The 57,671-nt window shown below is 53.7% G+C and carries 43 protein-coding genes and 5 tRNA genes (1 of these 48 only partly in view); 37 read left to right on the top strand and 11 right to left on the bottom strand.

Translation table 11 applies throughout. From position 1 onward, the window contains the following. The 9 genes from NXT01_RS03795 to ccsB all read left to right on the top strand — a co-directional run. Positions 1 to 61 carry the 3' portion of a cation-translocating P-type ATPase gene (locus NXT01_RS03795; RefSeq protein WP_259077582.1) on the top strand. The gene continues 2,555 nt to the left of window position 1, outside the view, so the window shows 61 of its 2,616 coding nt (coding positions 2,556-2,616); the start codon falls outside the window, past its left edge; it ends in the stop codon at positions 59 to 61. 47 nt (positions 62 to 108) lie between these two features. Further along, entirely contained in the window at positions 109 to 1,170 is a 1,062-nt protein-coding gene (gene hemE, locus NXT01_RS03790; protein ID WP_259077579.1) for a uroporphyrinogen decarboxylase, read from the top strand. A gap of 297 nt (positions 1,171 to 1,467) precedes the next feature. Beyond that, a complete protein-coding gene (locus tag NXT01_RS03785) occupies positions 1,468 to 2,907 on the top strand; it encodes a protoporphyrinogen oxidase (RefSeq protein ID WP_259077578.1) in 1,440 nt (479 codons plus the stop codon). 77 nt (positions 2,908 to 2,984) lie between these two features. Then, positions 2,985 to 4,292, top strand: coding sequence for a glutamate-1-semialdehyde 2,1-aminomutase (hemL, locus tag NXT01_RS03780; protein WP_259077577.1), 1,308 nt, complete (start codon positions 2,985 to 2,987; stop codon positions 4,290 to 4,292). Positions 4,293 to 4,326: 34 nt separating this feature from the next. Beyond that, positions 4,327 to 4,935, top strand: coding sequence for a histidine phosphatase family protein (locus NXT01_RS03775; protein ID WP_259077576.1), 609 nt, complete (start codon positions 4,327 to 4,329; stop codon positions 4,933 to 4,935). Beyond that, positions 4,925 to 5,530, top strand: a complete 606-nt coding sequence (locus tag NXT01_RS03770) for a TlpA disulfide reductase family protein (RefSeq protein ID WP_259077575.1) — start codon at positions 4,925 to 4,927, stop codon at positions 5,528 to 5,530. Before NXT01_RS03775 ends, NXT01_RS03770 begins: the two co-directional genes overlap by 11 nt. Next, entirely contained in the window at positions 5,530 to 6,339 is an 810-nt protein-coding gene (locus tag NXT01_RS03765) for a cytochrome c biogenesis CcdA family protein (protein WP_259077573.1), read from the top strand. Before NXT01_RS03770 ends, NXT01_RS03765 begins: the two co-directional genes overlap by 1 nt. A 31-nt stretch (positions 6,340 to 6,370) precedes the next feature. Beyond that, on the top strand, positions 6,371 to 7,954 hold the full coding sequence (locus NXT01_RS03760; protein ID WP_259077571.1) for a cytochrome c biogenesis protein ResB: 1,584 nt from the start codon (positions 6,371 to 6,373) through the stop codon (positions 7,952 to 7,954). A 70-nt stretch (positions 7,955 to 8,024) separates the two neighbouring features. Further along, positions 8,025 to 8,948: a c-type cytochrome biogenesis protein CcsB gene (gene ccsB, locus NXT01_RS03755; RefSeq protein ID WP_259077568.1), complete on the top strand. Its 924-nt coding sequence runs from the start codon at positions 8,025 to 8,027 to the stop codon at positions 8,946 to 8,948. Here ccsB and NXT01_RS03750 read toward each other — a convergent pair. Beyond that, complete coding sequence (locus tag NXT01_RS03750) at positions 8,945 to 9,274, bottom strand: metalloregulator ArsR/SmtB family transcription factor (protein ID WP_259077565.1); 330 nt, start codon at positions 9,272 to 9,274, stop codon at positions 8,945 to 8,947. The two genes, ccsB and NXT01_RS03750, sit on opposite strands and share 4 nt — an antisense overlap. 40 nt (positions 9,275 to 9,314) lie before the next feature. Then, a complete protein-coding gene (locus NXT01_RS03745) occupies positions 9,315 to 9,587 on the bottom strand; it encodes a hypothetical protein (protein WP_259077560.1) in 273 nt (90 codons plus the stop codon). A 101-nt stretch (positions 9,588 to 9,688) separates the two neighbouring features. On the opposite strand from NXT01_RS03745, the gene NXT01_RS03740 reads away from it, so the two are divergent. After that, positions 9,689 to 9,988: a DUF4229 domain-containing protein gene (locus NXT01_RS03740; RefSeq protein ID WP_259077557.1), complete on the top strand. Its 300-nt coding sequence runs from the start codon at positions 9,689 to 9,691 to the stop codon at positions 9,986 to 9,988. A gap of 5 nt (positions 9,989 to 9,993) precedes the next feature. Here the strand turns inward: NXT01_RS03740 and NXT01_RS03735 are convergent, their stop codons facing one another. The 3 genes from NXT01_RS03735 to NXT01_RS03725 are packed head-to-tail and all read right to left on the bottom strand — an operon-like array spanning position 9,994 to position 13,027. Next, positions 9,994 to 10,881, bottom strand: a complete 888-nt coding sequence (locus NXT01_RS03735) for a 1,4-dihydroxy-2-naphthoate polyprenyltransferase (RefSeq protein ID WP_259077555.1) — start codon at positions 10,879 to 10,881, stop codon at positions 9,994 to 9,996. A 42-nt stretch (positions 10,882 to 10,923) separates the two neighbouring features. Then, positions 10,924 to 12,066, bottom strand: coding sequence for an o-succinylbenzoate--CoA ligase (gene menE, locus NXT01_RS03730; protein ID WP_259077549.1), 1,143 nt, complete (start codon positions 12,064 to 12,066; stop codon positions 10,924 to 10,926). Between the two features lie 13 nt (positions 12,067 to 12,079). Beyond that, positions 12,080 to 13,027 carry a 1,4-dihydroxy-2-naphthoyl-CoA synthase gene (locus tag NXT01_RS03725; protein WP_259077548.1) on the bottom strand — a complete coding sequence of 316 codons (948 nt, stop codon included), beginning with the start codon at positions 13,025 to 13,027 and terminating at the stop codon, positions 12,080 to 12,082. A gap of 412 nt (positions 13,028 to 13,439) precedes the next feature. On the opposite strand from NXT01_RS03725, the gene NXT01_RS03720 reads away from it, so the two are divergent. Further along, positions 13,440 to 14,462: an o-succinylbenzoate synthase gene (locus tag NXT01_RS03720; protein WP_259077546.1), complete on the top strand. Its 1,023-nt coding sequence runs from the start codon at positions 13,440 to 13,442 to the stop codon at positions 14,460 to 14,462. Here the strand turns inward: NXT01_RS03720 and NXT01_RS03715 are convergent. Beyond that, positions 14,428 to 16,377, bottom strand: coding sequence for an MMPL family transporter (locus NXT01_RS03715; RefSeq protein ID WP_259077545.1), 1,950 nt, complete (start codon positions 16,375 to 16,377; stop codon positions 14,428 to 14,430). The two genes, NXT01_RS03720 and NXT01_RS03715, sit on opposite strands and share 35 nt — an antisense overlap. Positions 16,378 to 16,552: 175 nt before the next feature. On the opposite strand from NXT01_RS03715, the gene menD reads away from it, so the two are divergent. From menD to NXT01_RS03700, 3 genes are read left to right on the top strand one after another with little or no spacing between them, the layout of a single operon-like run. Next, positions 16,553 to 18,184, top strand: coding sequence for a 2-succinyl-5-enolpyruvyl-6-hydroxy-3-cyclohexene-1-carboxylic-acid synthase (menD, locus tag NXT01_RS03710; RefSeq protein ID WP_259077811.1), 1,632 nt, complete (start codon positions 16,553 to 16,555; stop codon positions 18,182 to 18,184). Positions 18,185 to 18,195: 11 nt separating this feature from the next. Further along, complete coding sequence (locus tag NXT01_RS03705) at positions 18,196 to 18,660, top strand: DUF3592 domain-containing protein (RefSeq protein WP_259077544.1); 465 nt, start codon at positions 18,196 to 18,198, stop codon at positions 18,658 to 18,660. A 59-nt stretch (positions 18,661 to 18,719) separates the two neighbouring features. After that, a complete protein-coding gene (locus NXT01_RS03700; RefSeq protein ID WP_396124725.1) occupies positions 18,720 to 19,403 on the top strand; it encodes a demethylmenaquinone methyltransferase in 684 nt (227 codons plus the stop codon). Between the two features lie 84 nt (positions 19,404 to 19,487). Here the strand turns inward: NXT01_RS03700 and NXT01_RS03695 are convergent, their stop codons facing one another. Next, positions 19,488 to 20,747 (bottom strand): geranylgeranyl reductase family protein, encoded by a 1,260-nt coding sequence (locus tag NXT01_RS03695; RefSeq protein ID WP_259077541.1) that lies wholly within the window; start codon positions 20,745 to 20,747, stop codon positions 19,488 to 19,490. A 180-nt stretch (positions 20,748 to 20,927) separates the two neighbouring features. Between NXT01_RS03695 and NXT01_RS03690 the strand changes: the two genes are divergently transcribed. The 10 genes from NXT01_RS03690 (at position 20,928) to rplA (ending at position 26,186) form a co-directional block, all read left to right on the top strand. Beyond that, positions 20,928 to 21,959: a polyprenyl synthetase family protein gene (locus tag NXT01_RS03690; RefSeq protein WP_259077540.1), complete on the top strand. Its 1,032-nt coding sequence runs from the start codon at positions 20,928 to 20,930 to the stop codon at positions 21,957 to 21,959. A gap of 111 nt (positions 21,960 to 22,070) precedes the next feature. Continuing rightward, positions 22,071 to 22,152 (top strand) — tRNA-Tyr (locus tag NXT01_RS03685). Positions 22,153 to 22,327: 175 nt separating this feature from the next. Beyond that, a tRNA-Thr gene (locus tag NXT01_RS03680) sits at positions 22,328 to 22,400 on the top strand. Positions 22,401 to 22,434: 34 nt separating this feature from the next. After that, a tRNA-Met gene (locus NXT01_RS03675) sits at positions 22,435 to 22,506 on the top strand. A 58-nt stretch (positions 22,507 to 22,564) separates the two neighbouring features. Then, positions 22,565 to 22,637, top strand: a tRNA-Trp gene (locus NXT01_RS03670). 173 nt (positions 22,638 to 22,810) lie between these two features. After that, a tRNA-Thr gene (locus NXT01_RS03665) sits at positions 22,811 to 22,883 on the top strand. A gap of 210 nt (positions 22,884 to 23,093) precedes the next feature. Next, entirely contained in the window at positions 23,094 to 23,429 is a 336-nt protein-coding gene (gene secE, locus NXT01_RS03660; RefSeq protein ID WP_259077539.1) for a preprotein translocase subunit SecE, read from the top strand. Between the two features lie 240 nt (positions 23,430 to 23,669). Further along, complete coding sequence (gene nusG, locus NXT01_RS03655) at positions 23,670 to 24,476, top strand: transcription termination/antitermination protein NusG (RefSeq protein ID WP_259077538.1); 807 nt, start codon at positions 23,670 to 23,672, stop codon at positions 24,474 to 24,476. Positions 24,477 to 24,874: 398 nt separating this feature from the next. Beyond that, positions 24,875 to 25,309 (top strand): 50S ribosomal protein L11, encoded by a 435-nt coding sequence (rplK, locus tag NXT01_RS03650; RefSeq protein ID WP_259077532.1) that lies wholly within the window; start codon positions 24,875 to 24,877, stop codon positions 25,307 to 25,309. A gap of 172 nt (positions 25,310 to 25,481) precedes the next feature. Beyond that, entirely contained in the window at positions 25,482 to 26,186 is a 705-nt protein-coding gene (rplA, locus tag NXT01_RS03645) for a 50S ribosomal protein L1 (RefSeq protein ID WP_259077530.1), read from the top strand. A gap of 426 nt (positions 26,187 to 26,612) precedes the next feature. On the opposite strand, the gene NXT01_RS03640 is transcribed toward rplA, so the two are convergent. Beyond that, on the bottom strand, positions 26,613 to 27,530 hold the full coding sequence (locus NXT01_RS03640; RefSeq protein WP_396124716.1) for a class C sortase: 918 nt from the start codon (positions 27,528 to 27,530) through the stop codon (positions 26,613 to 26,615). Between the two features lie 995 nt (positions 27,531 to 28,525). Between NXT01_RS03640 and NXT01_RS03635 the strand changes: the two genes are divergently transcribed. The 13 genes from NXT01_RS03635 (at position 28,526) to NXT01_RS03575 (ending at position 53,717) form a co-directional block, all read left to right on the top strand. Then, positions 28,526 to 30,076 carry a SpaH/EbpB family LPXTG-anchored major pilin gene (locus NXT01_RS03635; protein WP_259077527.1) on the top strand — a complete coding sequence of 517 codons (1,551 nt, stop codon included), beginning with the start codon at positions 28,526 to 28,528 and terminating at the stop codon, positions 30,074 to 30,076. 175 nt (positions 30,077 to 30,251) lie between these two features. Further along, positions 30,252 to 31,178, top strand: coding sequence for a class C sortase (locus NXT01_RS03630; protein WP_259077526.1), 927 nt, complete (start codon positions 30,252 to 30,254; stop codon positions 31,176 to 31,178). After that, on the top strand, positions 31,178 to 31,978 hold the full coding sequence (locus tag NXT01_RS03625; RefSeq protein WP_259077525.1) for an LPXTG cell wall anchor domain-containing protein: 801 nt from the start codon (positions 31,178 to 31,180) through the stop codon (positions 31,976 to 31,978). Before NXT01_RS03630 ends, NXT01_RS03625 begins: the two co-directional genes overlap by 1 nt. A gap of 125 nt (positions 31,979 to 32,103) precedes the next feature. After that, positions 32,104 to 34,632, top strand: coding sequence for a VWA domain-containing protein (locus tag NXT01_RS03620; RefSeq protein ID WP_259077524.1), 2,529 nt, complete (start codon positions 32,104 to 32,106; stop codon positions 34,630 to 34,632). 759 nt (positions 34,633 to 35,391) lie between these two features. Continuing rightward, positions 35,392 to 35,907, top strand: a complete 516-nt coding sequence (gene rplJ, locus NXT01_RS03615; RefSeq protein ID WP_259077522.1) for a 50S ribosomal protein L10 — start codon at positions 35,392 to 35,394, stop codon at positions 35,905 to 35,907. 100 nt (positions 35,908 to 36,007) lie between these two features. Beyond that, on the top strand, positions 36,008 to 36,394 hold the full coding sequence (rplL, locus tag NXT01_RS03610) for a 50S ribosomal protein L7/L12 (RefSeq protein WP_259077521.1): 387 nt from the start codon (positions 36,008 to 36,010) through the stop codon (positions 36,392 to 36,394). Between the two features lie 426 nt (positions 36,395 to 36,820). Continuing rightward, on the top strand, positions 36,821 to 38,356 hold the full coding sequence (locus NXT01_RS03605) for a SpaH/EbpB family LPXTG-anchored major pilin (RefSeq protein ID WP_259077519.1): 1,536 nt from the start codon (positions 36,821 to 36,823) through the stop codon (positions 38,354 to 38,356). A gap of 129 nt (positions 38,357 to 38,485) precedes the next feature. Next, positions 38,486 to 39,406, top strand: a complete 921-nt coding sequence (locus tag NXT01_RS03600; RefSeq protein ID WP_259077518.1) for a class C sortase — start codon at positions 38,486 to 38,488, stop codon at positions 39,404 to 39,406. Positions 39,407 to 39,415: 9 nt separating this feature from the next. Next, positions 39,416 to 40,726, top strand: coding sequence for a SpaH/EbpB family LPXTG-anchored major pilin (locus NXT01_RS03595; RefSeq protein WP_259077515.1), 1,311 nt, complete (start codon positions 39,416 to 39,418; stop codon positions 40,724 to 40,726). Between the two features lie 3 nt (positions 40,727 to 40,729). Continuing rightward, positions 40,730 to 44,788 carry a SpaA isopeptide-forming pilin-related protein gene (locus tag NXT01_RS03590; protein ID WP_259077513.1) on the top strand — a complete coding sequence of 1,353 codons (4,059 nt, stop codon included), beginning with the start codon at positions 40,730 to 40,732 and terminating at the stop codon, positions 44,786 to 44,788. Positions 44,789 to 44,898: 110 nt separating this feature from the next. Further along, on the top strand, positions 44,899 to 45,825 hold the full coding sequence (locus tag NXT01_RS03585) for a DUF3068 domain-containing protein (protein ID WP_259077511.1): 927 nt from the start codon (positions 44,899 to 44,901) through the stop codon (positions 45,823 to 45,825). Positions 45,826 to 46,101: 276 nt separating this feature from the next. Further along, positions 46,102 to 49,596, top strand: coding sequence for a DNA-directed RNA polymerase subunit beta (locus NXT01_RS03580; protein ID WP_259077804.1), 3,495 nt, complete (start codon positions 46,102 to 46,104; stop codon positions 49,594 to 49,596). Positions 49,597 to 49,709: 113 nt separating this feature from the next. Then, positions 49,710 to 53,717, top strand: coding sequence for a DNA-directed RNA polymerase subunit beta' (locus tag NXT01_RS03575; RefSeq protein ID WP_259077508.1), 4,008 nt, complete (start codon positions 49,710 to 49,712; stop codon positions 53,715 to 53,717). Between the two features lie 77 nt (positions 53,718 to 53,794). Here NXT01_RS03575 and NXT01_RS03570 read toward each other — a convergent pair whose 3' ends face one another. The 3 genes from NXT01_RS03570 to NXT01_RS03560 form a co-directional block, all read right to left on the bottom strand. Beyond that, positions 53,795 to 54,448 carry an anaerobic ribonucleoside-triphosphate reductase activating protein gene (locus NXT01_RS03570; RefSeq protein ID WP_259077506.1) on the bottom strand — a complete coding sequence of 218 codons (654 nt, stop codon included), beginning with the start codon at positions 54,446 to 54,448 and terminating at the stop codon, positions 53,795 to 53,797. Beyond that, positions 54,414 to 56,168, bottom strand: a complete 1,755-nt coding sequence (locus NXT01_RS03565; protein ID WP_259077497.1) for a ribonucleoside triphosphate reductase — start codon at positions 56,166 to 56,168, stop codon at positions 54,414 to 54,416. Before NXT01_RS03565 ends, NXT01_RS03570 begins: the two co-directional genes overlap by 35 nt. 168 nt (positions 56,169 to 56,336) lie before the next feature. Then, positions 56,337 to 57,593 carry an ammonium transporter gene (locus tag NXT01_RS03560; protein ID WP_259077486.1) on the bottom strand — a complete coding sequence of 419 codons (1,257 nt, stop codon included), beginning with the start codon at positions 57,591 to 57,593 and terminating at the stop codon, positions 56,337 to 56,339. Between the last annotated feature and the right edge of the window lie 78 nt (positions 57,594 to 57,671).

The raw sequence follows: 57,671 nt of genomic DNA, 5'->3' as shown, positions 1-57,671 counted from the left end.
CTTGATGCTCGCAGCATCCTTGATTATCGAAGCGCGGTCGATGTGGATTAAAACTTTTTAGGCAAAACTTACTTTCCTAGGATTGTCGGCTGTGTCATACTTTCGTATATGATCTCCCCTCGCCGACGCAATATAGACAGTGCTCCCTTTATGCAGGCTGCTCGTGGCCTGAAGCCATCGCACCGCCCCGTCTGGTTTATGCGGCAGGCGGGGCGCTCACTTCCTGAGTATCGGAAACTGCGGGAGAATACTACGATGTTGGACTCCTGCTTTAACCCCAGTATGCTCGCTGAAATCACCATGCAGCCAGTACGCCGTCACGGGGTAGACGCTGCTATTCTCTTCTCCGATATTGTGGTTCCCTTAAGGGCGGCGGGAGTCGGCGTGGAAATTGTGCCAGGTAGAGGGCCCGTCATGGATCAAGCGATCCGTAGTGCTGATGATATAGCGGCGCTTCCTATCCTCGAGGGCTCCGTGCCGGAACTCACTGAGGGGATTGGTATCATCCTCAACGAGCTCGATCATACTCAAGCCCTCATTGGTTTTTCGGGTGCACCTTTTACCCTCGCGAGCTATCTTATCGAGGGCGGTCCTTCACGTAATCACGAGAAGACGAAGTCCATGATGCATCACCAGCCGGATATGTGGCATGCACTTATGCGGCGTCTGGTGCCCACCATCAATGCTTTTCTCGATACCCAAATAGCAGCAGGCGTCGATGCGGTGCAGCTGTTCGATTCCTGGGCCGGTTTCCTCAACGAGCGGGATTACCGCGAATTTGTTCTTCCCTACTCCCGTGAAGTTTTCGAGCATATCGCTGACGCCGGCATACCGCGTATCCATTTTGGCGTAGGCACAGGAGAAATCCTTGGCGCCATGAGTGAAGCGGGGAGCGAAGTGGTGGGAGTTGATTGGCGGGTACCGCTCGATCAAGCCGCCCGGAGAATGTGCACCCCAAAGGTGCTACAAGGCAACCTTGATCCGGCGCTCCTATTCGCCGGCGATACAGCGGTGGAGGCCGAGATCGAGCATATCATTGCCCTAGCAGATCACGCTATTGCCGCTGGTCATGCAACCGGCCATATCTTCAATCTCGGCCACGGGGTGCTCCCAGATACCCCACCAGAAGCGCTCAGTCGCGCGGTCGATATCATCCACGCCCATGCCTAATATTCACGTGCATGCGGTACACGGATACCGTACCGCTCAAGGTGCACACCCACAGTGAGCACTCATAGGTAGAATGGGGCCAAATTACAAGGATGCCAGATACTTATAAGAATTCGCGAGTCCACCCTTGATCCCAAGGCTCGCAGAGTGATTTCGGAAAACAAGAAAAACAAGGTAGTTCCATATAAAAACCCTCGAGCCGTCAAAGAGAGGCGCTCGTAGAAATACTTCAGCCCCACGTGATCGACGGCAGCACAGTGGTGGTTCTATACGCTAAGAGAAAGGCTTGAATATATCGTGCGTGTCGCTATTATCGGAGCAGGACTGGCTGGATTAACAACGGCGTGGCAGATACATCAAGAAGCCCCCGACACCGAGGTTGACATCTTCGAGGCCTCGGATCGCATAGGCGGCAAACTCTATACGGTTCCCTTCCACTCCGGACCGACAGATATGGGTGCGGAAGCCTATCTGAATTTCCGCGCGGACGCTACGGACTTCTTCAAGCAACTCGGTCTCGCGGACTCCTTGGTCTATCCCTCCGGGCTTCCCTCTTCGTTTTACGCCGCGGGCCAGCTACACGATATGGTCGACGATACGATCATGGGTATTCCAGCTGCGAGTACCTCCATTAAAGACCTTATCGATGCGGAAACAGCGGCCCGCATCGATGCAGAGGACCAGGGGCCCGGGATCGAGTGGGAAGTGGATGGACCTGATATTTCACTCGGAGATCTGATCAGTCAGCGCTACGGCGAACTCGTGAATTCTCGCTTGGTATCTGCTTTACAAGGAGGGGTTTACTCGGCCCGCTCAGAAGATCTTGGTATTAGAGCCACGTTGCCGCAGTTGGCGCGCACCTTCGATGAAATGGCGTTGGCCGGAGAAAAAATCAGTCTCAAGGCGGCCATTGAAAAGATCTTGTCCCAACGCCAGCGCAATAACCGCAATAACCACGAACGCGGATACCGCCCCCATGTATTCGCGACCTTTAAAGGTGGCTATGCGCAAGTCTACGAAACGCTTGCAGAGGCGTCACAGGCACGTATCTACGTTGATGCCTTTATCTCCGGCATCACCGATTCCGCACAGGGATATGCACTGCGAGGAGGTGGCGAGGGCTATTATGACGCCGTCGTGGTGGCCACCCCAGCACCAACCACATCCTTATTATTAAAAACAATTGCCCCCGATATCAGCCCCCACTTCAGTACAATCCCCTTGGCTTCCTCGGTGGTCGTCGGGATGAAATTCGCCAGCGATCGGGGTCTCCCGGATAATTCCGGGATTCTGGTGGCAACCGATGAAGTAGATATTAAAGCCAAAGCCTTCACTTTCAGTTCCAAGAAGTGGCCTCACCTAGGTAGCCGCGGAGGCGCTCTAGTGCGAGCCTCTTTCGGGCGCTACAAGGATGATGAGATTTGCCGGGCAGATGAGGGTGTCCTTGTTGACCACGCTCTTGCGGATCTCAAGAAAATCACCGGCTTTGATGGCATTGCGGCAGGGCTCGACGAAATCTTTGTACAACGCTGGTTCGGAGGTTTGCCTGTGTACGGGCCGGGGCATCTAGAGACCGTCGCTGCGATCACTGAGGGCTTGGCGCACTACCCGGGTCTTTATGCAACCGGTGCGTGGGCTCAGGGTGTGGGGGTGCCGGCGGTTATTGCTCATGCGCGCGGCGTGGCGCACACCATCTGTGGCAACGCTGAACCCAACCCCGCTCTCGCTGAGTCTTAAACTAGCCTGAAACTGGTATTGAATCGCTGATACTGGCTTACACTGGCCTAAAAAGCTTGAAACAGAAAGAAAACACGATGACCCAGAAAACTACCCGCTCAGCTGAACTCATGAGTCGCGCCGAAAAACTCATCCCCGGCGGAGTTAATTCCCCAGTCAGAGCCTTCGGCTCAGTGGGAGGTCAAACCCGCTTCATTGAACGCGCCTATGGTTCCACCCTTGTAGATGTGGACGGTAACGAATACGTTGACCTTGTTAACTCCTGGGGGCCCATGCTCATGGGCAATGCCCACCCCGAGATCCTCGACGCTGTCAGCACCGCCATGGCCAAGGGCCTATCCTTCGGTGCACCCACAGAGGCCGAGGTAGAACTTGCAGAGATGATCATTCAACGAACCAGCGTTGAAGAAGTACGCATGGTCAACTCCGGCACCGAAGCCACCATGTCTGCTGTACGCCTAGCGCGCGGCTTCACGGGTGCGGAAAAAGTCATCAAATTCGACGGCTGCTATCACGGACACGTGGACTCACTGCTAGCCGCCGCCGGTTCTGGAGTGGCTACGCTTTCTCTGCCCGATTCACCAGGGGTGACTGGTGCGAGCGCTAAAGATACTATCGTCGTCCCCTATAACGATATCGCGGCAGTGCGCACTGCCTTCGAAGAACACCCGCACCAAATCGCCTGCGTGATCACCGAGGCGGCCGCTGGCAATATGGGGGCGGTGGCGCCACAGAATAATTTCAATCAACAGCTCAAAGATCTCTGCCATGAATTTGGGGCTGTGCTGATTATCGACGAAGTTATGACTGGTTTCCGCACCTCTTATTCCGGCTGGTACGGGGTTGACCATGTAGCGGGCGATCTCACCACCTTCGGCAAGGTCATCTCAGGGGGCCTGCCCGCTGCAGCTTTCGGTGGACGCGCCGATATTATGCAGCACCTAGCACCCGTTGGACCCGTCTACCAAGCGGGCACACTCTCGGGTAATCCGGTCGCAATGGCGGCGGGCAAGAAGTCACTCGAGCTCGCCACCCCAGCAGTCTATGAGAAGGTAACCAAGCACGCTGATCTGCTGCATTCTCTCATTTCCCAGGCGCTTGATCGGGCCGGAGTTGAGCACCACATCCAGCGTGCCGCTACCATGCTAAGCGTTCGATTTGCTCGTGGTGAGGGCCACAATTTCGCAGATATGAAAGCCGCCGAAACCTTCCGTTTCGCTCCTTTCTTCCACGCTCTTTTAGAACATGGCGTTTATGCGCCACCGAGTGTCTTCGAAACGTGGTTCTGCTCTGCAGCTCTCAGCGCAGATGATTTTGAGCGCATCGAGAAGGCACTGATCCCAGCAGCTCAGGCGGCAGCAGCGGCGGATAAGGTAAATTCATAGCCTGCAGTGTATTAACGAGAAAGGGCCATAAGCTATGACAACAACCATCGTGCACCTCGTGCGTCATGGGGAAGTATTCAATCCGGAGCGAATCCTCTATGGGCGGCTGCCGGATTATCACCTCTCAGCTCGGGGGGAGTCGATGGCTCACGCGACGGCACACTCGTTGTCCGGCCACGATATTTCACTGATTCTTTCCTCTCCACTAGAGCGCGCCCAGGAAACAGCCGCCCCAATTTCCGCCATCAGCGGGGTTGAGGTGGGTATCGATGAGCGCCTTTTAGAAGCCGGTAACCAATTCGAAGGTCTGCGAGTAAAAAGCTGGCGCTCGGATCTGCTGCACCCTCGCTATTGGCCTTTAATGACTAATCCGCTTCAGCCCAGTTGGGGTGAGCCTTATCATGAGATTGCCGAGCGCATGATGGCGGCCGTTACCTCCGCTCGGGAACAGGCCCATGGTCATGAGGCGGTATTAGTGAGCCACCAATTGCCCATTGTGTGCGTGCAGCGCCACGTGAATCAGCAACCTCTGTGGCACAACCCTGCACTGCGTCGCTGTAATCTTGCGAGCGTCACTTCTCTCGTCTTTAGTGATGACGTCCTTATCGACTATCGCTATTCGGAACCCGCGTATGAGATCTAGAACAAGGCATGATCCTTTCGCACTGGTAGCTCTTGGTGGGGTACTAGCGCTGCTGCTTGGTGCCTGCGCCGATGATAGCCTTGCTGGAAAAGACGCCGTAGCGGTGGGCGGAACCTTCCAATTCCACTCACCCGGTGGGCAAAAAACCATCACCTATCCTGAATCTGAGCGCGCACAGATAGCAGATATCACTGGGCCATCAGTCATCGATGACACGGAGATAAGGCTTTCAGATTATGCTGGCCACATCGTCGTTATCAATGCTTGGGGCCAGTGGTGTGGGCCCTGCCGTACTGAAGTCGACGATCTTCAAACGGTGCACGAATACCTCACTAAAGAGGGGGGTACGGTGCTCGGCATCAATATCCGCGATAATAAGCAGTTGGCTAAGGATTTTATGCTCGATAATGGCCTTAGCTATCCGAGCATCTTTGATCCACCCTTTAAAACGGCGGGCTTATTAGGCGGGATTCCCGCCTCGGTGGTACCCACCACCATTATCCTTGATAAGCAGCACCGACCTGCCGTTGTATTCTTGCGTGCCATCACCGAAAAAGAATTAATGGAGGCCATTGCGCCCCTGGAATCAGAATAATGCAGCTCAATATTCTCTCCCAAGGCATCGGGGAATCTTTCGCCACAACAATTAGCTCAGGTCCTTTAATCGCAGGTCTCATCGCCGCAATGATAGCGGGACTTGTCTCCTTTTTAAGCCCCTGCGTCTTGCCCCTGGTACCAGGGTATATCAGCTATCTGGCAGCGCTTGTCGGCGGCGATATCACTTTCGACGCCCACGGGCGCGCCGTTATAACCAAAGGCTCGCGGATGACAATCGCCTTCGCGGCGATTTTGTTCATTGCAGGTTTCACGATTATTTTCGTTCTAGCTACTGCCAGCGTCTTCGGTCTCATTGGAGTCTTGGCTTTAAATAATCAGTGGTTAAGCAGGATCGGCGGGCTTATCACCATAGTCATGGGGCTAGTTTTCCTCGGCAAGATACCATTCCTGCAAACAACGCGCAGTCTCTCAGCTGGGCACTGGTCTAGCATTATCGGCGCCCCAATCCTCGGGGCAGTATTTGCACTCGGCTGGACACCCTGCTTAGGCCCAAGTCTCGCGGCCATTATCTCCATCGCGGCTGGCACCGAAGGGGTGACAGCCTTACGGGGAGTAATCCTCATTATCGCGTACTGCTTAGGGCTAGGTATTCCTTTTCTCATTGTGGCACTCGGCTCGGTACGCGCCATGGCGGGCCTCGATTTCTTAAGCCGCCACGCTGTGATCATCCACCGACTGGGCGGTATAGCCCTTATTCTTACGGGGCTGGCGCTTCTGAGTGGATTTTGGTCCGTTTTCATTAGCTATATCCAAGTGCTGAGCTCCAATTACGCGCTGCTACTATAGAGAGCCGGAGAATGAATAAGAAAGGGTTGTCATGGTGAAAAAAGCGTGGCAGTGGCTGACAAGCATGCGCACAGCACTCGCATTATTATGCCTCCTCGCCATCGCCGCCATCCCCGGCGCCCTTTTGCCCCAGCGCTCGCTCAATGCCGCCAATGTTGACGAGTACCTCATCGAGCACGGACGCATTGCTGAGATTTATGACCGCCTACAACTATTTGACGTCTTTTCCTCCACCTGGTTTAAAGCCATAGCCGTCCTGCTCACCATTTCCCTGATCGGCTGTATCATCCCGCGCAGTATTGATCACTACCAGGCCATGCGCACCCCACCAACGAGGGCGCCGAAAAATCTGCACCGGCTACCTCTGCATGGGCAGGGAGTTTTTATAGGAACAGAAGCTCAAGCCCTCTCAACGGCACGTGCGGCACTTAAGGGCTGGAATATTGCTGAGTATTCACCCGCCGACGATCGCGCCCATATTCGCAGTATCGCGGCTGAAAAAGGATATATCCGGGAATTCTTCAACCTCATCTTCCATATCGCTCTTGTGGGTATGCTCGTCGCCATGGCCATTGGCCGCATGGTGTACTACGAAGGGCAAGTTATTATCATCGCCACCGATAAACCAGGTATCAATTCCCAGTTCTGTAATACTGCCACCGCCAACTTCGACTCCTTTCGCGCCGGACCGCTTTTCGATGGTACTGGGCTTCACCCCTTTTGTTTCACAGCCCATAATTTCGTGGCCGATTATCTACCCAATGGCCAGGCCGAAAATTTCCGCTCTGATCTTTCCTATGCCATCGGTGATGATATTTTCCGCGATGAATCCACGTGGGCATCGACCACCCTCGAGGTCAATCACCCCTTAAGAATCGCCGGCGACCGCATTTACCTCCAAGGCCATGGCTATGCCCCCACCATAAAGGTGATATGGCCAAATGGAGAAGAACGCACCCAAACCGTGCAGTTTAGGCCCGACGACCCCACTTTCTTCCTCTCCTCCGGCGTGATGCGCTTCGACCCACCGGTAGGAATGTATGACGATCTCTTTTCCCGCCGGCAGAATCAGCTGACCATTCAAGGGCTCTTCGCACCCACCGCGGCGTGGAGCGGGGAGAATAACGATATCTTGGCCTCCCGTTTCCCAGAAATGCGCGATCCGGCGGTGGCTATCGATATCTACCGCGGCGATAACGGGCTCGATTCCGGACAATCGCAAAGTATCTTCGCCATCGACCCCACCTTGATGAGCTCAGGGCAGTTACAAAAAATTGAGCGCGTCAACCTCGCCCAAGGGGAAGACATTACCCTCGATGATGGCACCATCATTCGCTTTGAGGGTGCGGAGGAATTTGCCAATTATCAAATAGCCTACGATCCCACCCAGATCTGGGTTCTCCTTTTCACCCTAATATTCCTTTCGGCCCTGGTTGGATCGGTGACCATCAAGCGCCGCCGCATCTGGGTGCGCGTGCATCCTCAAGATAACGGCACGGTCCTCATCGAGACAGCCGGGTTGGCGCGCACTGATCGCGCCGGGTGGGGTGAGGAATATTATCGGATTCATCGTCGCATTCTTGGGCTCGCTGAGCCGGAGGATGAGGACAGCTAGGCTTTATCTTTGGGTAGGCTGGCGGCTATAGTTGCAGCAAGTTTAAGGACCAAGAAACGAGGTAAGCGGGATGAATATTAATTACACGCTCGCATCTTTTTCAGATTCCGCCTTTTTTAGTGCGGTGGGCATCTATATTCTCGCTCTCGTGCTGTCAGTTATTTACTATATGAAGGCGCAAACCGTTGTCGATTCCCAGCGGGAGGCGAAAACAGTAGCGGTGCGAAGCAAAAACTCCGCCGATACCTTCTCTGGTATGACCCAAGCGGTTGTATGGCTGGGCATTATTATCCATGCCACCTCGGTGATTTTGCGCGGGATATCCGCGGGCCGATTCCCTTTTGGAAATCTGTACGAATATATCACCGAGATCACGCTGTTTACCATGATCATTGCGGCGATTTTCCTGCGCAAAAAAGAGATGCGGGCCCTATGGCCGTGGATTATTACTCCTGTGGTGGCGCTGCTCCTATTGGCCAGTTCCAAGCTCTATGCTGATACCGCTCCTGTGGTTCCGATCCTGCAATCCTACTGGCGGCCCATCCACGTGGGTACCATCTCTATTGGCGGGTCTATCGGTATGCTCTCCGGTGTGGTGTCGGTGCTCTATTTGCTCCGGATGGCGCAACCCAAGGGCCAGGAGCACGGTTTCCTGGGCGCCATAGCCCGGCCACTACCAACGGCACGAGTCCTTGATGCCGTAGCCTACCGCACGGCTATTATTACCGTTCCCTTTTTTGGTTTGGGAATCATTTTAGGAGCCATCTGGGCCGAGGCCAGCTGGGGACGGTTCTGGGGCTGGGACCCTAAGGAGACGGTCGCTTTTATCACCTGGATCCTCTATGCAGCGTATCTCCACGCGCGGGCTACAGCCGGCTGGCGAGATACCAAGGCGGCGTGGATTAATATTCTGGCGCTAGCCACCATGATTTTCAATCTATTCTTTATCAACCTAGTGGTATCCGGGCTGCATTCTTATGCCGGAATCAATTAGAAATAATCGCCGATAAAGGGCATGAGCCTGGCGGAGTGGGCGTTATGGGCGAGCTCATAATATGCCCACTTTCCTTTTTTCGTGCGCGTCACCAAAGACGCCGCCATCAGCTTTTTCATATGGTGGGTGATCGTGGGGGCGGAGACCCCTAAAACTCCCGTGAGGTGATGGGCACATATTTCTTGGCCCGCATTGCTGGCAACTATGAGCAAGATTTTAAGCCGGGTGGGGTCGCTTAATACCTTAAATATCTCGGCGGTGCTGTGCGTGAGCTCAGCGTTGGGTATACGCAACGGCGCGCGGCGCGCAGATTCAGGGCGAGACATACCTCCAATTATAAAGGGTAGCCTAAGTTAAGAAAAGCTTTTATATATCTTCGGGATTGTCGCCGTCCATCCGCCGCTGCTTCGCTCTTTTGATGCGTTCAGCCTCTTCTTGAGCCGCTAATTCCTCGGCGCGGCGCTGCTTAAAGCGTTTCTTTTCTAATTCCCACAGAAAAGCCTCATCGTCGTCGGGGCCTTTAATTTCTCGCGGTGGATTTGCCGTTGATACGGTGCGCTGCCATGAGCTGGGGCCGAAGGCCCGCCACACAATATAAATAGCCAGGATTAAGAGTAAGAAGAGAATAAAGCGGCCCACGGTTAGAAAAACTCACCTCGTTGATCTGGGGAATAATCACGGTCTGCCTGTATTTTACCTGCTTTATCACCCGAGGAGGGCATACGGTAGTCTTAGAAGATATGTCACAGCAACCAGATGCAGCGATCCGCCGGTCCGCGGTGAAAAACCTCCTCTTATACGGCCTCGCTAGGCTTGCGCTTTTTATTCTGCTTACGGCACTCATTCAAATCATTGCCACCATGATCGGGGCCCTAGTGCCCATTTTTATCTCCGCCATGCTGGCCTTGTTGATCGCTATGCCGTTGAGTGTTTTTGTCTTCAAAGGGCTGCGGGTGAAGGCCACGACCGCGGTCGCCCAGTGGCACTATCAACGCAAAGCCTATAAAAAGTGGGTCCAGGACGAACTCGCCTCCCGCTAAGCGCGCTAACTACTACACTGCGGGAGGATAAGTCCGAGCGCCGTCAAGAAGCTAAAGAGGATCATCGCTTTGCCCGTGCCGGCAAGAACAGGGATGAGATCTTTGCCCATGGCGTGTGCGCGCACCGGCGCGCTCGCTGTCCATAGAAGTGGAACGATGCCCACACTCACAAGTGCCCACGGTTCAATAAAGGATAAGAGCAAAGCCCCGATGACCGGAGTGCTGGCGAGAATATAATAGAGAACCCGGGTGCGACTATCTCCTAAACGCACTGCAAGGGTGATCTTTCCGGTTAACCTATCAGAGGGGATATCGCGAAGGTTATTGATCAGATTGACGCTCGCAGACATTGCCCCGATGCTGACCGCAAGAATAATTCCCACTATGGTGATGCGACCAGATTGGGTGAATTCGGTGCCCAAAACGGCCACCAGGCCGAAGAAGATAAAGACAGCTACTTCGCCTAAACCACGATATCCATAGGGGTGAGTACCGCCGGTATAAAACCACGCCGCTAGAATACAGATCACCCCAATAAGGATGAGCCACCACGCGCTTAATAGCGATAGGGTGATACCGGCGATCCCGGCAATACCGAAAGCTATAAAAGCAGCCCGCTTAACTAGGTGGGGACTAGCGAGTGCGCTTCCAACCAGCCGCATAGGGCCGCTACGTTGATCATCGGTGCCCTTAATGCCATCAGAATAATCATTGGCGTAGTTCACTCCGACAATGAGAGCCCAGCTTACGATGACGGCCAAGAGAGCACGCCCGAGATTAAAACTGCCTGCCATTGCCGCGGCGGTAGACCCGGCAATGACGGGGGCGAAAGCATTAGCCCAGGTATTGGGGCGGGCGCCGCGGAACCACTGCTGCAATGTAGGAGAGGACATAGACTCTATTGTTGCCCGCGCCCGCACCGAAATTCAAACCCGTTAGCCCAGATCATGCATAAATTTCTCGCGTACCATAAGGCGATCGATCTTACCGGGGCCCTTCAGTGGTAGGGACTCTACCCGCGTGATCTGTTTCGGCAACTGCCAGCGCGGCATCTCATCGAAGGCCTCAATAATGGTCGCTGGTGAGGCAGTACCTGTATAGGCTGCCACAATGGCTTCGCCGAGGCGTCGATCTGGTATCCCTACGACGCACACGGCACTGACACCCTCGATATTCGCGATCACCTGCTCGATGACCTCGGGGTGAATTTTTAACCCCCCGGAATCGATAATGGTATCGATCCTGCCGGTGACCGTTAATAGGCCATTGTCAATAAAACCGGTATCAGAGGTGAGGAACGAGCCGGGTGAAAAAAAGGCCGGAGAATCGCTCATATTTCGATAACCACGCGCAACCATCGGCCCGGAGATAGCAATGCGCTCGCCGCGTAGTTGAATAGTGACCCCAGGTAGTGGGCGCCCATCGTAGACGCAGCCGCCTGAGGTTTCCGAGGATCCGTAGGTGCGTACCACGGTGATCCCGAGACGGCCTGCAGCCTCGTAATCAGAGCGCCTCAGAGGAGCTCCGCCGACTAAGACGGCATGAAAAAGCCTTAAGGCCTCAATACCGGCGAGGGTATCCATGGCTTTGAGCAACTGCATGGGGGTGAGCGCGGTATAAATGCGACCCGGGAAGTGCGCCAAGCGCTCGGCCTTTAGGGCAAATTCCTGGATGGAAAAGCCGTGGCTGAGATCAAGAAACTCGGGTTCATATCCGGAGACAATGCTGCGCACCAAGACCTGCAACCCGGCGATATGGTGTGCGGGCATGGCCAGCAACCACGCTCCCTCCCCACCAAGGTATTGATGGGTGGCATCGGCGGAAGAGATGAGGTTTGCGGGCGTAAGTTCCGCCCCCTTCGGGGTTCCCGTGGACCCTGAGGTAGCCACCACCACGGCGACTTCGGGGTCAATGGGTGCGCCCACTCTACAGTGCCCACGCAAAATCTCGTTCTGGCTTAAGTCAGGGCCACAAGGAAGAATGCTCATTTGGCCGCTGAGCGCCTCTTCTAAGGAGCTCATCAAAGGCAGCGGATCAGCTGGATCAACTGTTATGGCGCGCAAGCGAGAACGAGACATAGGGATTCGCGATCTAGTAATAGTAGGGGAAGGAGGACCAATCGGGGTCGCGCTTTTCTAGAAAAGATTCCTTACCTTCTACTGCTTCATCGGTCATATAGGCCAGGCGGGTTGCTTCACCGGCAAAAACTTGCTGCCCCATGAGTCCGTCGTCAGTGAGGTTGAAGGCAAATTTCAACATCCTTTGCGCCGTCGGCGATTTGGAATTGATTTCCCGACCCACCTGGATGGCCTCGTTTTCTAGGTCCTGGTGATCGGCCACAATATTGACCGCCCCCATGCGCTGCATGGTCTCCGCATCATAAGTGCGGCCCAGGAAGAAGATTTCGCGGGCATATTTCTGCCCCACCATTTTCGCTAAATAGGCCGAGCCGTAGCCGGCATCAAAGGATCCCACATCGGCGTCGGTTTGCTTAAAGCGTGCCTCTTGGCGTGAGGCAATGGTCATATCGCAGACTACGTGAAGGGAGTGACCACCGCCGGCAGCCCACCCGTTCACCACGGCAATAACGACTTTGGGCATGGTGCGGATAAGACGCTGCACTTCGAGGATATGCAGCCTGCCACCTTCGACCTTAGTTCGCGCCTCATCGACGGTATCTGCGGTTTCTCCCGAGGCATAGCGGTAGCCTGAGCGCCCTCGAATACGCTGGTCCCCGCCGGAGCAGAAAGCCCATCCACCGTCCTTGGTTGAGGGACCGTTTCCAGTGAGCAAAATAGTGCCAATATCGGGGCTGCGCCTGGCGTGGTCAAGAGCTTGGTACAGTTCATCGACAGTATGCGGGCGGAAAGCATTGCGCACCTCGGGGCGATTAAAGGCAATACGGACGATTCCGTATTCGCGACCGTCGCCGGTGTGGCGGTGATAGGTGATATCAGTAAAATCTTCGAAACCTGGGACGGTAGCCCATTGGGTTGGGTCGAATGGTTGGCTGGTGCTCGGTGCAGGGTTTTTCTCCATAATGCCTATGTAGTCTAGTTGCTGGCTTAATCCAAAGTCTATGAAGGGCGCCACCCCCTCATATAACCGGTGAGATCGACACCCGGACGGGCATAACAGACAGCAGAAACAGGGCTGGCAGGAAAGACAGCACGAGCGTGCCAGGGCAACGCTGACTATATAAGTCACTACTGCCGACAAGGGGTGAGCTGATATGACTTGGCCTTGGGGGAGTAGTCACAAGTGACTACTCCTGACTACTCCGGGCTCGCGGCTCTCCTGCCCCCAGATCATCCGAGTACTTCAGAGCTATCATGGATTCTATATCTCCCCACGGCCCGACTCGAGGGGGCTCAGCTTAGCGACACTGCTTGACGACACTGCTTAACGGCACTGATGTTGTCCTTAGTATTGCCTCGCTATAGTAAGGGGCATGACCGTATCTTCTCCCAGTGATATCTCAGTCGACGAACTCATTGAGCGCGCCCATATTGTGAGCCTGCCCATGAGGGTAGCTTTTCGCGGTCTCAACCACCGTGAAGCAGTGCTGATCGAGGGCCCTGAGGGCTGGGGGGAATTTTCACCCTTTATCGAGTATGAACCTCATGAAGCCGTTCAGTGGTTGCGCTGCGGGATGGAGATGGCCTTCCAGGGACCACCACCTATCAACCGAGAACTCATCGCTGTTAATGCCACTATCCCCGCCGTTGCAGCCGCGGAGGTTGAGGGGGTGCTGGCCCAATTCCCGGGCTGTACCACTATTAAGGTGAAGGTAGCCGAAGCGGGGACCAGCCTGGATCAAGATTGCGAGCGCATTCAACGGGTGCGTGAGTTAGTTCCGCACGCCAAAATCAGAGTGGATGCTAATCGTGGCTGGAGCGTTGCGCAGGCGCTAGAGGCAGCGCACCGGCTGGGCCCGCTCGACTATATGGAGCAGCCGTGCCACAGTGCCGCTGAGTTAAAAGAGCTGCGCGAATTGCTGCTGCGCAGTGGACTTATTGTTCGAGTGGCCGCCGATGAATCCATAAGGCGCGTGGAGGACCCGTACGATGTGGCTGAAACCCGGGCTGCCGATGTAGCTGTGGTAAAGGCCGCTCCCTTGGGGGGACCTCGCGCGGTTCTAAAAATCGCAGAGTTCTACCGTGCCCGCGGCCTTGATATCACCGTCGCTAGCGCCCTCGATACCGGGGTGGGCATGAATGCTGGGATCGCTGCGGTCGCCGGTTTGCCCGTCTTTTATGACGACGATGGCTTCGAGGTTCCCCCGGCTGCCGCTGGATTGGCAACCCAGCGGCTTTTTGTCGCTGATATCACCGCTGAACGCCCGCTGATCGACGGCCATATGAGTACCGAATTACTCGAACCCGATATGGACCGAGTAGCGGAATTTAAAGCCTCAGCTGACCGTCGGGATTTCTGGATCACGCGTCTAACTGAGTGCTTTGAGCTTCTTTAAGCCGAGTGGGCCACCAGAATTTTTCACCGATAATTTCCACCACAGCGGGCAGCAAGATGGTGCGCACAATCAGGGTGTCAAGCAGCACTCCGATAAAGATGATGACGCCAATTTGTGCCAGCGCCACCAGGGGAAGTACTCCGAGAGCGGCGAATACGGCTGCAAGTAGGATACCAGCTGAGGTAATGACTCCACCGGTGGCACTCAGTGAGCGCATTACCCCGATACGAGTGCCATAGATCTGTGCCTCCTCTTTGGCGCGGCTAATGAGGAAGATCGAATAATCAATACCTAAGGCCACCAAAAAGACAAAAGCATAGAGCGGGGTCAAGCTATCAAATTTCTCAAAACCGAAGACGGCTGTGGAGATCCACCAGCCTATGCCAAGGGCTGCGAGATTAGTGAGCAACACCGAGAAGGTCATAACCGCTGGTGCAATAAGAGCGCGCAGCATGACAGCAAGCACGATGAAGATAAGCAGCAAAATGAGCGGGAAGATGATCATGCGATCGCGAGCGGCGGATTCTTCTGCGTCGATGAGTTGCGCATCAACCCCACCGACGAGTGCATCAGTTTCGCGCACTGCCTCGCGCACCTCGTTGACATCTGCCCCTGAGACATTGAAGACACTCCACTGCTCGGCGGGGCGATCAGGGCGCACCACATAGCCTTGATTCTGAAGTAATTCAGAGACTTTTTGCGGCTCTTGGGTGATAACGGTGAGGGGGGTGGCGTCTTGATCGGGGAATGCCCGAGCAAGATCTGCGGCGGCACTAATAGATTCTGGGGTTGTGACGAACTGATTGCGCTGATCCAGGCCGGTTTCTATCGCCCCTACCCCCAGGCTTGCGAGGGAGAGAAAGATCAGCGAGACCACTGTGACTTTAACCGGCTGGTGCCCCACATATTGTCCGATCCGATCCCAGAGGGAGGAGTGCTTGTCTTCGTTGAGGCCCGGGCTGCGCGGCCAGAATATCCACCGCCCGAAAAGTAGCAAGATACCAGGAAGGGCGAATACCGCGAAAATGAAGGCCACGATTATCCCCACCACCGTCGCCAAGCCGAGCCCGCGCGTGGTGGGAACAGCAGAAAGAAGCAGGCAGGCCACGCCGATAATCACGGTTGCCCCGGACGCCGCAATAGTTTTCACCGTCGGCGCCCACGCATGGGCCATAGCGGCGAAGCGGTCCTCGTGGCGGGTCAGTTCATCGCGGTAGCGCGAGATAATCAGCAGGGCATAGTTGGTGCCAGCGCCGAATACCAGCACCGAGAGGATACCTGAAGTGGAATCATTCCACACCATTCCTAAAGCGCTTAAGACCCAGGTATAGGCGGTGGCAGCGACACGGTCGGCCACCCCGATCACGAGCAGGGGAATCAGCCACAGCCACGGGGAGCGGTAGGTCACAATGAGGAGGATGGCCACGATAATTCCCGTCACTGCGAGAAGGAGGAAATTAGCGCCAGAGAAAACATTAGCCAGATCTGCGCGGATTGCCGCAGGCCCGGTTACTTGGGCCTTGATGGAGGGGTCGAGAGACTGAGCTTGGGCGCGGAGGTCTTTAATGCGAGCGTTATTGTCCTCGGCTTTAGCAGCTGGCACGGTCACAGGGATGAATGCGGCTGTGCCATCTTTATTGGGAATAGGTGGGGCCCCGAGCTCGGCGGCGAAGGGGCCCACCACCTGGAGATCGATGGCTCCTTGAGTCGATTCGAGGAGAATGAGGGCGGGCAGGGTTTCTTCGCCGGGGCGGGAGTCAAGAACCTGCGCCACCGTGGTGGAGTCTTTGCCGTCGGGTAGGGCTTGTTGCGGGGCGGTGGGTTGTGCACTCGGTCCAAAGCTGATGATGGCAATTCCTAACAGGATGACCACCAGCGCTAACTGACGAAACCGAAGGAAAACGGATGAATTCATAGGATCAAGATTAATTGAAATCCGTTAAGATCATTCGCTAGGAACCTCAAGAGGCTGCTAGCTGAGCGGCATTATGAGCCGCTAATTGAGCTCTAACGTGCGCACAATGGGGCTCAATGTGACCAGCTGCGGGGAGGTTAGCGCCTTTATGCTTGCGGGCATTAGGATCGATCGCATGAATAATGCGGATCTTTCTAGCCCTGAACTCGCCCGCGAGATTGCGCGCGAGTTAGCGCGGCACCTCACCGATATTGTGATTTGCCCAGGCTCGCGTAATTCCTCCCTCTCTCTAGCGTTGATTGCGCGCGGCGATATCCGCATCCATTCGCGTATCGACGAACGCTCTGCCGCTTTCCTCGCTCTCGGCATGGCGCGCGCCACGGGCCGCCATGTGGGAGTGCTCATGACCTCAGGCTCTGCCGTAGCCAACTGCCACCCAGCGGTGATCGAATCGCTGCATTCCCATACCCCGTTGGCCATCATCTCAGCCGATCGGCCGCGATATCTGGTGGGAACAGGAGCTAATCAAACTATTGATCAGCACCAGATTTTTGGCCAACCCACGATCGACATTTCAACCCAGGCTGATATCGGCGCCCTCGATACGGCTTTCGAGCACACCTTTGTCCATATCAACTGTCATTTCGCCCAGCCCCTGGTGGATTCAATGCCTCCGGGGGAACCCCCGGTAGAAAAGGTGCAGGGAGGAATTAAACGAGTCGACCATGGGGAGGTTATTCTTGACCTCTCCAAGCGCACCCTCGTCATCGCGGGTGATGAAGCATGGCGCGTCCCTGGGCTCGAAGACGTGCCCACCATCGCTGAACCCTCCGCACCGGCACCCTATCACCCAGTGCACCCCCTAGCCGCCAGCCTATTCCATAGCACCCACGTATCAGCAGATGGGTATGTGGTGGAAACTAAGCCAGAACAAGTCGTGGTGGTGGGTCACCCCACCTTGCACCGCGAGGTAATGAATCTGCTTCACGATGAAAGAATTGAGCTCATTATCCTCTCGCGGACCGCGCAGCTGACCAACCCGGCGCGCCGGGAGGCCCAGTGCGGCAGCCGCATTAAAACGGCCGGTGAGGTCAGTGCAGAGTGGATAAAAATCTGCCTCGCCGCTAGCGAGCTCGCCATCGAGGCGGTGCGGGAGGCCATCGCCCACCCCGACTACGGCTTTACAGGGTTGCATGTGGCCGCAGCGGTAGCGGATTCCGTTGGGGTAGGCGATACCCTCTTTATCGGACCCTCCAATCCGGTTCGAGATATATCCTTTGTCGGTGCCCCCTTTGACGGGGTGGACCTGTATACCCCACGGGGTGCTGCTGGTATTGATGGCAATCTCTCGCAGGCAACCGGTATCGCTTTGGCCGTGCAGGCGCGCGAACCCGATCTCATTAGGGCCCCGCATACTCTGGCTTTGGTGGGTGATATCACTTTCCTCCACGATTGTGGGGGGCTGCTTACTCCCGTCTATTCACCGGTAGCCGAGAATTTCACCATCGTGGTAGCTAATGATGATGGCGGGGGCATTTTTGAAACCATTGAGGTGGGCGATCAATCCTATGCCCCAGGTTTCGAGCTCGCCTTTGGTACAACCCACGGGGTGGATATCGAAGCGTTAAGTGCAGCCTATGGCTATGACTATGAGAGGGTCGATTCTTTAGCGGAGTTATTGCGTGCCCTCGATGATGCCGGTGAGCAGCCGGGAATAAAGATCATTGAGGCGAAGACGGTGCGCGATACGCGCCGGGTGATGCACCAAGAATTGCAGCAGAAGGTTCGTTTTAGCGCACGGGACTAGACTTAAGCGGTATGTCTGGTCGCTTGAGTGCTCGTCGCCCCGTTTATCATCCGGCTGTCGCGCGTCGAATGAGTAGGCGTGTGCTAGTTCTGATTTATCTCGCGGCTGTTATTGGGTGCGTGGCTATGCTCATCGGCCCCATGCTCAATGATTATGCGATTGGCAAGGATCCAGGCCGTGCACTGGCGCGGGTGACTTCGGTATCGGCGTTGGAAACGGCAATTGAATACCAGGATGAAGAAGGGGTTTATCATTCTCCGCGCACGGGTTTGCTTTATCCATCTGGTTTGGGTGTAGGGCAGCGGGTATGGATCACCTACGCCCGTTCTAATCCTGAGCTGGCTAAAGTGGAAGGCCGCACCTGGACGCTGGCCATTATTCCAGCATTCAGTGCGCTGGTAGTAGTGCACATTATTGCGGCTTTGCTTTTTGCTTTCCGACGTTTCATTTTGCGTCAATTAGCAGCCAGGCGCTAAGAGCTGCTGCGCAATCGTGATCCGCCCTTGTTAGACTTTAAGGCGTGGCTAAGGCAAATATGAATAAAAAACCCCTCGATGTAGCGCGCATGTTCGATCAAGTGGGGGAGAAATATGATCTCACCAATACGGTTTTAAGTTTCGGCCAGGACCGCCGCTGGCGTCGCCGCACGAGGCAGGCCTTAGGTATTGGCCCAGGCGATAGGGTTCTAGATCTCGCCGCGGGGACCGCTGTGTCCACCGAGGAGCTGGCCAGCTCCGGGGCGTGGGTTATAGCCTGTGATTTTTCCCAAGGAATGTTAGCTGCCGGAGAGAAGAGGGCCGTGCCTAAGGTCTGCGGCGATGGTATGGCACTCCCGTTCCCCGATGCCACCTTTGATGCGGTGACTATCTCCTACGGGCTGCGCAATATCTACGATTACCAAGCCGGTTTGCGGGAGATGGCACGCGTGACCAAACCAGGGGGGCGCTTGGTGGTCGCGGAGTTTTCTACTCCGACGCTTCCAATTTTCCGCACCTTCTATATTGAGTATCTCATGCGGCTATTACCGGCGATAGCTAAGGTTGTGTCCTCGAACCCTGACAGTTATGAATACCTTGCTGAGACCATCAGGGCGTGGCCCAAGCAGAAGGAATTAGCCAGCGCTATCGATGCCAACGGGTGGAGTGACTGTACCTGGACTAACCTCACCTTTGGCATTGTGGCTTTGCATTGCGCCTATAAGCCAGCGGAGGCCAGCTAATATCACCCAAGGCCCACCCAGGGCCTACCTGGGGCTACCTGGCCTACTCAGGGCCACCCAGTCCTACCTAGATCTACTCAGGGCCTAGCGTGTGGGCACAGTCGACGACCACAGGGTAGGGGCGGCGGAATAACGTTTGATGGTAGCGCCTGCGCTACGCCAGAGCCTGGCAATAAGGTCTTGATCCTCAGGGGTGACAAGGTTACCCATAAGACGCGCCGCCGCGGGCATGAGCATCGGGCCCAGTGGCCGCCTTAGGCCAATTGGGCCAAGATAATCAAGCAAGCGGGGATAGGTTAGTAATTTCGCAGCAGTTCGCGCAAGGAGGAAAGCTTCACCGTAGTGCTGACCGAGGAGATCTGGCCACATCAGCGTAAAATCCTTGGCCTCATCGAGGATTCCAATGGCATACTCCGCTGATTCCATCCCGTAGTCAATGCCCTCTCCATTGAGCGGATTAACCAAAGCGGCGGCATCGCCGATGAGCATCCAGTTCGCTCCAGCCACATTAGACACCGATCCACCCATGGGTAGAAGGGCGGAGGCGATATTCTCCGGATCTCCGAAACCCCATTCTTTTTCGCAGGAAGAAATATAGTGGGAGAGCAATTTCTTGGTATTGATCTGCGCCGGCCTAGACTCTGTTGATAGTGCGCCACATCCCACATTGGCATATCCGTTACCAAGGGGGAAGATCCACCCGTAGCCAGGTTGGGTGACGCCATCGGGGCTGGTGAGTTCTAAGTGGGAGTGAATCCACTGTTCATGAGAATATTCGGTTGTGCAGTAGGAACGCGCTGCGATCCCGTACACATTATCTTTATGCCACGTCCTGCCCAGCAATTTTCCGAAAGTAGAGCGCACGCCATCGGCGACGATGACGAAGCGCGGGCTAATAATAGTTCCGTTTGAGAGTTCCACTTGGCTAATCCGCGAGGAGGAGAACTCCACTTTTTTAGCCGCAGCCCCGGTAATGGTGCTAACCGCTTCCTCTGTCTGAGCTTTGGTGAAAAGAAGGTGATCGAATTCGCGCCGGGGCATCGCTGAGCCTTGATCCCCGAAGCTGCCATCCGGCCACGGGGCTGTGATATCGCCGCCGAAGCCGTGTAATTTCAATCCCTTGGAGTGGTAGCGGTCTAAGATATCCTCGGCCAGTCCGAGGGTTTTTAGTTGCGTAATAGCCCGCGGTGTGAGACCGTCTCCGCAGGTTTTATCGCGCGGGAAGTCTAAGGCGTCCACGAGGATGGTGGAATAGCCTGCGCGCGCGGCATAGAGGGCGGCGCTTGATCCGGCGGGTCCAGCGCCAATGATGAGAATATCTGTTGCTAACCTTTTTTCTTGCACGTTCCCATTCTTGCAAGGGTTCTAGCCCTTTAGCCACCCCACGGATATGTAAAGGGCCGAGTTTCGGCTACGGTTGAGGGGTTAGTTGGATAAAGTGGTGTGGTGATATGAGAATTTCTTTAACTTTCCTGTCCTCACCACTCTTCGCACCGGCTGTGACAAAAAGAAGGTAGATAAAGCATGAGCAACCGTGCCGAACTTCGCCAACATACTGGTGATTCTGCTATCGGTACACGCCTCGATCTGGGAGATAATGCTCTCAACGAGCAAATCGCCGAAGGAATGGTTCGAGTCGAGGCCACGCTGCGGGCAGAACTCAATAAAGGCGAAGATTTTGTCACCGACAAAGTCATGCATTTAACTAAAGCGGGCGGCAAACGCTTTCGCCCCATGTTTTCGTTACTAGCCTCCAATTACGGGCCCAACCCCATGAACGATGATGTCGTCAAAGCCGCCATCGTTATTGAAATGACGCACTTGGCTACCCTTTACCACGACGATGTGATGGATGAGGCAACTCAACGCCGTGGGGTGGAATCGGCCAATGCACGGTGGACTAATTCGATTGCCATCCTCGCCGGCGATATCCTGCTTGCTCACGCTTCGCGGCTAATGGCGGAATTAGGGGCCGATACTGTAGCCCACTTCGCCAAAACCTTTGGTGGTCTCGTGACCGGGCAGATGCGGGAAACTCTCGGTGCTGGTAAGAGTAATGCGGTTGATCATTATATGAAGGTCATCGACGAGAAAACGGGCGTTCTCATAGCAGCGGCGGGCTATTTGGGGGCCCTGCACTCCGGTGCCGATGAGAGGACCCTAAAAGCTGTAGAAGCCATCGGTTCCGCGATTGGTATGATCTTCCAGATCGTTGACGATATTATCGATATTTTCTCTGATTCTTCCCAATCCGGTAAGACGCCGGGAACGGATCTGCGTGAGGGAGTATTCACCTTGCCGGTGCTCTACGCCCTCGAGGAAGATTCTGTAATCGGGGAGGAATTACGCCTCCTTCTTACTGGCCCTTTGCGTAGCGATGAGGAGATCGCCCGCGCCTTGACACTACTGGGAAAGTCGAAGGGGCGTGACAAAGCGCTTGCGGATGTTCATCGCTTTATGGCGGTGGCCGAAAAGAATCTAGATTTATTGCCCCAAAATTCCACCACCGAGGCGTTGCGCACGCTAGCGCGCCTTACAGTGGCGCGCGTTGGCTAAGGTTGGCTGTTCTCCCCAGAGAACCTGAGAATAGGGTTGTTAAGGTGGCGATTTGTAGTTTGCTAGCGGGTATATAGTAAGGTACTTAAGCGCACCACGAAAGTGTTGCACGCCAGGTTGCCCGAGCGGCCAAAGGGAGCGGACTGTAAATCCGTCGGCATTGCCTACAGAAGTTCGAATCTTCTACCTGGCACAGATTCAAACCCCACCGTTTGTTCACTAACACGGTGGGGTTTTTCTTATTATCTTCATTTTTGATCCGATGAGCAGGCGATTTGTTTTCTAGCTTGGGATCGGGTTAGAGTATTCGCAGTTCCCGAGACGATCGATATGGTATTACCTTTTTATCGATCCTATTCTTGAGATCTGCCCCCTTAGCTCAGTCGGCAGAGCGTTTCCATGGTAAGGAAAAGGTCGACAGTTCGATTCTGTCAGGGGGCTCTGTTTCTTTGTTTGAACCCAAAGAATCAGGTATGGCGGTGTAGCTCAGTGGTAGAGCAAGCGACTCATAATCGCTGTGTCGCGAGTTCAATTCTCGCCATCGCTACGGTGACGAAGAAAAAACACTTTATCGTGTACTATTTTCAATATCACTAAAGATAAATAGGGGCGTAGTTCAATTGGTAGAGCAACGGTCTCCAAAACCGTAGGTTGCAGGTTCAAGTCCTGTCGCCCCTGCAAGATGAAAAAGCACCATCCTCCATCAAAGAGGTTGGTGCTTTTTTGCTTCCGTAACCCTCTCTGAACTGGGAGGATGGGGATAATTTGTAAAAAATTTAATATATCTGTAATCTGATCCACGCTGCGACTAAGAGCACAGATACATGATCTGCTTGTTCCATCGAAGCAGTGCCCCCTTAGCTCAGTCGGCAGAGCGTTTCCATGGTAAGGAAAAGGTCGACAGTTCGATTCTGTCAGGGGGCTCATTTTTATTGCCCCCACCCCTTGTTAAGCATGGCCTCCATTTATGCCACCGGTAGAGCCCTGATGGGCGCTCGACCTCCCCGTAAGGGTGAGAGTAATGGGATAGCAGTGGATCTTTGATATAGTTAAGCTCTTGCGGGTGGATGAATATCCACGCGACGTAGCATTCTATACATTTCCAACTAATAAAATTTTTTTGAGGAGAGTCGCGTGAGCGAAGATAAGCCAACGCCAGGCGGTGCCGCACGCCCTACGGGTAAGCGTCAGCTGACCGGTGTCAGCACAACCTCCACTGCTGATTATGAGAAAAAGCAACCGCGGCCAGTTGCCGAGGCCGCAGAACCGACCTCCTCGAAAGCTAATGCCGTTGTTTCCTTCCTGCCTGAAGTAGGCTCGGAAATGAAGAAGGTGATCTGGCCAACCTCACGTCAGATGGTTAACTACACCCTCATTGTTTTCGCTTTCCTCATCGCCTTAACCGCTCTTGTCGCTGGTGTGGACTTCCTTGCAGGCTTGGGAGTTGAGAAGGTTCTCACGCACCGCTAGGATCGTTTTTAGTAGTACATAACCTAATATTTCTCCCGCCGTAACCTCTAAAAAATAGAAGCGAAATAATAGCTTCCAATTCGAGGTGAGGGCGGGATAATTTTTCCCATACCGTCCCACACCGCCCCATACTGGGGACGTGGGACACGCCGCCACGATAATCAAGCTGCGGCGTAGGCTCCCACGATTACTCTTTATAGCAACTCATATAAAAGCCCAATTGAAAGCGAGAAGATGACCATGAGCGATGAAACTCCAGATACCTTCGGCGATGTATTTGCCGAAGCAGAGGTTGAACTGCCCGAGACCACCCCGGAACTGGTAGAGCCTGCCTCGCAGTCCCTCGACGAATTAAGTGAAACCCCCGTATCAGAAGGCGCGGACGTCCCCGGTCATGAAGAGGGCGATTATAAGGCTCGTCTGCGTGCTTTTACCCGCGAACTGAAAAAGCAACCCGGCCGTTGGTATATCATCCAGTGCTATTCTGGCTACGAAAACAAGGTGAAAACCAACCTTGATATGCGCTCTCAGACCCTCGAGGTAGAAGATTCGATCTACGAGATTGTGGTTCCGGTGGAACAAGCGGTGGAGATCAAAGATGGTAAGCGCAAGGTAGTTAAGCGGAAATTGCTACCAGGCTACGTTCTCGTGCGCATGGATATCAACGATCGTGCCTGGTCCGTGGTGCGCGAAACCCCGGGTGTGACTTCCTTCGTGGGCAATGAGGGCAATGCCACTCCGGTCAAGCACCGCGATGTTGCTAAATTCCTCATGCCACAAGAGTCTGCTCATGCTGCGACCGCCGCCGAAGCTGAGGCCGAGGGAGAGATGGTGGTGGAGATGCCACTAGACACCTCCAAGCCCGCGGTGACCGTGGACTTTGAAGAAGGCGAGGCTGTCACCATCCTCACCGGTGCGCTCGCGGGTGTATCTGCCACTATTTCTTCCATCGATGCAGATAATGCAAAGCTGCAGGTTCTCGTTTCCATCTTTGGCCGCGAAACCCCAGTGGAAGTCAATGTGGACCAGGTGGAAAAGATTAGCTAACTCGCTCTGGCTCACTCAGTTAACTCCGTTAACTTGGTTAACTTGGTTAACTTGGTCAACCCCGCACCGCCATGAACGTATAGCGATCTAGGGAAAAGATCAACGCTTTGGCCCCGCCTCTATGGTGGGGCAAAAGCATATATGTGCTGGGCTTTGATAAATATTTCACTGACCTGTAGAGTGGTATCCCGCGTGTCTTTTGATGCGCATACACCATAAATTTTAACCGGTGGCTTTGAGCGTTGAATAATCCGTCAAAGGCAATTCTTCGCGGGGCATCCGGGCGCAAGTGGGTATTACCAACACCATCTTGGGTAATACATCCCCCACACGTTGGTCCTGCGGATTCCTCAAAGACCAGGGGTGCTTAGCGTTAACATAGGAAGTAGGTAGTAAAGATGGCTCCAAAGAAAAAGAAAAAGGTCACCGGCCTGATCAAGCTACAGATCGAGGCTGGCGCTGCTAACCCAGCTCCTCCAGTTGGCCCAGCACTTGGTGCTCACGGCGTCAACATCATGGAGTTCTGTAAGGCTTATAACGCTGCCACTGAATCTCAACGCGGCAACGTTGTTCCTGTGGAGATCACCGTCTACGAAGACCGTTCCTTCGACTTCAAGCTCAAGACCCCACCAGCAGCCAAATTGCTGCTCAAGGCTGCGGGTGTGAAGAAGGGCTCCGGTGTTCCTCACACCGATAAGGTCGCTTCCGTCACCATGGATCAGGTGCGCGAGATCGCCCAGACCAAGATGGAAGACCTCAACGCCAACGATATCGAGGCTGCAGCCAAGATTATCGCCGGCACCGCCCGCTCCATGGGCATCGAGGTTAAGTAATACTTTCCCTCTTTAAAGGTGGTAGGAATAAGCCCTAGAAGTTTTCTTACCACCCTTCACCTGGAGTCCTCCTCTAAGGGCTGAGGTGATAAATATTTGTATATACAGTGGAAGGGCTCGCTTCGGCCCACTCACCACACCATCCTCATATCTATCGAGAGAAGGATCTATCATGAGCAAGTCATCCAAAGCTTATAAGGCCGCCGCGGAAAAGATCGTCAAAGATCGTCTGTACGAGCCACTGAAGGCCCTCGAGGTTGTTAAAGAGACCTCGTCAAAAAACTTCGACGCTACCGTTGACGTGGCTATCCGTCTGGGAGTTGATCCCCGCAAGGCTGATCAGCTTGTTCGCGGTACTGTTTCCTTGCCACACGGCACTGGTAAGACCGTGCGCGTCGCCGTCTTCGCCGCAGGCGAAAAGGCTACCGAGGCAGAGGCTGCCGGCGCTGATTTCGTGGGCACCGACGAGCTGATCCAGAAGATCACCGACGGCTGGACCGATTTCGACGTTGCCATCGCAACCCCCGATCAAATGGCTAAGGTCGGACGCGTGGCTCGCGTACTCGGCCCTCGTGGTTTGATGCCAAACCCTAAGACCGGCACCGTGACCACCGACGTAGCCAAGGCCATCTCGGAGGTTAAGGGCGGCAAGATTTCTTTCCGCGTGGACAAGGCTGCAAACCTTCATGCTATCTTGGGCAAGGCCTCCTTCGATGCAGAGAAGCTCGCCGAGAACTACGGCGCTTTGATTGATGAGATCAACCGCTTGAAGCCTTCCTCTGCTAAGGGCATTTATATCAAGAGGGTCACCGTGTCCTCTACCTCTGGCCCTGGTGTTCCAGTGGATCCCTCCATTCAGAAGAATTACCTCGGCTAAGAACTAAAGTTCTATAGCTCGGTTTTAAAGCCCTCTCCCTGATCGGGGAGAGGGCTTTAATGGTGAATCCATTAAGACCATAAGGGGGTTGTATGTGGAGTGGGGGCGCCCTTGTGATCTCTAGTCAACATTGCCCCCGGTTACTCCGATGTATTAAGAGAACGTTGAGCGTTATCTGCCCGGGAGTTTTGCTCATTTCGTTGAGCTTGCTACGACCATCGAGCGCAGTGTGGGCGAGTCGATGCTACCGACAAAAGGCCGCTATGCGGGTTCTGGTCCCCGCCCTCAGGAGTACCTCGAGTATGTGGCTTTGCATAGATGTGAGTGGACCTAGGGATAGATGCGCTACTGCGATCAGCCACCTCTGGTTGCACTGGTTCAGGCTGGGCTATTGCTAGTACTGAGAAGCCTGAGCAAAAAATCAGCTCATAGTGCGGTGTGCCTGCCCGCACGTCGAGTGCCTTTCATAAGCCACGCTAAGAGTGTCAGTATGATAATGATTGCGGCAGCTATGAGGGCCCACATCCACCACTGCCACACTATTTGAGAGGCTTCGAATACTTTAGACTCGTTCTTATCCATGGGTACCCGGTGTCCCCGAACTAGCAGGCGGTGACTATTAATTCCGTAGGGTGTACACGTAACAAGAGTGACAAAATCACGACCGTTTTCGCGGCCGAGATCATCCAAATGATCAGGCTCTACAATTTTGATCATATCTACTTGATATTTCAGTTTGTGGCCGGATACCGCGATATAGAAGACCTCACCTTTTTTGACGTTGATTAAGTTATCCCACAAGGTCGCGGTTTGAATCCCAGTGTGTGCGGATAATACGGAGTGGCGATTGTCGCCCCCGATCGGTAGATCTGTTCCAAATAGGTGCCCAACACCGCGGTCAAGGGCATGTGGTCCAGTGCCGTGATAGATGGGTAATTTTGACTTGATCGACGGAATCATGATCTGGCCCATGGCATCAGTATCCGACAATTGTGATAGATACTGCAGATATTGCTGGTATGCCGGGGAGGTTTCGTCCGCTATAGCCCGCCACGCGTCTGTGAAGCCAGAATTGCCTGTGCGCTCCAGGTTGTAGCGGAGTGCATCCTCCCATGCGGTATCGAGCATCTCAGGAGGGGCCGCCTTTTCCAACTTGGCATATTCATCAGCTGCTTGCTGCTGCTGCCAGTTATTCCACTGAGTAGCCACGACGGGGTAAACCAGAACGCCTACTCCGATAAGAATTAATATAACCGCGAGAAACATTTTGATATTGCTTCTTTTTGGTGGTGAAGCATTACGTGAGCGGGCCTTCGGATCGTTGTGCGCAGCTATTTGAGCCATATATGAAGAATTTACCCAATAAAGGGACGAAAATATAGGGCTTCACACTAGATATTTTTCTCTGTCCACTAAATGCCCGCTCGTGGGGTAGTAGATCTGCGGTCAGGTGGTGGAGTTTTAAAAAGGACAATGAGCTGCGCCGAGAGGTAGAAAGATACCGGCGTGCAGTGACAAGGTGCGCGATGGTGAAAAATCAGGTGGATTGCTCTGACATGGTGCAAATCTACAAGGGGTGGGTTCCAGCAATCACTCATGGCTGCACGCATCTCCTGACGTGCTGTGACCTGGCTGTACTCGTCGTAGGGTTCATTGGATTTATATGCCATACTCTTCGGCGACTTGAGGGGGAGCCGATATCAGGTGAGCTTTGGCGTCGATGCGGTAAGGCCATCTGTACTCGGTTCACATCGATGTGCGCGGCCAATTACGGGTACATCAAGACCATCGTGGTAACCAGTGACGCGTTGAGTGCGTTGGTATCTAGCTCGTATGAACAAGGCTAGTGCTCTAGCTATTCCCTGTGCGTCTTTGAACAGTGGTGGTTGGAAATATGTGCATACGTTGCTGGACTCTCTGAGATCAGGGGCGGGGGTGTGCCCTGGAGGCATATACATAGCAGGGGAAGGTGGACAGTCTTGGCCTGTTTGTGTGCACTCTCCTCAATGGGGGGCTGCCATAGCGGCCAGGTTAGGGGGGGGGCGGTGTGGTGAAATCCTAAAACCTCATGCTGTCAGGGGATTTGGCTGGTGAGGAGGCGGGTTAACACCCCCGAAATATAAGTGATTCTCATCACAAAGTAGCACATTACGCTACGTGTAGCCAATATGCTACCTGAGTGTAGTTAATATGCTACCCACGGCCTTGCCCTTCCACCGCAGCTCATATCGATCTCACTATGCAGATCAGGTTTGACGTTGGGGAGGAGGGGCAGACACAAGTTCCTCTCGTTGGGTGATCACATTTGCACTCAATCCACTGATCTAAGGACAGTTCACATGCACAAATATTCCCGTACGGCCCGCTCCGTAACTTTCGCGGCCATCGTCGGCCTCTCGCTCGGTATATCAGCTCCGGGTGCCCTAGCCCAATCCAATACTGGCGGCTCAAATTCTGGAGCCTCGACCTCTGCGAGCGCAGCCCTCATTGACCCCACTCAAACCGGCTCACTGACCCTGCACAAGAAAAAAGATCCAGAATCGCTTGGAACCCCAACGGGTAACGCTGATGATCAAGTCAAGGGCGAAGCCCTCGATGGTGCGGGCTTTACAATCTACAAGATCAAAGGTGTTGACCTCACAACCAATGAGGGACTTAAAAACGCTGCAGGCCTAAACGTCGCAGATTACCTCAGCGGTGAGGAAGCCGATCTTAGCAAGGTAGACAAGGTTGGCGATGAGGTCATTACTGGCGCAGCCGGCGTTGCCGGTCAGGCTCTGTTCGAGAATCTGGAACTCGGCGCTTACCTCGTGGTGGAAACCACCACTCCAACGCTGGCTGGAGTTACCTTCCGCAAGGCTCAACCTTTTATCGCATTCATTCCAATGACACAGGATAATGCCGGTCAAGGTGGAACCAGCTGGAACTACAATCCTATTGCATACCCTAAGAACTACTCGTCGAAGAAACCCATTAAGGAAGTCGTCGACTCCGGAATGAATGCAGGCGATACGATTGTTTATACAATCAAAGCCTATGCTCAAGCAGTGGGTGCCAAGCAGGATCGAACCAAATTTGTCATCACCGATGAGCTCGATGCGAAATTAACCCCACCCGCTGCGGATGCAGTCTTGGTTGCAGGTTTTACCGCTGGTACTGATTACACCGTGACGGTAACCGGAAATCTCGTGACTATTACCTTCACACCTGCTGGCCTAGACAAGCTAGCGAATAATCAAGAAGTTGTGGCAACGATTCCTGCGACGGTCAAAGACGATACAAACGGAGTTGTTGAAAACACCGCGGATGTTATCGAAAATAAGCCAGGGACGAATCAGGATAAAGAGCCTCAGACAACCGATAAGGTGAAGACCTACTACGCGGGTATCACTTTCGAAAAGGTTGAAGCTGGCAACACAGACAACAAGCTCGCTGGCGCAGAATTCCGAGTCTATGGTGTTAAGAACGGTCAAGAGTGCTCGAAGAGCGCGCTGGATGCTGACCTGCTCGATATCGCACAGATCAATAAGGCGGACGCTATTGCAACCTCGGACAGCAATGGTGTGGTGACTTTCAACGGTCTACACGTCAACGATTGGACAGATAACTCGGGACAACCCAACAAATATGAGTCATATTGCTTGGTTGAGACAAAGTCCCCAGCTGATTTTGAACTGCTCGCTGAGCCTATTGAGTTCACACTGACCAAGGCTCAGTCAATCCAAGGCGATCTGGTTCCAATCAACGGCGGCAAGATTGAGAACTTAAAAGATACGACCCCAGAACTACCGATGACCGGTGGTTTCGGCGTAGGTATCCTCGCTGCCTTTGGTGCTGCGATTATCGCAGCTGGTGCCTGGTTAGCTCGACGCACCTCACCCAAGGCCTAAAACAGGTCAAAGGTTGAGGCCATAGGCGTCAACCACACGCACTGAAGGTGAGAAGGGAGCTCGCCACCACCGAGCTCCCTTCTCACCCGGTGCACCAGCAATTGTCTCATTCAGAAAAATAGCAGCGTATCCACACCATTTATATCGGTGGGTCTGCGCCATATGGGGAACCACATTGACTCAGCTTTCGCTTCCAGATCGTAGTAATTCCTACGGTTTCCTTTCAGGTTTTAGGCATATCCTACTGCCAGCACTTCTCGTGCTCTCGGGGCTGCTTATCATCATTTACCCAGTTGTTTCCACAGAATGGAATAACTGGCAACAAAGTCGCGCAGCTGCTCAGTATGCAGAAATACACAAAGATATCCCAGCACCAGTTATAGACCGCGAATGGGAAGACGCTCACCGCTACAACGAAGAGCGTGCAATCGGCCCCATCCTAGACCCATGGATCGAAAGATTCATCTCAAATAACCCAGCATATGAGGATTATCTTGAGCAGCTTCACTCAGTAGACGTAATGGCACGCCTGACCATTCCCAGTATTCGATCAGACCTCCCGATTTACCACGGAACCCAAAAAGATACCCTGTTGCAGGGTATAGGCCATCTATTCGGGTCGGATCTCCCAGTTGGTGGTGCGGGATCACATTCGATCTTGACCGGACATACCGGACTCCCAAATGCCACACTGTTTGACAATTTGAAAAACGTTAAAGAAGGCGATTCCTTCTTCATTCAGGTGGCTGGGCATCAGCTCAAATATCAAGTTGACCAGATCCGAACGGTGCTACCGAACGAAGTCGAATCTTTAAGAGCCGAGGATAACAAGGACATGGTCACCCTAGTGACCTGTACGCCCTACGGGATCAACACCCACCGTCTGCTCGTACGCGGACAACGAATGCCCCTCCTTGAGGAAGATCGAACCCTGTTGAACTCCCCCCAATCGGGCGCACGCCAATGGTGGGTGTATGCGCTCAGCGCGATCTTCATCTTCGGACTACTCATCCTTGTGTGGTGGTTGATTCATGAAAAACGTCGCTTGAAATTCCAACAACTAAATCACAACAACAATATTGACTATGAAGGCGAACTGTAATGGACGAGTATCTTATTAAACCTGCACGTATTGTGCGGATAGGCGTACCCCTTGCTACGGCGTGTGCGTTATCTGTCGCAGCAACTATAGGTTTCGGTGAACCTGGGTGGGTGAGTTCGCCGCAGGCTCATGCAGCGGTGACTGGTTTCGCTAATCCTGCTCCTGCTGCAGATACCATTGACCTTGATCGTGATATCACCGTTGAAATAAGGATTCCGTCTAATTCGGGTCTGTCTGGGGAGGGGTCTGCGGGGTATACGGTTACGCTCACCAAACTCGATACTGATCCGATTAATACGACTCAGGGGTATACCAAAGCCGCTCGGTTGAGTGTTACTCAGGCTAAGAGGCTTGGTCAAGGTGATAGTTATAGCGAGGTCACAAATGCTCAGGGGACAGTGGTATTTAGTGGTTTGAAACCTGGCGTATATCTTTTTAAAGCTACGCCTCCTGCTGGTGGTGGCCGCAAGACACAAGAAGATGTCATCGTTATTCCCATTATTGATAAGCAAGGGGAGTGGAGTTATAACCTCGCTCTTGCAGCGAAATTTGAAGTACCACCGACTCCGACGCCAACACCTCCACCGTCACCTCCTGTAACAATTACTCCTCCACCACCTGTAACGAATACACCGCCTCCCCCTAGTACCACGACACCTCCGGCGCCACCGGTGAAGGGTATGAAGTCTCTGCCGATGACGGGTGCTGGGGTCATTGGTCTTGTTGGGTTGGCTGGTCTGTTGATTCTTGCGGGCTTTTGGGTGCTCGCGGTGAATCGGAGAAGAAATTCACAACAATAAAACGTCGTGGGCACGAGGTGGGCTTGGAATGCTCTACCTGTTAGTGCCTTGGTGTGGTTATAAAACTCAATTCATGGCACGAGCGGATGGTTATCGTGATCCGTTCATATTAAAAGGGATACAGAATGAAGAATGGTTTAGCGGTTAAGGTAGCGGTGTTGGTTGCTGCGGGTAGTTTGATAGGGGTGACCAGCCCGGTTTTAGGTCAACAGGTCACCGAGAGTGTGGGGGGTGAGGCAGTGCTTGATGAGGTTGTGGTGTCTACGAGCGAACCAACCCCAACCAGCGACTCCAACGCGCCCGAACTTACAACGACTGAAGAAATCACCGACGAAGGTGAGACTCCGCCTGAAGAGGGTGAGTTCGTAGAGCCCCAAGACGTCGATATTAACGAAGATAGCGATGAGCAAGTACCCTCTTCTGATGACGATACGCAGTTAGAAGGCGCGAGGACCGTTGCGGGAAGAGTCCTCCCAGATAGTGAAGTAGCCATCGTTAGAGTACGTGCCGGTTCCGACCGATTATGGGACGGCCAAACAGCATCTAATGCAGGAGCCAGTCGTTTCTCGAAGTATTTTAGTCCACTAGCTGGCGTTACTTTGCAGGTTTACCGCGGTAACCCACGATCTCAGGTTTCCTCTATGACGAAGGCGCTAAGCTACGGAGAACCCCTGCGTAGAGTAAATGAAGATTGGGCTAGCTGTACGACGGACTTCACTGGCTTCTGCGATATTAGGATCCCGGTGGGCAGAGAAAGGGGAAGGATCCCCACAAACGAAAGAGTGTGGATTAAACCAGTGGCCGTGCCCATAGGTTATAACCTCATTGACAAGGTCCGCACGGGCCCTTCCGATAGTGGTGATCGCCTCTCCCGCCTGCAGAGCTATGCGCAGCTCACGCCTAAGCTGAAAGCCGGAGTGGTGATAGAAGCTGGTGATGGTTCTGACAAATCAGAAACATTCATGCGCGCTTATGAGTCGAATTGGGAGAGGAATTATATCATAACGGAAAGTCATCGCTCATCGAGCGGAAGTTTCATTATCCCCAAGGAGAACCCACGCTTAGGCAAGAAGTGCGGGCTGAATTTCGCCATCGTTGGTGACCTCTCTGGTTCCGTTTCCAGAGCTGGGAAAACTGATGACCTATCCCGAGCGATGATAAAACTCGTCAATACCATGGAAGGATCCGGAGGTAACGTTTCCATCTTTTCGCTAGGTTCTGATTCACCGGCTAAACCACCGTATAGGCTGTTTGGTAGGCCCGATATTGACAACCTGACAGAACTCTACGATCTCAACGACCCAAGTCAAACGCAAAAAATTAAAGATCAGATCCGTGAATGGGGCAAGTACACCGATAGTAACGAGGGTACGAACTGGGATGCTGGCTTGATGGAAGTATCCAAGGCTCAAGAGGGCCGTACAGGCGGCCCGATTTACGATGCAGTTCTCTTCGTGACAGACGGAAACCCCACGACGAATAGGCTCCCGCAATATTCGGAGGAAAATAATCAGGGTGGATCCATGACCGATTTCATTCGCGTGGAAGCCGCAATTGCTTCTGCGAACCGCCTCAAAGAACAGGGTACCAAGATAATCGGCATCGGTGTGGGAAGAGGAACCACGGGTTTAGATGGTGACTCTGAGTACAACCTGCAGTCGATATCAGGCTTCACTCGATACAGCGATACGGCGAATAACGCAGATAGGTCCGATTATTTTTTGCTCAGCGATTATGATGAGATCCCAGATACGCTCCGATCGATCGTCTCCTGTAGTGCCAGTGTGACCGTGGAAAAGCACATTCTGGATGAAAATGGTCAGAACCCAGAAGCTGGTGTTGGCTGGGACATTGTGGGTGACGCAACGGGTCCGGGTGTGCAGTTGAACTCTCCGCGTGCCCAAAAGACCGACGCAGACGGTTTAGTTTTCTACCGTATTGGCCTAGAGGACACTACAAGCCGTGCGGAAGTCAGTGTGGCGGAGGTGCAGCAAAGTGAATGGGAGCTGGTGAAACAGTCTGATTCGGCTGCCCAGGTGAGAAATGCCTTATGCTACGACAGCAATGATCCGCAGCCGCAAGAATTACCTGCATCGCGATATTCAGATGACGGTGAATTTGGATTGCGGATTCGTGGTATAGAAAACGGCGAGCATATTCGGTGTGTGTATCAGAATAAACGCACCCCGTCTCCTGCGATCGTGGAGATAGAAAAGCAGGATGCTCAGATGCAAGGTCTTGCGGGTGCTGTATTTATGATCGCAACCGATAGTGCAGGAAATAGCCCCGTTGCTGGGCTGGAGACTATTACGGAGGACCCTGCTGGGTCTGGCCGCTACTCCTTTGAATTAAAACTCGGTCAGTATTACCTGATCGAGACGGTCTCACCGTCTGGATATAGTCTCTTCCCGGAGTCTGTCGGTTTTGAAGTTTACAAAGATCCTAATGATCAAACGAAGAAGGTCCGTCTTCTCGACGAGGCGAAAGACGGCACTGTGGTGACGGTGGATCAAAATAATACTCTGAAATTGGTAGTGATGAATGTTCAGTCAGGAACCTTGCCAGAAACTGGTGGACAGGGCCTGTGGTCGTGGCTCCTCACATCCCTACTACTGATTCTCGGTGGAATATTCTTAGCGAAGCGACGCGCTTAACGCACAGATAATTGGCAGAGCATATGAAGAATACCCCTCTTCATATGCTCTTTCTTTTGCTATAAATCTTCCCGGTTCTCCTCACCCAGAGATACTCCGGGGGTCTGTTGAAGGGTTTTATACGGTTGCGTACAATCCATATCAAACTAGTTGCGCTGACCGCCGCCGTTAGAATTCCTGCAATAGAATCTGGCCACTGGGACGAGATAAACCACGGGTGGTCAAATAAGCGCTTTTTATATATTGCGTGCAATCTTTTTATAGTGGGCTACAGGACGGAGGTCTGCAATCGCTTCTGCCCGAGCACTTCGGTCAAGCTGGCTAGTATTCGATCCTAGCCACCGGCCGTGAGTTTCCAGTGTCAGCGCAGCGACGGCGGTGGGTAATCGGGGGCTGCTATCTGTTTGCTTCGTATGGATCTGGAGGTGTACAAGACATATGCAAATCGCACCGATAGTTTGGTATCTACCCGGTCGTACGGTATAGTGTCAGATGAAGTTTGAAAGCAGGTGAGTATAACCTCGCTTGTCGCTCAAGTTTCACCGTAGACCGTCGGTCAGCGTTCGCGCTTGAAAGTATCGAAAAGCTTTGTCGCTTGAGATCGGCCCACGCAGGAGTCACTCTAGAGCTCATTTCTTTCCCATTTGTAGGAATTAAGTGTTGCGCCCTGTGCTCTTGTACGGGGCTTTTGTCTTGTTCTAAAGAAAAAGCTCCGGCGGATAAACCTTTGAATCAATAAAGAGGAAAGGAGGCGTAGTAATGGCTAACCCGAAGAATGATGCTGCCCTGAAAGCTCTCAAGCAGAGCTTCGCAGAGCACGACGCATTTGTGCTTACGGAGTACCGTGGCCTGAGTGTTGCTCAGACCACCGAATTGCGTAAAGCTCTCGGTGCTGATGTCCAGTACAACGTCGCCAAGAACACCCTCCTCAAGCTGGCAGCTCAAGAAGCTGGCATTGAGGGCCTCGATGACCTTTTCACCGGCCCAACCGCTATTGCCTTCATTAAGGGCGAAGCTGTTGACGCTGCCAAGGTGATGAAGAAGTTCGCTTCTGACAACAAGGCATTCGTTGTTAAGGGTGGCTACATGGACGGCAACGCCCTGAGCTCCGCTCAGGTTGACGCCATCGCTGAGCTGGATAACCGCGAGACCACTCTCGCAAAGCTGGCTGGTGCCATGAAGGGCAACTTGGCAAAGGCTGCAGGCCTATTCAACGCTCCCGCTTCCCAGGTGGCACGCCTCGCGGCTGCACTCCAGGAGAAGAAGGACGCTTAAGAGGCATAGCGTGTAAAAGCGCTGCTTCTTGAAATACATAAACACTTTTTAGGGATATCGGTTTATTGGATGTCCCACCCACACCGAAAGGAATACCACCATGGCTAAGCTCACCAAGGACGAGCTCATCGAGGCTTTCAAAGAGATGACCCTTATCGAACTCTCTGAGTTCGTTAAAGAATTCGAAGAGGTCTTCGAGGTAACCGCTGCTGCTCCTGTTGCAGTTGCTGCTGCCGGCGCTGCTGCTCCTGGCGCTGCCGCTGAGGAAGAGAAAGACGAGTTCGACGTTGTTCTCGAGGATGCTGGCGCTAAGAAGATCGGCGTTATCAAGGCTGTTCGCGAGCTCGTCTCCGGCCTGGGCCTGAAGGAAGCTAAGGAACTCGTTGAGGGTGCTCCTAAGGCTATTATCGAGGGCGCTTCCAAGGACGACGCTGAGGCTGCTAAGGCTAAGCTCGAAGAGGCTGGCGCAAAGGTTACCCTTAAGTAATCTTCCAGCTTTACTTATTCCCCACACAGGTGAGACATTTTACTTGGGTGGGGATTTTTCTTTTTGTTAACATTTAGCGATCATAAGTAGAGCGAGGAATCTTCATTTTTAGAACCTATAACGCCTGTATATACACCGTAGAAGAACCGCTACATATTCATTAATACGACATCTTCTAACTGTGTCATCGATACTCGTAATCTTTAATGACTTTCATTGTTCTACTCCCGTTGGCAACGGTAAAAGCGAGCTTTGCATGGCGCGCGCGACTGTATTAACATTCCCCATAGACGCCAACCGCCGAGACTCATCTCATCGTTATCGAGAGCGGTTTGGCTCTATAATTTCAACCGCACAGGAACTCGTTTCTATCTGGAATTTAAGGCCTTTTAGAAGTCGGAGCCCCTCTCGTAGAAAGATATCTATATGAAAATGCTTAAGAACGCCTTGGCGATTTCTTTGGCTGCAGGCCTGATGACCGGCCTGCCCGTGACAGCTGTAGCACAGACGGGTTACCCTATTCCGCCCAAGGATGGCCTCAGCCTGGTCATTCACAAGTATTCCAATAACACTCCAGGTAAAGCGGGTAACGGCACCGAGATCGACACCGCAAATCTGGGCGAAGCCCTAGAGGGTGCGAGGTTCAAGATTGAAAAGGTCAAAAAAGACTCGATCGACCTGACAACAAATGATGGTTGGAAGAAAGCCGAGAAAGTTTCCAAGGGCGACGAAGATCTGCAAGATGATATTGACTTTGAGACTCTCCCTAACAAAACTGAGCAGACAACCGATGGAAAAGGCGTTGCTAAATGGGAGGATCTTCCAATCGGTCTCTACCGAGTAACGGAGACCGAGGCTCCAGCGGGGCACCAGATCTCTCAAAAGCCGTTCTATGTTGCTCTCCCAACAACCGATCCAACTAACCGCAATGAATGGTTGAGGACAGTTCACGTTTACCCCAAGAATACCAAGCGGGACGATGCTTCTAAGACCGTGCAGGATAAGGCAACCAAGATCAACGGTCAGAAGTTGACCTACGAGATCACCTCGCAACTGTCGGCTGGCGAAAACTACACCAAGTACGTGGTATCTGACTTCTACCCCACTGATCGCCTGGAATACGCCAGTGATAATCCTCTGACAGTTAAGCTTGCTGGTGCCCAACTGGATGGTAGCAAGTATGAGGTAACCAAGGGTGAGGTTGCTCGTGTTGATAACAAGTCCTACCTGGTCATAACCTTCACAGAAGCCGGCCTTAATGACCTGAATAATAACAAGACCGCTCAACTGGTTATCACGCCAACCTTCAAAGTGAAGCAGAATACCGATCTTGATAATGTAGCTCCTATCATCAACGAGTTCAAGGTTATTCAAATGCGTGATGGCCAACCAGAGCCTCCGAACCCAGAGGAACCGAATGTTCCTCCTGTAACACCTCCAGGTACTCCTACTCCAGACCCTAAATATCCTAAGTCCTTCTACGGCAATGTAGACATTGTGAAGAAGAACGCTGATGGTCAATCCCTTGACGATGCTGAATTCTCTCTGTACGTCTGCACCAAAGATGGCAAGATCGAGGAAAACGCAGAGGCACTTCTCGAAGGAATCATAGCGACGGCTGATGCAAATAATCCTGAGATTAAGGGTCTCCTTGCTAATGACTACCGCAACGGCCAAGCCGTTGATGAGAATGCTCGTGATGCTTATTGCTTGGTAGAGACCAAAGCACCTGAGGGTTATGAACTTTCAGCCCAACCGATCCGGTTCCAAATCTTAACCAATCAGGGGGCCGATGCTGAGGTCGCTCTTGTATCCCAAGATGTTGTGGACACTAAGAAGAATGGCGGCTTCAACCTGCCACTAACAGGTGGTGCTGGTGTCATGTACCTGCTGCTCGCCGGTGGTGCATTCTTGCTGGTTGGACGCGGTTATTCCGCCTATAGCAATCGTCGTAACGCCTAAGTCTCAAGACTTAAACGTTGCTATTTGCTAGCTGAAGGCTAAAAGGGGCTAAGTCCAAGCGCTTAGCCCCTTACCTTCACTTTTCACGATCTTATATAAAATAACTTAAACAAACCGAAGGCGTCACCTATGACTGTAACTGCCCGCCATAGGGCCCCTCACGCTCCTGCCCCGCGCAAGCGCGTCTCCCCAGTCTCGGTAATCTTCAGCGTGATTGGTCTCATCCTCTTGCTGTACCCAGTGGTGGGGACCATCTATGAAAATTCGCAGCAAAGCCACCAAGTCCAGGCATATTCCTCACAGATAGGTGCCGTAGACAAACAAGAGCTTGCCGCGGAGATCGAGCGTGCCCGGGAATGGAACGCAGAGAAGCAAGGTGGTCCTATTTTGGACCCCTGGTTACAGCGAGTAACGCAAGATAACGTCGAATACCAAGAGTATCTCGAACAGCTCAATCTGACCTCTGTGATGGGACGTATATATATCCCATCCATAAAATCTGATTTGCCGATCTACCACGGCACCACCGAGACGGTTCTATCCAAAGGGATAGGCCACCTATTCGGCAGTGGATTGCCAGTGGGCGGAGTGGGTAACCATACGGTTCTGACAGGTCACACGGGTTTATCGGTGGCTACCCTCTGGGATAATCTGATCAAGGTCAATGTCGGCGATGTTATTTACCTCGACGTTTCCGGTGAGAAAATGAAGTATCAGGTACGCCAAACCGAAATAGTTTTGCCTACGGAGACGGACAACCTTCGCCCCGTTCCAGGGCAAGACCTCATAACACTTATTACGTGTACCCCCTACGGCATCAACAGCCACCGCTTCCTCGTTCACGCGGAGCGGGTGCCCATGGAGCCCGTAGATGAAGAAGAATTTCAAACGATTGACACGATTCGTCAACCATTGCAGTGGTGGATGTATGTTGCGCTAGCAGTAGCACTCATCTTCATGATTTTGATGATTCGGGAGTTTGTAAAAGCGCGCCGCGACAGCAAAAAAGCGGAAACCACTACCGGCCTGAGCGAAAGCGCAGAAGGCTAAGGATAACGAATGCTACAGAAAACGAAACGCCACCAAGGCCGCCGACTCTTTGCCGCCTTGGCCACGGTGGCTTGTATGACGGTCACCACCCCGCTAGCAGTTGCCGCAGACGGCGGGCCATCGCCTTCGCTTATCGACGCCTCGCAAAAAGCCTCCCTCAGTATTCATAAAAGCGAGGGCGACCCCGTCATGCAATACGGGGATCCGTCGAATCCCAACGCACCTAAAAAATTGGATCCACTGGAAGGGATCAAATTCTCAGTGCAGAAGATCAACGGCGTTGATCTCACCACCAACGACGGCTGGCGCCTGGCAGAATCGTTTAAGATAGCGGACTTTTACCAGAGGGGAAAAGAGTTCTCTCGCCTGACACCTAAAGTAAGTGAAGTCACCGGTGCAGACGGCATAGCCCGGTTTAACAACCTTGACTTAGGCCTTTACTACGTCACCGAGGATGTGGATTCTGCAGCTCGCGGGAATTTTACGGTTGTTTCTCCCTTTATGGTGGCGGTGCCTACCACCAATCAAGATCGCAGCGGTTGGGAGTATAGCGTGAGAGTGGAGGCCAAAGACCAGAAAATTACTGGTCAGCTATCAAATAACCTCAGCTGTGTGAACCCAGGCGACGATCTCGAATACGGGCTGTCGACTACATTGCCAGCCCCCGGACGCGACGGGCGAATTTCCACATTCAAGATTTCCGTACCGCTCGAGCAATCGCAAACGTATATTCCCGATAGCGAAGATGTATATTATGGCACCTACCATAATGACAAGAATCCAGTACGCCTTGACGGTGGGGACTATATCATCGACGTGGATTCAGACAACGTCGTGCGCGTAACGCTCACCGAAAGCGGCTTGATCAAGGTCAGTGAAGTTCGACGGGGTAACCCAGACGCACATCTTAGTTTGCGCTTCAAAGCCCAGACCTCGCGCGATGCCTCTAAGAACAAGAATCGCATCACCTTCCGCGGCTATATCACCCCTCCTGGTTATCCGGATTTCGATCTGATTGGCCGTTATGGTGTGGCAACCGATGAGGCATCTGTGAAGGTTCCGTGTAGTAATCCGAATATTCCAATAGTGCCGATTCCTATTCCTATACCTCCAATTGACCCACCAGGTAATCCTCCAATTCCCAAAGATCCTCCGTCGCCAGACGAACCCCCGAGGCCGAATGATCCCAAAAAGGGGATACCCAAGATTCCGGGAAATCTAGCCTACACAGGGGCCAATAGCCTACCCATAGCCATCTTTGGACTGGTGCTCTTGCTCGTGGGCATTGCAGTACTTCGTCGTAGTTACAAAAGGAACTAGTTTATGAAAAACTCTCTATCTCGTTACGGCAAGGCCCTTTTTGCCTCAATGCTAGCGACTGGGTTGCTTGTGACCGTAGCTCCTTTTGCTCAATCGGCAGAGGAGATGGCTGGCACTTCCGAGATTGCTCAGCTATCAGACGCCTCAATCGAAGGGGAGCCGACTCTTGTCGAACAAGAGTCTCTCGCAGAGAATTCTGAGAACAGCGAAGGCAACTTATCCGCTGATTTCACGAGTCGAACCATCTCAGCAGATGAAGAATCTGGACTCGTTGTTCGTACGCTCGAAGGCGTGATTACAAACGTGCCGGAGCTGCAAAGTTCCCCCGATTTTCTCCTGATTCAAAAACTGGGAAATAACGATCCAGTAAAGGAAATTATCTCTGCTTCATTCGGCGACACGGAGGCAAGCGGTGATATCTTCGAGCTTGCCTCCGACGAACTGGAAAATTCGTTCGGACAATCTCAAGAGGATGCAAAGTTTGGGCAGGTTCTTCGTCTTTATCTAGATTCCACCAATGCGGATACGCCCACTGAAATCCAGCGCGGCGACAAGTTCTCTATTACGTATACGGTGATGGGAGTCGAAGAAGATGCCCATTGGAAGCTACTGACAAGTGAATTCTTGGATAGCGTACTCGGCGACTCGCCCCTCAAGCTATCATCAGTCTCGGCTGGCCCCAAGATTGAGTACACAGTCACTGATCTAAAAACTGGTGAATATAAAGGACGTAAGTATACCGAGCGCAGGGTATCCGGGCGGATTGTAGACGACTCGGGGATCCGCCCCAGTTTTCCGCGTGTATTCTTTGAGTTCCAAGGGGTTCCAACGGACTTTTGGGAAGCCCAGTCTCGAGACAGGGGGGCCCAGGAAAAACCTAGCGATCCCAAAATAGGAGGCATAAGAGTTCATATCTATGAAGAAGCAACCGGAAACGTAGTTGATTCTCGAAACCACTACATTTATACCCCTATGCAGTACGAGCGCAGCTTTGATCTAAATGCTGCCGATAGAGACCATGTGATCGTGCAGCTCGTAGATGACCAGCGTAGAGCCACAAATGGACGATTGAGCGGTAAAAATTTCGAATTTGTTTACCGGGATTTTGGGCCAAAAGTGCGCTCAACTTGGAAGATTTTGCCTACAGATTCTGGCTATACAGAAGCTGCTGCAGCACCAAAACCCGGCGGTTTTGACCGGGTCTCGGCGGGCCGAGATGCATATCAGCAGTTCATCGAGAGAGATCACCTCCCTTCCGAGCTCCTCGGTGCTAGGGACGAAGACGGGGAGGTAGAGGATTACCGGTACCCAGTTAAAGAAGTCGCACCTCGTTCCGATAATCCCAGTTTCCCAGGCCCTAATGCGGGCAGCGATAACGTAACGACAGATGGTGGCATATCTAGAAAGATAATAAACAACCCAGGGTGGTGTTCTCCTTTCCATCGAAAACCCGATCACACGACTATAAATTTTAGGCAGGAGCGGCAAAGCAATTCAAGGGGGGGAGAGTGCCAAGTTCTGAACTATGGTGAGCAAGGTCGTTTCTATAGCCGGGAAAATGTTCAAACAGCGACCTACAATCGAAACACTCGCCTATCCTACCGTTCGCAGGAGTTTACGATTGGCGGTACAAAGGGCGGAGTGCTTTACGGAGTAAATTTCGGTGTCTTCGAACCCTTGCAATATGCAAGGATGGGCCCCCCCGACTTAGGAATAGTCAGGGGAGACGCCCGTAAAGCCTTGAATTTTCAAATCCTCGATATTTTAGACACGACTGACTGGGTGGTCACCACGGACCTGAGAAATAACGATCACGGCAGTTATATCCTAACTCCTCACCCAGTTAAATCTCGCGGTAAGTATATTGATGATCCGCGAAATAAAATGGGCATTCGAGTATCGACTTCCCAACGGGGGAAGTCCAAGGTTGAATTCCTGTCACCCGAGGGTATTAAATTTTTTATTGATAGCGGCAGAGGAAGTAGCGCAGTAGACGTTACTCGTTTGGGGTTGAAAATCCCCCCAAACACCCCAATGAAAATCAGCTATGGGACTAACGAGCGAGAAAGTGTGCTAAGGAATGACTTAAAGTTTGCGCGGAATGGATTTTTGGTGCCCTATTGGGGGAATGTCTCTCAACCAGATCCAACTGAGTTAGAGGTATCGAAAGACCCAATCGCATCGGAGTCGAATGGGGTAGACATTTTCACCTACGACCTGACGGTGCGAAATGATAAAGCTGAAGCGGGTAAGCGGAATATTAGCCGCGAATATCTGCTCTACGACACCCCAGATTTCGCCAAGGCTGAGAAGATTATCAAAGTGGTTCAGGTTAAGTCTGGAGGCGAAACACCCCTAGTAAAGTCCGGAGATGGCAAAGGATATGTGATCCCAGGCGAAAATGGTAACACCCATGTCATCGAAGCTGGAGCTACTCAGACTTTCCGGATCAAAGTCTATACCGAATTAGACGCCGCAGCGCTAAATCCGTCTAGATTGGCATGCCAACCAAAACCCACACCTGGAGATGGTGCATACAACAAAGCCCGTATCGAATACGGCCAGTCGGAGGTGGCTGAGGCGGAAGCGTGCATTGACATTGTCAACCTCAAGATCGCTCCGCCGCGGGTGTCTAAGGAAGTTTATGGCAACAGAATTACGTGGCGTCCGAACGGGAATGGGGAACCATTCTACCAGGCCACTTACACGGTAACGGTGGATAATAAGGCTGAGGAAAATCAAACTAATGGCCCAGTTGTATCCACAGATCGGGAGATCTACGTTGATCGTGAACTTACAGTCGTAGATTCCCTCGGTTTTAGCGAAGACGTTGATGTTTTTAAAGTGGTGCTGATCGATCTGGACACCAACAAAAATACGGTGATAAGTCCAGTCAACGGACCGCTAGTACTGCAGCACGGTGACGTGCCGGGCAAGGTAAAAGTCCGAGCTGGTGAGACATTGGAGTTCCGGGTGCTTGTCCAATTTCGATTCCAGCCGAAGCTCATCTCTGGGGTATCTCCGAATTCCCTTAAATGCGCGGCGGGGGGACGTGGAAATGGCGGCTTCAATAAAGTTACTGTAGCGAAGGAAGGTGCCGGCACAACCGAGGATCTCACAGCTGAAGCTTGCATTGATCTCCCTCTACCTCCGCTGGTGGTGAAGGAGGTTTTTCGAGGACCACGGGAGAATGCGTCGGGCAAGCTCGAAATCGAGTATCGCGTTAAGGTTACTAATCCCAACGACAGTACGAAGATCGGGAAATTGAAACTAGTGGATCAACCTCGTTTCTCTCCTAGCGCTAGGAATATTTCCGTCGGAATCAGAGAAGACTCGGCTTCTCCATATCAGATGAGGCCGGCAGATAATCACAAACTGCCAAGTGATGTGTTCGATCTGGACTCTGATGCGTCGAAAACCTTTTTCGTGATCGCAGAATTTGATAAGCCTCAGCTGCAGGATAAGGCAAGCACTACCTTAATCTGTGACCCCCAAAACGGTGGCGGCCACGGACTTTTCAACGAGGCCACGGTGTCAATCGGCAGTCGGTTGATTGCTCGTGACGATGCCTGTGCCGATATTCCGGCTCCAGAGGATCCGTTGACCAGCCTAGTGCTTCAAAAGGTGGATACCTCTACAGCGATTATTCCGTTGGAAAAGGATTGGCAGTTTAGCGTTTATCGGGCAAATGATTCATGGGAAATTCAGGGGGATGCGATCAACTTCACCCAGACCAATGCGGGGGATAATACGCGCCAGACCGAGAACATTATCGGTCTGGGTAAATACATCCTGATCGAAACCAAGGCTCCGCAGGGCTACCAACTTCTCGCGCAACCGGTTGAACTCGAGGTTTTCCTTGACGGGAATCAGCTCAAGGTGCGTCAACCTCAGGGGCGAGTGAACCCCGCCGCGGAAGTTACAGAACCGAATATCATCAAGGTAGCTGACGTTACTACCGGTGAGTTACCGCGCTCGGGTGGCTTCGGGGTGTTCTGGCTCCTTATCGCTGGCGCTGGTCTTTTAGGTGGCGCCTGGTGGTTTAATCGCCGTAAAAACTAGACCAGGAATTTCAATATAATGCTCCCCTTCCACTGGTAGGGGAGCATTATTGTATGACCGCATATAAGCGCTCCCAAGGGATTATTCGAAGGTGTTATAGGATGGTGCACATGCTTCCAAAGTCACGAATCTTTAGTGTTCTGCTGCTCGGCTTAGGCTGTGCGCTGCTTGTCGGCGGATTACTCCAAGCCCAACTAGGACGCTTTGACGCCAGGCTGCCCCTTGATCCCACCCGCTATACCTGGACCCTGGTGGATCCTGAGGCAACCATTTCTGATCTCACCCTGGAAGCAACCGAGAAAGCGTCCGTGACAAAACAGGTAGAAGCAAGTCTGATTCGTCCCAGCGACGAAGATACGGCCACCATTAGGCTCGCCACCTCAGTGCGGCGCACTGGGCTGGACGATCTAGAGGGCCTGCATACCGCAGCAGTCTCCACCTATACCTTCGACCGTATAACGGGTGAGATTCTGAGCCCTATCCGTGTGATTGATCAATTAGCGGGAATCCCTCGAGATACCGATACTGACGGTGTGTGGTGGAAATTCCCTACAGCAGCTGAGAAAACAAGCTATATGGTCTTTGATGAGACTCTGGCTACTAGCTACCCTGCCGTCTATGAGTCTGAGGTAGAGGAGGATGGGCGCACCATGATGGCCTACCGCCAGATCATTGACCCGGAGAAGGTCAATGCGGAGCGCTCTGGTTTGCTCACCACCTTAGAGATTGATGGTCAGCCGGCTTATCTCGAGCACGCAGCCGAGCGGGTATTCTATGTTGATCGCGAGAGCGGGGTTGTGGTTGATCTCGAGGAGCAGATCACCGATATATACCGCTACGCAGATGGTGCGCAAGCAGGAGTGCTCCTTGATTTTAATGGGCGCATGACTGAGCAGAATCGAGAGGACCTTCGCGCGGCTGCGTCGGAGATTTCCCGCCGCGATTTTTGGAGGACTTTTAGCTATATTCTTGCAGCTCTCGGTGCCCTCTCGATTATTGCCGGTGGTATTGGGTCTTTCCGCCGCGGGCGCGGCTAAGTTGCTTTTAGCGCTAGGAATTCTCTACAGTGTGGTTTTGTTGCCCATAAACTCTGTTCATGGGCTTTACATGGTGTCCTCGGTGCTCTATACTTGACCTTTGCCCTAGGACACTTGTTCCTTTTTTACAGACCTTAGCTGGTCGGCTTTTTGAAAAAGCTGGATAGTTGAGGTCTTTCGGTGTTAGCACCAGCAGGTTTCTTATGGCATTACCGAAATTGCTCAAATACTAGCGGTTTGTGGTGGCCAATATTGCGGGGCCGCCATCCGCGTGAGGTGCTGGAAGGACCCATCTTGGCAAGCCCCCGCCCACTCAACTCAACTATACCAGGGGCTCCCGAACGTAAATCGTTCGCGAAAATTAATGAACCTATTGAAGTCCCTGGTCTTCTTGATATCCAACTGGAATCGTTCTCTTGGCTGATCGGCGCGTCTGATTGGCGCGAACGACGTCAAGCTGAATTAGGCGCAGGGGTCCCAGTGACCTCTGGCCTGGAGGATATCCTCGCAGAGCTGAGCCCGATTCAAGATTATTCCGGCAATATGTCTCTCTCCCTCTCTTCACCACGCTTTGAAGAGATGAAGAATACTATTGACGAATCCAAAGATAAAGATATTAACTACTCGGCGCCGCTCTATGTCACCGCCGAGTTTATTAACAACGAAACCGGCGAGATTAAATCCCAGACCGTCTTCATCTGTGACTTCCCGATGATGACCGAAAAAGGTACCTTCATCGTCAACGGCACTGAGCGTGTCGTGGTCTCACAGTTGGTGCGTTCCCCTGGTGTTTATTTCGATCAAACCATCGATAAATCCACCGAGCGTTCGCTGCACTCAGTGAAGGTGATCCCTTCTCGCGGTGCATGGCTAGAATTCGATGTGGATAAGCGCGACACGGTCGGTGTGCGTATTGATCGCAAGCGTCGTCAGCCCGTCACCGTCCTTCTGAAGGCACTAGGCTGGACCACCGAGCAGATCCAAGAGCGCTTTGGCTTCTCTGAAGTGATGATGTCCACGCTGGAATCTGATGGTGTCTCCAATACTGATGAGGCATTGCTGGAGATTTACCGCAAGCAGCGCCCCGGTGAGCAGCCTACGCGTGATCTCGCGCAGTCGCTGCTTGATAATTCGTTCTTCCGCGCCAAGCGCTATGACCTCGCAAAGGTGGGCCGCTATAAGGTCAACCGCAAGCTGGGCTTAGGCGGCGACAACGAGGGTTTGATGACCCTCACCGAGCAGGATATCGCGACCGCAATTGAGTACCTCGTGCGCCTGCATGCCGGTGAAACCTCGATGACCAGCCCCACGGGTGAGGTCATCCCGGTAGAAACCGATGATATTGACCATTTCGGTAACCGTCGCCTGCGTACCGTCGGTGAGCTCATCCAAAACCAGGTGCGTGTGGGTCTGTCCCGCATGGAGCGCGTGGTCCGTGAGCGCATGACCACCCAGGATGCGGAGTCAATCACCCCAACCTCCCTGATTAACGTGCGCCCGGTATCTGCCGCGATCCGCGAATTCTTCGGAACCTCGCAGCTCTCGCAGTTTATGGATCTGAATAACTCTCTCTCAGGGCTTACCCACAAGCGCCGTCTCTCGGCGCTGGGACCAGGTGGTCTTTCGCGTGAGCGCGCCGGCATTGAAGTCCGTGACGTCCACGCCTCTCACTATGGCCGTATGTGCCCCATCGAGACCCCCGAAGGCCCGAATATTGGTCTGATCGGCTCCTTGGCTTCCTACGCCCGCGTGAATGCCTTCGGCTTCATCGAGACTCCATATCGTAAGGTCGTTGACGGAGTTGTCACCGATCACGTGGATTATCTCACTGCGGATGAAGAAGATCGCTACGTGGTGGCTCAGGCTAATACCGAATATGACGAGAATGGTGTCATTACCGAAGAGCGCGTGACGGTTCGCCTGAAGAAGGGCGATATCCAGGTGGTATCCGGCAAGGATATTGACTATATGGACGTCTCCCCACGCCAGATGGTCTCAGTGGCTACCGCCATGATTCCATTCCTTGAGCACGACGATGCTAACCGTGCTCTGATGGGCGCGAATATGCAGCGCCAGGCTGTGCCACTCGTGCGCTCTGAGGCGCCGTATGTTGGTACCGGTATGGAGCTGCGCGCCGCCTATGATGCCGGCGATCTGGTGATCAATAAGGCCACCGGCTATGTGGAGAATATGAGCGCTGACTTCATCACCGTGATGTCAGATGATGGCACGCGCGAGACCTACCTGCTGCGCAAATTCGAGCGCACCAACCAGGGAACGTCCTATAACCAGAAGCCGCTCGTTGATATCGGAGACCGTGTAGAAAAGGGCCAGGTTCTCGCTGATGGTCCTGGTACCCATAACGGTGAGATGGCCTTGGGTCGGAACTTGCTGGTGGCATTTATGCCATGGGAAGGCCACAACTACGAGGACGCTATTATTCTCAACCAGCGCTTAGTGGAGGAGGATATTCTTACCTCTATCCATATCGAGGAGCACGAGATCGATGCTCGCGATACCAAGCTTGGGCCTGAGGAAATCACCCGCGAGATCCCGAATGTCTCCGAGGACGTGCTCAAGGATCTCGACGAGCGCGGCATTGTGCGCATCGGTGCCGATGTTCGCGACGGCGATATCTTAGTGGGTAAGGTCACCCCGAAGGGTGAGACCGAGCTGACTCCGGAAGAGCGCCTGTTGCGTGCCATCTTCGGCGAGAAGGCCCGTGAGGTTCGTGATACCTCCATGAAGGTGCCACACGGTGAGACCGGTAAGGTTATCGGCGTGCGTCGCTTCTCCCGCGAGGATGATGACGATCTCTCGCCAGGCGTCAACGAGATGATTCGCGTTTATGTTGCCCAAAAGCGCAAGATTCAAGACGGTGATAAGCTCGCCGGCCGCCACGGCAATAAGGGCGTGGTGGGTAAGATCCTGCCGCAGGAGGATATGCCTTTCCTCCCTGATGGAACCCCAGTGGATATTATCCTCAATACCCACGGTGTGCCGCGTCGTATGAATATTGGCCAGGTGCTCGAAGTTCACCTCGGCTGGCTGGCTGCTGCTGGTTGGTCGATTGATCCGGAGGTGTTGGAAAACGCCCAGCTTATGGAGAGCCTGCCGGAAGATCTCTACGATGTAGAGCCCGGTACGCTGACGGCAACACCAGTATTCGACGGTGCCACCAATGAGGAAATCGCTGGTCTGCTGCGCAATTCTCGCCCCAACCGCGACGGCGATGTCATGGTTAATGGCGAGGGCAAGGCCACCCTCTTTGATGGTCGTTCTGGTGAACCATTCCCGTACCCCGTGGCCGTGGGCTATATGTATATCCTCAAGCTCCACCACCTGGTGGACGAGAAGATCCACGCTCGCTCTACTGGTCCTTACTCCATGATTACGCAGCAGCCACTGGGCGGTAAGGCTCAGTTCGGTGGCCAGCGCTTTGGTGAGATGGAAGTGTGGGCGATGCAGGCCTATGGCGCCGCCTATACCCTGCAAGAGCTCTTGACCATCAAGTCTGATGACGTGGTGGGTCGTGTGAAGGTCTACGAAGCCATTGTGAAGGGCGAGAATATCCCAGATCCGGGTATCCCCGAATCCTTCAAGGTGCTGCTGAAAGAATTGCAGTCACTCTGCCTCAACGTTGAAGTCCTCTCCGCCGACGGCACTCCGATGGAACTGTCCGGCTCCGATGAGGATGACTTTGATCAGGCGGGTGCCTCGATGGGCATTAACCTCTCGCGCGATGAGCGTTCCGACGCCGATAGCGCCTAAGAATGCTAGGTCTGCCACCACTAAGATGCACCAAAAAAGGTGTGCATGTGTAGTGGTGGCGGGCGGACCGAATCACCACCACAAGAAAAAAACTTTTTAAGAAAGGGAGTTACGTGTACGACGTCAACTTCTTCGAGGAGCTCCGCATCGGCCTAGCCACCGCCGACGATATTCGTCGCTGGTCAAAAGGTGAGGTCAAGAAGCCCGAAACCATCAACTACCGTACCCTCAAGCCCGAGAAGGACGGCCTGTTCTGCGAGCGCATCTTCGGCCCCACCAGGGACTGGGAATGTGCCTGCGGTAAATATAAGCGAGTGCGCTACAAGGGCATTATCTGTGAACGCTGCGGCGTTGAAGTGACCAAATCTAAGGTACGCCGTGAGCGCATGGGCCATATTGAGCTCGCCGCTCCCGTCACCCACATTTGGTATTTCAAGGGTGTGCCCTCCAGGTTGGGATACCTGCTAGATCTTGCGCCTAAGGATCTCGAGCGCATTATCTACTTCGCCGCCAATATCATCACCAGCGTTGATGATGAGGCTCGCCATTCGGATCAGTCCACTCTGGAAGCTGAAATGCTGCTGGAGAAGAAAGACCGTGAGGCAGAGGCCGAGTCGGAGATCTCCGAGCGCGCCCAGAAGCTCGAGGAGGACCTCGCAGAACTAGAGGCCGCTGGCGCTAAGGCAGATGCGCGTCGGAAAGTGCAAAACGCGGCGGAAAAGGAAATGCAGCATATCCGCGAGCGAGCACAGCGCGATATCGATTTCCTGGACGAGATCTGGCAAACCTTTGTCAAGCTCGCCCCGAAGCAAATGATTATCGATGACAAGATCTACGAAGAGCTTGTTGATCGCTACGAGGATTATTTCACCGGCGGCATGGGTGCAGAGGCAATCCAAACCCTGATCCGCAATTTCGACCTCGATGCCGAGGCCGAGAAGCTGCGCGAAATTATCAATAACGGCAAGGGCCAAAAGAAGATGCGCGCGCTCAAGCGTTTGAAGGTCGTGGCGGCTTTCCAGCGCTCCGGCAATGATCCTGCGGGCATGGTGCTCGACTGCATTCCGGTGATCCCCCCAGAGTTGCGCCCCATGGTGCAGCTCGACGGTGGTCGCTTTGCCACCAGCGATCTCAATGATCTCTACCGCCGCGTGATCAACCGCAATAATCGCCTCAAGCGCATGATCGATCTGGGTGCGCCTGAGATCATCGTGAATAACGAGAAGCGTATGTTGCAAGAATCCGTGGATGCGCTCTTTGACAATGGTCGTCGCGGTCGCCCAGTGACTGGTCCCGGTACCCGTCCGCTGAAATCGCTTTCTGATCTGCTCAAGGGTAAGCAAGGTCGCTTCCGCCAGAACTTGCTGGGTAAGCGCGTGGATTACTCCGGTCGTTCCGTGATTATTGTTGGTCCGCAGTTGAAGCTGCACGAGTGTGGTCTGCCGAAGCTGATGGCTCTCGAGCTCTTCAAGCCTTTTGTGATGAAGCGCCTGGTGGAGCACGATTATGCGCAGAATATTAAATCAGCCAAGCGCATGGTGGAACGCCAGCGTCCAGAGGTGTGGGATGTGCTGGAAGAAGCCATTGCGCAGCACCCTGTGATGCTCAACCGCGCACCGACGCTGCACCGATTGGGTATTCAGGCTTTCGAGCCCAAGCTCATTGAGGGTAAAGCTATTCAGCTCCACCCTCTTGCCTGTGAAGCTTTTAACGCTGACTTCGATGGTGACCAGATGGCTGTGCACCTGCCGCTATCGGCAGAGGCACAGGCTGAAGCCCGCGTGCTCATGCTCGCCTCTAATAATATTTTGTCCCCAGCATCCGGTAAGCCTCTGGCTATGCCACGTCTGGATATGGTCACAGGTCTCTACTACCTCACCATGGACAAGACGGAGGAAGAATTCGGTGGCCAAGGCGCTTATAAGCCGGCAACCGCCGAAGGTCCAGCAACGGGCGTGTACTCGAGCGTGGCCGAGGCCATTATGGCCTATGACCGCAAGGAATTGGGTATGCAGGCCAAGATTAAGGTCCGCATCTCTCACCTGCGTCCGCCAGCAGATATTGAAGAGGAGCACTTCGCCGACGGGTGGGAGAAGGGCCAAACCTGGCTCGCCGATACCACCTTGGGCCGTATCTACTTCAATGAGCTTTTGCCCTGGAACTACCCCTACCTTGAGGGTGTGATGGTCCGTAAGGGTGGCGGCACTGACAAGATCATGCTTGGTGATGTGATTAATGATCTCGCCGCCAAGTACCCCATGATCACCGTGGCTCAAACCATGGACAAGATGAAGGATGCTGGCTTCTACTGGGCTACCCGTTCCGGTGTCACCATCTCCATGGCTGACGTGCTCGTGCTCGACGATAAGGATGAGCGTCTCGATAAATACGAGGCCGAAGCCCATAAGATCGAGCGCAAGTACTGGGAGCAAGGTGCTCTGACGGAGCGCGAACGCTATGACCGGTTGGTGGAGCTGTGGAAGAATGCCACCGATGAGATCGGTAAGGCTGTCGAGGATCTCTATCCTGATGACAACCCGATTCCAATGATCGTGAAGTCGGGTGCTGCTGGTAATATGCGTCAGATTTGGACGTTGGCCGGCATGAAGGGCATGGTTGTGAACTCGCGCGGTGAATATATCACCCGCCCGATTAAGACCTCCTTCCGTGAAGGCCTGTCCGTGCTGGAGTACTTCAACAACTCCCACGGTTCCCGTAAGGGTCTTGCCGATACCGCTTTGCGTACCGCTGACTCCGGCTACCTCACCCGTCGTCTGGTCGACGTTGCACAGGATGTTATTGTGCGCGAGGACGACTGCGAGACCCGCCTGGGTATTAAGGTTCCTGTTGCCGTGGCTCAAAAGGACGCCGAGGGCACCGTTATTGGTTATGGCGCCCATAGCTTGGTAGAGACCTCCGTCCTGGGCCGCGCGTTAGCAACTGCGGTGAAGAAGGACGATGAAATTCTCGCTGAGGCTGGCGAGTACTTAAGCGATGCGCTGGTATCCAAGCTGGTGCTCGCTGGTGTCGAAGAGATTAAGGTACGCTCCGTGCTCACCTGCCAGACGGCAACAGGTGTATGCGCTAAGTGCTACGGCATCTCCATGGCATCTGGCAAGCAGGTGGATATCGGCGAGGCCGTTGGTATTGTGGCTGCCCAGTCCATTGGTGAGCCTGGTACCCAGCTGACCATGCGTACCTTCCACCAAGGTGGCGTCGGCGGCGATATTACCGGTGGTCTGCCTCGTGTACAGGAGCTCTTTGAGGCTCGTGTGCCAAAGAACCGGGCACCGATTGCCGCTGCTGCTGGCACCATTCATCTCGAGGATGAGGGTAATTTCTATACGCTTACCATCACTCCTGATGATGGCTCCGATGACATCGTCTACGAGAAGCTCTCGAAGCGTCAGGGTCTTGCTAATACCAAGGCTCCTATGAGCTCCAACCCAGGTGCATTCCTCGAGCGCACGCTTGTCGACGGCGACCACGTTGAGGTGGGCGACCGCCTGCTGCGCGGCCCCGCTGATCCGCACGATGTGCTCGAGATCCTCGGCCGCCGCGGAGTGGAACAGCACCTCGTCGACGAGGTCCAGGCCGTTTACCGCGCTCAGGGTGTGGCGATCCACGATAAGCATATCGAGATCATTATCCGCCAGATGCTGCGTCGCGGTACCGTCATTGAATCCGGTTCCACCGAATTCCTGCCAGGTACCTTGGTTGATTTGGCTGAGGCTAAGGCCGCAAATGCTGAGGCATTGGCCGTTGGTGGCCAACCAGCTGAGCTGCGCAGCGAGATCATGGGTATTACCAAGGCTTCCTTGGCTACCGAGTCGTGGCTATCGGCTGCGTCCTTCCAAGAGACCACCCGTGTGCTCACGGACGCCGCTATTAATAAGCGTTCCGATAAGCTCATTGGTCTCAAGGAGAACGTGATCATCGGTAAGCTGATCCCTGCTGGTACGGGTATTTCGCGCTACCGCAATATTGCGGTCAAGCCCACCGAGGCTGCCCGCAATGCGGCGTACTCGATTCCTACCTATGGTGATTCGATCTACGGCGACGACTCCTACGGTGATTTCACCGGAGCATCGGTGCCCCTCGATGAAGCCTTCGATATGTAGGTAATTTACCGCTAAAAAAGCACTGCTTTCTCTGTAAGGAGGGAGCAGTGCTTTTTTGCGCTGTAGGCGAAAGATTCTTAGTGAAGAACAAACGGTGAGCCGTCGGCGGCGCGAGCATGCTGGATCACCAACTCGTGGCCATAACCCTCGACCTTTTCTGCGAGGGTACTAAGGTGGTGCTCGAGTGGGCTATCGGCGAAGATAGTGGTGCGTACCTGCATATCCACGCCGGCCTCGTCGAATAAGTGCATACTCTCCCAGCATCGATTGCCAATATGGGCGGGGCGTTGGATGGCATATTCCATATCATCGGGCAGCGCTTTAATATCTAATCCCACCCAATCGGGAGTGGTATCCGGGGATTGCAGAAGGCGCCTAATAGCGGCGGGGGAGTAGCCACAGGTATGCAGCCCCACGGCAAAACCCTCCTGGTGGGCTTTCGCGATGGCTGGGCCCAGGCCTGAGGATAAGGTGGGCTCTCCGCCGGAAATCACGATACCGTCGAGTAAGGCGCGGCGAGTGGCTGCCTGGTCGAGGGCGGTATCGAAACTTAGTGCGCCATGTGTCAGCGGCTGCAGATTAGGGTTATGGCAGTAGACGCAGCGTAGTGGACACCCTTGGGTGAAAACGGTGAGCGTGATATTTCCGGGCCAATCGGTGGCGGAAAACGGGATAATTCCCGCCACCGGAAGGCTTTTAGACGAGGGCTTCGTTAAAGTACTGGCGCTCATGGAACTCGCCCTTCTTACCAATATTGAAGCTGGCCATGGGGCGGAAATAACCCATAACGCGCGTCCACATCTCAGTGTCCTTCTCACACTGCGGGCAGTGTGGGTGCTCGCCCGAGATATAGCCGTGATCCGGGCAGATACTAAAGGTTGGGGTGACCGTGATATAGGGGAGTCGGTAGTTCTCCAGTGCGCGCCTGACCATCTTGGCGCAGGCCTCGCCGTCGCTCATCGCGGCCCCCATATACAGGTGCAAAACTGTACCACCGGTATACCGCGTTTGGAGCTCATCTTGGTGCTCGAGGGCGATGAAGGGGTCAGGAGTATGTGCCACTGGTAGCTGCGAGGAATTGGTGTAATAAGGCTCCTCGGCGCTGCCGGCGTGGAGGATATCGGGATAGCGCTTGATATCTTCCTTGGCTAGTCGGTAGGTGGCACCCTCAGCAGGGGTGGCCTCGAGATTATAGAGGTGGCCAGTGTCTTCCTGGGCTTGGGTAAGCCGGCCGTTGATATGGTCTAAGATCTCGATGACGAACTGCTTGCCCTCAGAGTCGGTGATATCGAGGATATCGTCACTATAATTGCGCACCAGCTCATTGAGCCCGTTCACGCCAATGGTGGTGAAGTGATTATCCAAGCTGGGCAGCCAGCGCTTGGTATAGGGGTAAAGCCCAGCATCTAGCATCTTGGCGACAAATGCGCGACGCTTTTCCAGGGTGTCTACGCTGAGATCAATGAGGGCATCGAGGGCATCAAAGAGCTCGTGGCGCTGTCCTTTAAAGAGATATCCCAAGCGGGCGCAGTTGAGGGTAACCACGCCGATGGAGCCGGTGAGTTCGGCGGAACCGAAGAGACCGTTGCCGCGTTTGAGAAGCTCGCGCAGATCCAGTTGGAGGCGGCAGCACATGGAGCGAATATCGCCGGGGTTGAGATCGGAATTGATGAAATTTTGGAAATAGGGCAGCCCATACCGGGCCGTCATGGTGAATAATTCCTTGGTCAGCGGTGCTTCCCAGTCGAAATCTTCCGCAATATTATAGGTGGGTATGGGGAAGGTAAAAGGCCGCCCGTCAGCGTCGCCTTCGGTCATCACCGCAATAAAAGCACGGTTGATCATATCGCGCTCGGCGTCGAGATCACCATAGGTGAACTCACACGGCTCGCCGCCGATAAAGGGCACCTGATCCTTGAGGTCATGAGGGCAGGTGAGGTCGAAGGTGAGATTAGTAAATGGAGTTTGGGTGCCCCAGCGGGAGGGGACGTTGAGGTTGAAGATGAATTCCTGCATGAGCTGTTCAACCTGGTCATAGCTGAGGTTATCGCGGCGGATATACGGAGCCATATAGGTATCAAAAGATGAGAAGGCTTGGGCGCCAGCCCATTCATTTTGCAAGGTACCAAGGAAGTTCACCACTTGGCCGAGCGCTGCGGATAGGTGCTTAGGAGGGCGCGAAGCAATAGCACCGGTAACCCCACCAAAGCCCTCAGCTAGCAGGTTGCGCAGTGACCATCCGGCGCAGTAACCAGAGAGCATATCGAGATCGTGGATATGAATGGCGCCTTCGCGGTGCGCGGTGGCAGCGGCGGGGGAGAAGATATCGTCGAGCCAATAATTGGCCACAGTTTTGCCGGCGGTATTGAGGATCATGCCGCCGAGGGAGTAGTCCTGGTTGGCGTTGGCGTTGACGCGCCAGTCGGTGCGGTTGAGGTATTCAGTGAGCATGGTTTCAGAATGTAGCCCACTGCCGACCCGCTACGCCACCATATATGGGAGCGTGTTGCTTTACAATACCCACATATTGTGGTTTGACCCCTTGGCTTTCGGGGTTTCACGAGGAGTGTGCCCCCTAGATATAGGATTAGTGGGATTAATTACATTTATGTAATTATCTTAATAATGGGCGAATCTCGCGCCTCCATCATCGTAAGCGGATTCTCCGTGGACCGTATCCGCGCCACTGTGTTCGGTCTCCGGGTCCAGGCGTAAGCCAATGGTGTGCTTGATGCCCAAACCAATAATGAGTGTCCATACGCCTGCGTAAACCATGGCGAAAAGTGCCACAAGAATCTGAATAATCACCAGCTCAATGGAGCGATCGGCGCTTAAGAATCCCACGGCTATCGTGCCCCAGAGGCCAGCAACGAGGTGGACTGCGACAACATCGAGGGAATCGTCGATACGCAAACGGTATTTCATGCGGATCACGCTCGAGGACAGCACTCCCGCACTCAGACCCAAGAAGATTGAGGTCAGAGGGGTTAAGGCGCCTGCCGCGGGAGTAATGGCGACGAGTCCCGCAACAAGGCCCGATGCCATGCCTAAGGTGGTGGCATAACCGTCGCGGAAGCGCTCGATCGCAAGCCAGCCGAGGCCTCCAGCGGCTGCGGCCACGGTGGTATTAAGCCATGCGAGGGCGGCCAGTCCTGAGGCAGATAGCGCGGAGCCGGCATTAAATCCACACCACCCGAACCACAAAAGACCGGTACCTAACATGACCATGGGGAGGTTATGGGGGCGGTGAGTGAGCTTGGTGAAGCTGCGTCTCGGGCCAATGAGTAAGGCCAAGACGAGCGCTGCGGTGCCAGCGGAGATATGGACGACCGTGCCTCCAGCGAAGTCGATGGGCTGGATGATCGCCTCACCGTTGTGGGTGCCAAAAAGGAATGCGGAGAGACTGTGGGTGGAGTGGCTCAAAAATCCGTGACCCCAGACCATATGGGCGAGAGGATAGTAGACCGCTGTGACCCAGAGGGGGATGAAGGCAAGCCAGGCGGGAAAACGGGTGCGCTCGGCGATAGAGCCGGCGATAATTGCGCAGGCAATGACGGCGAAGGTGAGCTGGAAGATGACATCAAAAATGATGGGGTAGCCCTCGGCTGTGGGGGTATGAACGCTACTGAGATAATCCACGGGGTGGAAGGGATTGGCCACAAGCCCGAGGATGGAGATTTCGCCGTAGGCCATGCTGAAGCCGTAGAGGACGTGAATGATGGGCACGATGGCAAGAGCTGCGAAGCACATCATCAGCATATTAAGGACCGCTTTGCCGCGGGACATGCCGCCGTAGAAGAGGGCGAGGGCGGGGGTCATAAGGAGGACGAGGGAGGAGGAGACCAAAAGCCATGCCCCTGTTGCTGTTGAATCCATAAGGGGTCCTTGATCAGCTAGTGGAGAAATTCTATAGATCAATAGAATTTTATCTATAGAACTATAGAAAACTAGAGG

The organism is Corynebacterium sp. ES2775-CONJ (assembly GCF_024814515.1).
Lineage (GTDB): Bacteria > Actinomycetota > Actinomycetes > Mycobacteriales > Mycobacteriaceae > Corynebacterium.
The sequence above is the reverse complement of the archived record's forward strand: the minus strand, read 5'-3'. Positions and strand labels throughout refer to the sequence as shown.

Coding starts and splice junctions, on each gene's coding strand:
- hemE (WP_259077579.1), top strand. CDS start 109: ATGATCTCCCCTCGCCGACGCAATATAGACAGTGCTCCCTTTATGCAG.
- hemL (WP_259077577.1), top strand. CDS start 2,985: ATGACCCAGAAAACTACCCGCTCAGCTGAACTCATGAGTCGCGCCGAA.
- NXT01_RS03775 (WP_259077576.1), top strand. CDS start 4,327: ATGACAACAACCATCGTGCACCTCGTGCGTCATGGGGAAGTATTCAAT.
- NXT01_RS03770 (WP_259077575.1), top strand. CDS start 4,925: ATGAGATCTAGAACAAGGCATGATCCTTTCGCACTGGTAGCTCTTGGT.
- NXT01_RS03765 (WP_259077573.1), top strand. CDS start 5,530: ATGCAGCTCAATATTCTCTCCCAAGGCATCGGGGAATCTTTCGCCACA.
- NXT01_RS03760 (WP_259077571.1), top strand. CDS start 6,371: ATGGTGAAAAAAGCGTGGCAGTGGCTGACAAGCATGCGCACAGCACTC.
- ccsB (WP_259077568.1), top strand. CDS start 8,025: ATGAATATTAATTACACGCTCGCATCTTTTTCAGATTCCGCCTTTTTT.
- NXT01_RS03750 (WP_259077565.1), bottom strand. CDS start 9,274: ATGTCTCGCCCTGAATCTGCGCGCCGCGCGCCGTTGCGTATACCCAAC.
- NXT01_RS03740 (WP_259077557.1), top strand. CDS start 9,689: ATGTCACAGCAACCAGATGCAGCGATCCGCCGGTCCGCGGTGAAAAAC.
- NXT01_RS03735 (WP_259077555.1), bottom strand. CDS start 10,881: ATGTCCTCTCCTACATTGCAGCAGTGGTTCCGCGGCGCCCGCCCCAAT.
- menE (WP_259077549.1), bottom strand. CDS start 12,066: ATGTCTCGTTCTCGCTTGCGCGCCATAACAGTTGATCCAGCTGATCCG.
- NXT01_RS03725 (WP_259077548.1), bottom strand. CDS start 13,027: ATGGAGAAAAACCCTGCACCGAGCACCAGCCAACCATTCGACCCAACC.
- NXT01_RS03720 (WP_259077546.1), top strand. CDS start 13,440: ATGACCGTATCTTCTCCCAGTGATATCTCAGTCGACGAACTCATTGAG.
- NXT01_RS03715 (WP_259077545.1), bottom strand. CDS start 16,377: ATGAATTCATCCGTTTTCCTTCGGTTTCGTCAGTTAGCGCTGGTGGTC.
- menD (WP_259077811.1), top strand. CDS start 16,553: ATGAATAATGCGGATCTTTCTAGCCCTGAACTCGCCCGCGAGATTGCG.
- NXT01_RS03705 (WP_259077544.1), top strand. CDS start 18,196: ATGTCTGGTCGCTTGAGTGCTCGTCGCCCCGTTTATCATCCGGCTGTC.
- NXT01_RS03700 (WP_396124725.1), top strand. CDS start 18,720: ATGAATAAAAAACCCCTCGATGTAGCGCGCATGTTCGATCAAGTGGGG.
- NXT01_RS03690 (WP_259077540.1), top strand. CDS start 20,928: ATGAGCAACCGTGCCGAACTTCGCCAACATACTGGTGATTCTGCTATC.
- nusG (WP_259077538.1), top strand. CDS start 23,670: ATGAGCGATGAAACTCCAGATACCTTCGGCGATGTATTTGCCGAAGCA.
- rplK (WP_259077532.1), top strand. CDS start 24,875: ATGGCTCCAAAGAAAAAGAAAAAGGTCACCGGCCTGATCAAGCTACAG.
- rplA (WP_259077530.1), top strand. CDS start 25,482: ATGAGCAAGTCATCCAAAGCTTATAAGGCCGCCGCGGAAAAGATCGTC.
- NXT01_RS03640 (WP_396124716.1), bottom strand. CDS start 27,530: ATGGCTCAAATAGCTGCGCACAACGATCCGAAGGCCCGCTCACGTAAT.
- NXT01_RS03635 (WP_259077527.1), top strand. CDS start 28,526: ATGCACAAATATTCCCGTACGGCCCGCTCCGTAACTTTCGCGGCCATC.
- NXT01_RS03625 (WP_259077525.1), top strand. CDS start 31,178: ATGGACGAGTATCTTATTAAACCTGCACGTATTGTGCGGATAGGCGTA.
- NXT01_RS03620 (WP_259077524.1), top strand. CDS start 32,104: ATGAAGAATGGTTTAGCGGTTAAGGTAGCGGTGTTGGTTGCTGCGGGT.
- rplJ (WP_259077522.1), top strand. CDS start 35,392: ATGGCTAACCCGAAGAATGATGCTGCCCTGAAAGCTCTCAAGCAGAGC.
- rplL (WP_259077521.1), top strand. CDS start 36,008: ATGGCTAAGCTCACCAAGGACGAGCTCATCGAGGCTTTCAAAGAGATG.
- NXT01_RS03605 (WP_259077519.1), top strand. CDS start 36,821: ATGAAAATGCTTAAGAACGCCTTGGCGATTTCTTTGGCTGCAGGCCTG.
- NXT01_RS03600 (WP_259077518.1), top strand. CDS start 38,486: ATGACTGTAACTGCCCGCCATAGGGCCCCTCACGCTCCTGCCCCGCGC.
- NXT01_RS03595 (WP_259077515.1), top strand. CDS start 39,416: ATGCTACAGAAAACGAAACGCCACCAAGGCCGCCGACTCTTTGCCGCC.
- NXT01_RS03590 (WP_259077513.1), top strand. CDS start 40,730: ATGAAAAACTCTCTATCTCGTTACGGCAAGGCCCTTTTTGCCTCAATG.
- NXT01_RS03585 (WP_259077511.1), top strand. CDS start 44,899: ATGCTTCCAAAGTCACGAATCTTTAGTGTTCTGCTGCTCGGCTTAGGC.
- NXT01_RS03570 (WP_259077506.1), bottom strand. CDS start 54,448: ATGAGCGCCAGTACTTTAACGAAGCCCTCGTCTAAAAGCCTTCCGGTG.
- NXT01_RS03565 (WP_259077497.1), bottom strand. CDS start 56,168: ATGCTCACTGAATACCTCAACCGCACCGACTGGCGCGTCAACGCCAAC.
- NXT01_RS03560 (WP_259077486.1), bottom strand. CDS start 57,593: ATGGATTCAACAGCAACAGGGGCATGGCTTTTGGTCTCCTCCTCCCTC.